Raw genomic sequence first — 41,026 nt, forward strand, 5'->3', positions numbered from 1 at the left:
CGGCAGGTGTTCGCGGTGGTCAATTTTCCGCCCCGGCAGATCGGACCATTCATGTCGGAAGTGCTGACGCTTGGCTTTCCCGACGAGGAGGGTGCCGTCGTTCTCGGCGCAATCGAACGCAAGGTGCCCGACGGCGGCCGACTGTTTTAGTTTCGTCATCCACGGGCGGAGCGGGAGCGAAGCGGACGCGTAGACCCGAGGATCCATGCCGTAGCAGTGGTCGATGAATAGGACGGTCCAGAATCGCGTTGTTCTTTCCTCGGCCGCTCCTGTGGAGCAAGTGCGGCTCGTCGCCGCCTCAACCCAACAAGTTCTTCACCGAAGGGGCCGCTCGCAGGTCACGGAATGGATCCGCGGGTCTGCGCGTCGGCTTTGCCGCCGCTTCGCCCGTGGATGACGAAAGGTGGTGTCAGTTTGCGCGCCGTTCCCAGCGCCTCTTCGACCGTCTCCAGGAACATCTCCGCGCAGGCTTTCCAGCTATAGCGCATTGCCCGTTGGCGCGCCTCGGCGCGATTGACGTGGAGCGCGGCGAGCGCTGCCTCACGCAAATCGTTCGACACCGCTCCGCCAACGCCGTCGCCGACAATGTCGATTGGCCCGGTCACCGGATAGGCTGCGACCGGCGTGCCGCTGGCCAGCGCCTCGATGATGACATTGCCGAACGTGTCGGTGCGGCTTGGGAAAACGAAGACATCGGCCGAGGCGTAGATTTCGGCCAGTTCGTCGTTCGGACGGTGGCCAAGGAAATGGGCATCGGGGTATCTGGCCTTGAGCCTGGCCAACTCCGGCCCCTCGCCGACGATCACCTTGCTGCCGGGCAGGTCGAGGTCGAGGAAGGCGGCCAGGTTCTTTTCGATCGCGACGCGGCCGACGCAGAGGAAGATCGGTCCCTTGAGCCCCAGATCTTTCCTCTTGTCCGGCCGGAAATGGTCGGTGTCGACGCCGCGCGTCCATGGTCTCAGCTTGGTGAAGCCGCGCGCCGACAGATCGTCCGCCAGCGACTGGGTGGCGACCAGCGTGCCCTGTCCGGAATTGTGGAAATCGCGAAGCCAGCGATAGGCCCAGGCTTCCGGTATCGGCAGCCGCGCGCTTAGATATTCCGGAAAGCGCGTGTGATAGCTTGTCGTGAACGGCCGGCCCGCCTTGCGGCAATAGCGCCGCGCCATGATGCCGAGCGGGCCTTCGGTGACGATATGGATATGATCGGCGTTGCGCGCTTCGATCAGGCGCGCGACCCGGCCCGGCGTCGTCAGTGCCAGGCGGATGTCCGGGTAGGTCGGCAGGGGCAAGGTGCGAAAGATGTTCGGGGTCAGGAAGCCCGTCTCGACGTCGAAGGATTTCAGGGTTTCCGAAAGCCGTTCCAGTGTGTGGACGACGCCGTTGACTTGCGGGCGCCAGGCATCGGTGACCATCAGGATGCGCATGGCAGCCCTTTACTTGAAAGGTCGTCGGTTTCCTTGATGCGAGGCCGCAAGGCCGAATCAATCAAGTTCGCGCGCTTCATGCGCGCTCTTCAACATGGTTTCATGACGGGCCGATGAAGGCGCAAGCCGGCGGCCGTACTTTGTGCGTCCAATTGGACGCTTGTCGCTCTAATCAGGCCGGAACCTTGATGACGGCGCGCAGGCCACCGAGCGGGCTCTTGTCCAGCATGATGTCGCCGCCGTGGCTGCGGGCGATGTCGCGGGCGATGGCAAGGCCGAGGCCGGTGCCGCTGGCGTCGAGGTTGCGGGCCTCGTCGAGCCGCACGAAAGGCTTGAACACGTCCTCGCGCTTTTCGGGCGGAATGCCCGGACCGTCGTCGTCGATGGTGACGAGCAGCGAGCCGCGACTATGGTTGGCGTTGATCTCAACTGTCTTGGCGTAACGGAAGGCATTGCCGACGATATTGGACAACAGCCTGGCAAAGGCGTGGGGCCGCACATGCACATTTGGATCGCCGGTGAGCGCGGTCGACAGTTTGCGCTTGCGCAGCGTGGCCTCCTCGCCGAGCTTGTCGAAATAGGTTTCTAGATTGAAACGGCCGGCGTCTTCCGTCGCTTCGCCGCGGGCAAAAGCAAGATAGCCCTCCAGCATCGACTGCATGTCGTCGATGTCCTGGCCGAGCGCCTCGGTGTCGGCCTTGGTCCCGGTCAGCGCCAGCTGCAGCTTGAAGCGGGTGAGGATGGTTCTCAAATCGTGACTGACGCCGGTCAGCATGGCGGTGCGCTGTTCGAGCTGGCGTTCGATGCGTTCGCGCATCTGGATAAAGGCAAAGCCGGCGCGGCGGACCTCCTCAGCGCCGCGCGGACGGAAATCACGCGGCATCGGCCGGCCCTTGCCGAAACTCTCGGCGGCCTCGGCCAACGTCAGGATCGGCCGGATCTGGTTGCGCAGGAAGGGAATGGCGATCATCAGCAGCACCAGCGAGGTGCCGACCATCCAGATCAGGAAAATGTGGGTGTTCGATGCATAGGCCTGGCTGCGGCGCACGAAGGCGCGCAGCACCTTGCCCTCGAGCTGGACGCGGACCTCGATGATGTTGGAATTGCCGACCGTATCGATCCAGAACGGACGATTGATCTGATGGGTGATCTCGGACGAGAGAATTTCGTCGAGGATCGAGAAGAACGGCTTTGGACCGGGCGCCGGCAGCGGATCGGGCGGAAGCAAGTCGATCTTCAGCTGCATGCGATCCTGCGCGATGCGGATGATGTTGGCGTAGTCGGCGTCGTTCGGATAGGTTTCCACCAGGTCGACGATGGCGGCAATGTCGCGGACCGTGGCCTGCGACAGGCGCTGCGTCACGGTCTGCCAATGACGTTCCATGAAGACAAAGGCGAGCACCGATTGCAGCAGGATCATCGGTGCGATGACGATGATCAGCGAGCGGGCGTAGAGCCGCTTCGGCATGTAAAGCGAAACGAGGCGCCAGAACCGTTTCCAGGCGAGCGGCACCGCCTTCAGCGCCCGCTTGGCGCGAGCGCTCAAGCCGCTATCTTCCGGCCGTTCCAGTTGCGTGGTCGCCATTCGCCCTTTTTGCTCATCTGCAGCCACTCAACAAGGGGCTGCGGACAGGAGTCTATTCCACGCTGAGCCGATACCCAATACCACGCACGGTCTGCAGCCAGACCGGATTGGACGGATCGCGTTCGATCTTGCGGCGCAGCCTGTTGATCTGGACGTCGATGGTGCGCTCGCCGACTTCGGACTCGTCGCCGACGAGCTCATGGCGCGGTATCGTCTCGCCGGCTCGCGCCGCGAAGATCGCCAGGATCTCCTGCTCGCGGTCCGTCAGCTTCAGCGCCTCGCCGCCGCGCTTGAGCTCCCGCCTGGCGATCTGGAACGTGTAGGGGCCGAAGACCAGCTGCTCGACCTTGGGCGTCGTTGCCGGACCGCCGCGGCGCAGAATGTTGTTGATGCGCAGGATCAATTCGCGGGGATCGAAAGGCTTCGGCAGATAGTCGTCGGCGCCGGCCTCGAGCCCGGTGATCCGGCTGTCGGTCTCTGAAAGCGCGGTTAGCATCAGGATCGGCACGTTCTTGCTTGCCCGCAGCGCTTTGGCGAGCTCGACGCCGGTCTCGCCCGGCATCATGATATCTAGCACGAGCAGATCGAAATCGAGGCCGGCGAGCTTGCGCCGCGCTTCGCCGGAATTTCCGGCAACGGTGACGCGAAAGCCGTTTTCCGTCAGATATTGTTTGAGAAGATTGCGGATGCGAGTGTCGTCATCGATCACCAGCAGATGCGGTGCATCATCATCCGGTGCTGCCGGTTGATCAACCCTTTCAGTGGTCTCCATGGCTTTTCCCTGACATTTTTGCGGGCACAATGTCGATCTGCGCCCTTAGTTCCGGATTGACCATCGCTTCCAGGAAGCGTTCGATCAAGGCACGTTCGGTAGCTCCGGAATCTTCCAATGCAGCATGGATGCGGCGCGACTGTGGCCGCGCCAGCGCCAGCGCCAGCGCGCGGCCTTTGGCCGTTGGATAGAGTTCGCGCTGGCGGCGATCGCGCGGACCCTGCAACTGGACGACGTGGCCGGTGTCGATCAACTGCTTGAGCACGCGCGCCAGGCTCTGCTTGGTGATCTTCAGCACGTCGAGGAGTTCAGCGACCGTCAGGCCCGGCCGGCGATTGACGAAATGCAGAACCCGGTGATGGGCGCGGCCGAAGCCATAATCGGCCAGGATCTGGTCCGGGTCGGAGGTAAAATCGCGATAGGCGAAGAAAAACAGTTCGATGATGGCGAAGTCGATGCCGTCCTCGTCGGTGATCGCCGTCCTGATCGGTTTTGCGGTTGGGTGGCTGCGATCCGTCATCTTCTCTCCGCGGTGAAAGGGAAATTACGTCAGCACTATTGACGTATTTTCCTCCCGATGGTAATTTTTGACAAGCTTTTCGGCGGATTGCGAACGAAAAGGCAAGGGAAGGCCGTTTTTCCGGAACTTCCTGAGTTTGCCAGATCTTATATATCCGCCTACGCTTTGAAGACACTCTAGGCTTTGAAGAAACGGGCCGCCCGGTGCGGCTGAAACGAAAAACAATGATATGCGGGCGGCCGCCCGCGGGAGGTTAACATGGCATCCGTTCCCTTCGACCAAATGGATGGCTTTATCTGGATCAACGGTGAGTTCGTCAAATGGGCTGACGCCAAGGTCCACGTGCTGACCCATGGCCTGCACTACGCCAGCGCGGTGTTCGAGGGCGAGCGCGCCTATGGCGGCGAGATTTTCAAACTGACCGACCACAGTGAGCGCCTGCACGAATCGGCACGCTTGCTCGGCTTCAAGATCCCCTATTCGGTTGCCGAGATCGACGACGCCTGCCGCACGCTGTTGAAGAAGCAGGGGTTCCAGGATGCCTATGTCCGGCCAATCGCCTGGCGCGGCAGCGAACAGATGGGCGTTTCGGCGCAAAACAGCCGGATCAACTGCGCCATCTCCATCTGGCAGTGGCCGAGCTATTTCGATCCGGCGCAGAAGCTGAAGGGCATCCGTCTCGATCTGGCCGAATGGCGCCGTCCCGATCCGCGCACCGCGCCGTCGAAATCGAAGGCCGCCGGCCTCTACATGATCTGCACCATGTCCAAGCACGCCGCCGAAGCCAAGGGCTATGCCGACGCCATGATGCTCGACTGGCGCGGCCAGGTTGCGGAGGCGACCGGCGCCAACATTTTCTTCGTCAGGGACGGCAAGATCCACACCCCGACCCCAGACTGTTTTCTCGATGGCATCACCCGCCGTACGGTGATCGGTCTTGCCAAGGACCGCGGCTTCGAGGTGATCGAGCGCGCCATCATGCCCGAAGAGCTCGAAGGCTTCCAGCAGTGCTTCCTCACCGGGACGGCTGCCGAGGTGACGCCCGTTTCTGAGATCGGTCCATACCGATTCGAGGTGGGTGAAATCGCCAAGACTCTGATGAACGACTATTCTGCGGCCGTTCAACCCAAGCATGCGATCGCTGCAGAATAACGAAAGTCACAGCTTTTTTAACTAGTAAGGGCGGTTTTCGGGCCGCCCCTTTTATTTAAGCACTTCTGCATTTGACTTTCGTCCAATTCGGCGTCTCATGATGCTGTCGGCCCGGGAGGCTGGCAGCTATGGAGGGACTGGTAATATGGACATGAACACGCTTCTTCCGATCATTATTCAGGTGATTACGGGTATCATCGGTGGTCAGGCAGTTGGCGCGGCGATCAAGACGGCGGCAATGGGTCAGCTTCCCAAGATCCTTGGCGGCGCCGTTGGCGGCGTCGGCGGCGCGGCCATCCTCGGTAGCCTGCTCGGCGGTGGCACGGTTGATCCGGCAGCGGCGGCAGCGGCAACGGGCGGATTGGGCAGTGCGCTCAATCTGCAAAACATCATCGGCGGTGCCGGCGGTGGCGCGATTCTGACCGGCATCATCGGCGCGGTCATGAATGCGATGAAGAAATAAGCCTGGCGTTTTCGGGCTTTCGCATGGGCGGCTTCGGCCGCCCATTTCTTTTGTGTCGGTGCCAGTGGTGGACGCCGTTTGCATGTGTCTCTACATCAGGAGCGACACAGTATCAGGGGGCGACATGGGGAAAGGACGATCATGGGTCAGCTCAATGCCGGTATCGTGCCGGTTACGGCCTTCCAGCAAAACTGCACCATCCTTTTCGACATGGACGACAGACAAGGCGTCGTCGTCGATCCGGGCGGCGACATCGACAAGGTGCTGGCGGTGCTGAAGGACAATGCGATCAATGCCGGCGCGATCTGGATCACGCATGGCCATATCGATCACGCCGGCGGCGCCATGGACCTGAAGGCGGCGCTCGGCATCGAGATCATCGGCCCGCACGAGGCCGACCGTCCGCTGCTTGCCAATCTCGAGAACCAGGCGAAACTCTACGGCATCACCGATCCGGTGCGCAATTGCGTGCCCGACCGCTTTCTCAACGAAGGCGATACCGTCTCATTCGGCCAGCACGCGTTCGAGGTCTTTCATTGCCCCGGCCACGCGCCCGGCCATGTCGTCTACTACAATCGCGCTGCGAAGTTCGCCCATGTTGGCGACGTGCTGTTCCGTGGATCTGTCGGGCGCACCGACCTGCCGGGCGGCGACCACGCCGCGCTGATCGCGTCGATCAAGGACAAGCTTCTGCCGCTCGGCGACGACGTCGGCTTCATCTGCGGCCATGGTCCCGGCGGTCGCTTTGGCGAGGAGCGCCGGGGCAATCCGTTCCTGATCTAAAGCGCGCTGCGTCGGTGCCTGGTGAAGCGCGCATCGGGCTATTGTCTTACACATGCGACAACAAAAAGCGCTGGCCACACGGATAACGCTTTTGGGGCAGGGGAGCCTTAAAGCGCTGCGCTTTACGGCTTTGTCTCTGTGCAGGTTGTTATCCCAAAACCGCTATGCACCCCCGGGGTCAGGCCCGTGGACCTGCTTTTGGGCGACATGCATTAGTTGGCGGTGCAGAAATGCTGTTCGCCGTCATAGCCGGTGAACGTGCCGGTGCGGGCATTGAACGAGCGATAACGGTCCGAACAATACTCATACCAGCCACGGGTCCATGGCTCGGCGTAACCTTCATTGTAGGCGACCTGCGGTTGCGCGTAGTAGCGGCGCACCGGGGCGGGCCGCGGATAACGATCATAATCGTTATAGCCGGGGTCGTAGTAGCTGGGCTGCGGATTGTTGAGCGCACCAACGATCAGGGCGCCGGCCGCCAGGCCAAGGACACCTGCCGCGATCGCATCACCATTGCCATTGCCGCGATGGTGGTGCCGGTGGCGCCACTCACCGGCGCTCGCCGCTGGCGAGGTCGCAAGCGTGGTCGCGACAATCGCGGCGGACAGAATGGTGGTCTTGAAAATTCGGTTCATGTCGGTCTCCTTCGTGCCGGCCCGTGTAATTTGGGGATGCGGTCCGGCTTTATCGAAGGCTAATAGGCGACCGTGGCTGAACGGGGGCTGAACGAACTTGGCGGGCTGGGACCGGTCGGGCACTCATCGATCAGGCATGGCGCGAGCCACAACTATTGCACGCTCAACAACGAGCGGACCTGCCTTGGGAAATCCGTCCGGTGCTGTCTCGATCCCGGCTCAGCCGATCGACAGATTGACGGCTTTCGGACCCTTGCCGCGCTTGTCCGGCTCGGTGTCGAATGTTACCTTCTGCCCATCCTCAAGACCGGGAAGACCCGACGCCTGCACGGCCGAAATATGGACGAAGACATCCTTCGCGCCATCATCCGGCGTGATGAAGCCGAAGCCTTTGGCATGATTGAAGAATTTGACGGTGCCGGTCTGCGGCATGGGAAGCTCCTTTGATCCCATCAAGTCCAGTCTCGGGCCGGCAAATGCCCGAGTGGAAATTTGTCGTTTATTTTAGCGTCATCGGCAAGAGAAAGTTTTGCAAGCGTCGGATTGCCCCCTCCGGCACGAAAAAAGGCGCGACGAAAAGCGCCGCGCCTTCGAAAACTCGGATCCGGCGCTGAAAGCCGGCATAAGGCCTGTGGAGACCTCAGGCACAGTCCGCGCGCGTCCGAGCGGACGTGCGCGCGACGGTTCAGTCGGCGCGGAGATTGACGGCTTTCGGCCCCTTGCCCATCCGGTCAGGCTCGACGTCGAAGGTGACCTTCTGGCCATCGACGAGCGTGCGCAGGCCCGAAGCCTCGATCGCAGAGATGTGGACGAACACGTCCTTGGCGCCGTCATCTGGCGTGATGAAGCCGAAGCCTTTGGTTGCGTTGAAGAACTTAACGGTGCCGGTCTGGGCCATTGGGGAAACTCCTTCACCCGTGTCAGTCTTGTGGTTTGCCCGCCGCCTGGAGCCGTGGGCAAGTCCCGGTGGTTGCTTCGGCAGTCATGCATTGGCGCATGGTCAAAACCCCCCGCCGAAAAACGGGGCCGTCAGAGATTCACAGTATCGGGGAAAGGTCGTCCAAAACGTTCCGCTCTCCGGGTCGCAAATGCCCGAACACAAAATTTATCGCACGGAAACGTGATGGTTGCAAGGTAGCGTCCCGGCTGCCGCCCGATGGGCGCGTTCCGGCGCATGGCATCGATAGACCCGGCTCTTCGCTCGGTCATCGGCCAGAGCCCGGCCTCGTATGGCCCAGCGGGTTGGGAGCTTGCAAACAAGGGTTGCATTTGGCGGTGGAATGGCGAGGATCGGCTTGGAGTGGAACGCGTTTTGCATTTTTGTGCATGTCGTTATCCAAAACCGCTGCGCTTCCTCGGGTCAGGCCCGTGGGCAGCTTTTGGGCGACATGCATTGGAGCGGGGCTCGAGGGAGGTAAAGTTATGAAATTTCTTGCGGCAATCTTCTCGCGGCAGGGTTTTGCAATCCTGTTGCTGTCGGCAGTTCTTGCGGCCTGTACCGCGGTGGTGGTGGACGAAGGACCGGGTTACCGTCCGCCAATGCCTGGGCCGCAATTCTGCACAAAGCAATATGATCCGGTCTGCGCCCGGCGTGGCGGCGACCGCCAGACCTTCGCCAATGCCTGCCTTGCCGAACGGGCCGGATACCGCATCATCCGCGACGGCCAGTGCCGCGACAGTGGTGGCGGTGGCGGTGAGGAGCAGACATTCTGCACCCGCGAATATGCCCCTGTCTGTGGACGCCGCCGTGGCGACCTGCGCACCTTCCCCAACGCATGCGAGGCCCGTGCCGCCGATTATCGGATCGTCGAAGACGGTCCCTGTTGAGGCGCTAAGGGTTCTATCTCCCCCGATCCCGGGGGAGATAGTGCTCCACGTTCTGTCCTTGCGCCGGCGGCTTCATCTTGCGGCAATAGGCGATGAATTCCGCCGCGGGCATGGGTTTGGCAAACAGCCAGCCCTGGCCATAATCGACGTCATGTTCCATCAGATAGTCGGCCTGTGCCCGCGTCTCCACGCCCTCGGCAATGACCTTCAGCTTCAGCGTCTTGGCCATGTCGATGATATGCGGCGTGACGGAACTGGTGGCGGAATCCGTAGCGATCGTGTCGATGAACGATTTGTCGATTTTCAGCGCATCGAGCGGCAGGCCCTCAAGGTGGGATAGGCTCGAATAGCCTGTGCCGAAGTCGTCGATCGCGACCGCATGGCCAAGCTCGCGGGCGCGAATGACGGTCGAGCGTGCTGAATCGATGTCGACGAAACCGCGCTCCGTCGCCTCCAGCCAGATCTGCCGAGCGTGAATTCCGGTATGCTGCAGGGCTTTTTCGATGACCGGAAGGACCCTTGCCGTTCTGACGTCGGCCGGGCTCAGATTGATCGCGATGTGGAGAGAACGATTGGCGACAAGAAGCTTCTTTAGGTCCAAAACGACAAGGGCTATGACCTGATCGGTGATTGCCGCGATCAGACCGCTCTCTTCGGCCAGCGGGATGAAAAGATCGGGCCGGACCAGCGAGCCGTCCGGTCGTTTCCAGCGCACCAGTGCTTCCGCACCCACGCAATTGGCGGTCTTGAGCTCGACGATTGGCTGATAATGGACGATGAACTCGTGCTTGCGCACAGCAATCTGCAATTCTCCAAGCGGCGACAGCCGCCGCCGCGACAACCAGGCGACCATGCCGATGATGAAAGCGGCAATGAAAGCACCGAGAGGAAGCAGCAGCAATTGACGCCTGCGCACGCTGTCCACGATCTGGCTTTCCGGTTCGGTGGCAACCGCGATCCAGTCCGTCCCGCGCGCCGTGGCAAACAGATGACCGTTATCCAGCCCCTTGCCTGGGGCGGCGATGATCTTGCCGATGCGGGCTGGGTCAGGCCCGTTCAGTGCGCTGAGCAAGACGCCCGTGTTTGTCGCCAGGGCCAGTTGAATGTCGGGATCGACGACAATGTCGACAAAGCGCAGGGGGTCGACAAGGACATTATGGTGCTTGTACTGCAGGGCCATCAGCGGATGGCCCTGGTTGGCCAGCGGCTGTATCCGGGCAGTGACGGCAACGCTGTCCGCGGTGGTGAAATCCGGTGCGGCTTGGGCAACGCGTCCTTCGGTCTGCCCCCAGGAGGTGCATTTGAGCAGGCCGTTCTCGAAGTAGCCCATCTCTTCGATCGAGCGGGTGTTGATGGTGAGCTGCCGCATGCGGGCAATGTGGCCCACCGAACAGCGGTCGCCAGTGAATCGGTCGATCTCATGCAACGCGTCGGTTGCGTCCTTGAGCGATATGCTGGCCCTGGCGATCGCGCGGTTGGCGAACAGATCCAGCCGTTGATGTTCTTCTTGAACCGCCAGGACCCACGAAAAGTGGAACATCGCCGCGATGGGTACTGTAGCGCCGAGCAAGGCCAGCACCACCGCAGTCACGATGATGCGCGGCCTGTCCATGTGCGCCTCCCTGCCTTCGGCGCGAGCGACGATTTCGCGCGCGGCCTGCCGGGCAGCCAACCGCGATCGGCCCCGGTTCCAGCGGAACCTTATATGGCTTCGACGTTACGTGATATTTAATTGGATCCGCGTGGTGGCTGAATGAATGCAGTGCTGCTCATCGGTCCGCTTGATACGCTCCATCGGCCGGGCCGGCATAGAGCTCGCTGCCGTCCTCGTCGGAAATGCGCAGGCGGTCCGGGATCTGCGGCATCGCCAGCGAGCGGAACAGCTCGGTGGCGCCCTGCAGGGCGGCGCGCAGGTTCGGCGCCTCGATTGACACCCTGTCGAGCATCGCTTCGTCGGCGTTGCGCGAACGGTAGAACTCGACGACGAAGTTCAAGCACGCCTCCGTGTTGCGGCGCCGCAGTCCTGCGGGTGCACCAAAGCCGCTCAGGTGCTCAAGCATGGTGAGGCTCGCGTGGCGCCTCGGAGCGCTAGCCCTTGGACTTCGGCTTCAAACCGGGTTCCGCCTGCTTGACGGCCGAGCCGAAGGGTGAAGCCGGCTTTGCCGCCGCCTTGTCCTTCTTGGGCTTGCGTGTCTCGCGATTGCTACGCTGTTGACCCTTGGCCATTTTTTGATCCTCGTGATTGATGAATGTGGTGGTGGCGATTGACGAAGATCTAGGTGCTCGGATTGTCGGCCACTTCGAGATTGTCTTCCGTGGTGACCCGCTCATGGGTCTCCTCGTCGCTGCGGATGCGGTATTGCGGCGAGCCGTCCTTGACAGGCAATTTGCTCTTGATCTGAAACAGCTCCGCGGTCTTCTGGACAAGGCCGGTGCGGCTCTTCATGCGAACGGTCTGGCCGATCGCGAAACGATGCGCAGGCGTGTCGGTGCGTGGACGCGCGCTCTGCTGGAAGCGGATCATGCGGCATTCTCCTGGTCCCGCCTCAGCGCGGTTTCGAGCTCGGCAAGGTCGATGGCAACCAATTGGCTGGTCTGGCTTTTCACTGCCCTTGCCGGCAGATGGATGAAGGTTGCGACACGGCGCCAGGCAAGCCACGACATGCCATCGATAAGCTCCTCATCGTGGTCGATGTCGTAGTCGCCGGCCGGCAGCTTTCCCTCCAGGCCGACAAGCATGAAGGGCGCCTCGAAATGCGCGATGGAATGGGTAGTTCGGCCAGACATTCTCGTGCCTCGAAGTCTCGTTCCGGCGTGATTCCGACAAAGTAGTGCCCGCTTTGCGGCACCGGGACTTAAGTACCGTACGTCCCTGTATCGGCAATTTGGGTATCGGCGATCTGGAATGAGTTTGGCGGGTCGAGAACCTCTGACGCCGCGAGATGCCAAGCTTGGCCCAAAAAACGATTTCAATTCATTAATCCAAAATTGCGGTTTATTCAAGAAGATTCCTGCCCAGTGCCGATCTTGCGACGAAATTACTTTTCTAGTGATATTTGTAGAATGATGATACGGTCCAAACTCTTCAAAAGAATTGTTTGAGATTTTGCCGGAAAAGTTGATCCCGGCATTGATTTTTATTTATATCTGAAAGGAAAATCCATGGTTTCCGTGAAAACGCCTGATGGCCCGACCGCAACAATCAAGCCGATCACCAAGCCCATAAAGGTCATCTCGGCGCGACTGACGATAAGAAGTGATGAGGCAGCGAGGCGCAGGATTGCCGACACCGACGGCACGATGCGGCGGGCGCGTCAGCTCGCCGAAACCCACCGCCTGATCTGACATAGCCGGCTTTGCCAATGTGCGCCGGCTTTGCCACGAACCAAGGAGCTTGAGTGTGACGCTCAATTTTCCCAACCGCAGCCGCTCCTACGACGCTGCTGCCAAGCGCATTCGTTTTGTCGGCCATGACGGTATGTTCGAAGTGCCGTTCTTTTTGGAGATTGCAGCGCTTTCGGCGGCAACGGCCACGAGCGGGGCGGAAGCCGAGTATCTCAGCGCGTTCGATGCGGAGCGCTCGTCGATCCAGGATGTTGCGCGCGAAGCCTATTCGCACGGCCGCAGGAACATGTATGTATTGACCCAAGCCGATTTCCGGTAAGAGACCGTTTGGAATTCTACTCTGACGGCCATCTGATGGCGTTTTCTGCGCTCCGGTTCTCGAAACCACCATCATATGACTCGCTAAGCGAATTTCGAAACAGTCTCTAAGCTGGCCTATGGACCCTTGAACCTGCCGCGCCGATGGCCTAGATCGCGGCAGGCGGACAAAACACGGCAGGTTTCCCATCAACAGAGATCAGAGAAGACCGGCAGGCACGGGCGCCAATTTCGGCTCAGGCGGACAACCGCCGCTGGGGCTCGACCAGCGCGTGCAGCAGGCGCTGCAATTGCATCAGGCGGGGCGCCGGCAGGAAGCCGAGATGCTCTACCGGCAGGTGTTGGCGCAGAAGGCCAATCACGCGGCGGCGGCGCATTTTCTCGGGCTTCTGCTGCACCAGACCGGGCGCAGCGCCGAAGGCCTCGATCTCCTCGAACAGTCGGTGCGCCTGCAACCCAAGAACCCGGATTTCCTCAACAACCTTGGCACGGTGATGCGCGACCTCGGCCGTGTCAGTGCAGCCGTCGATTTCTTCCGTGGCGCGGTGGCGCTGCGCCCGGACCAGCTTGCGGCGCGCGACAATCTCGGCTCGTCGCTAAAGCAGATGGGACAGTTCGAGGACGCAGAGGAGATCTATCGCGGCACCATCGGTCGCAACCCGTTCCATGTTCGCGCCCGCATCGGGCTTGCCGAAACGCTACAGGAGGCCGGGCGGCTCGATGAGGCGCTTGCCATCTTCCGCGAAGCGCTGACGATCCGGCCTAAGGACGCCGACCTGCTGCACGGGCTGGGCGTCGGGCTGATGGAAAAGGGCAAGCTCGACGAAGCGACTGACTTGTTCCGCCAGGCGCTGACCGTCAATCCCGGCCTGGCGCGGGCCTGGCTGATGCTGACTCAGGTCAAGCGCCAGAAAGAGCGCGACGCCGAGCTTGCCGGCATGGAGGCGCAGCATGCCAAGGCGCCGCAGGACAGCCTGGCGCGCATGCAGCTTGCCTTCGGCCTCGGCAAAGCCAATGACGACCTGAAAGATTACCCGCGCGCCTTTGATTATTTCGCCGAAGGCAATGCCATCCGCCGTAGGGGCATCGATTATGATCCGGTGAGGACGCGGGCCGAATTCGAGGCGATGAAATCGGTGTTCGACGCCGGCTTCTTCGAAAAGCATAAGCCAAGCCCAACCGCCGACGATGCGCCGATCTTCATCGTCGGCATGCCGCGTTCGGGCACGACCCTGGTCGAACAGATCATCGCCAGCCATCCCCAGGTCTATGGCGCCGGCGAGCTCAGTATTTTGAAGACGGTGGTCGGCAAGCAGTTTCCGTCAACCATGCCAGGTGGCTTTCCCTGGGGCGTATCCGATGTACCCGACACGGATTTTGCCGATGCCGGACAGGCCTACCTCGATATGCTGCATGCCCGCTATCCGCATGTCCGCCATGTCACCGACAAAATGCCAGGCAACTTTCTATTTATCGGCTTTATCCGTCTGATGCTGCCGAAGGCCAGGATCATCCATTGCGTGCGCGACGCGGCGGCGACCTGCCTGTCGATCTACAAGGTGCATTTCCGCGGCGACACTCACCGTTATGGCTACGATCTCGGCGAGCTCGCCGACTTCCACAATCTCTATACCGACATCATGGCGCATTGGCACAGCGTGCTGCCCGGTGTCGTGCACGATGTGCGCTACGAGGATTTCGTTGCCGACCAGGAAGGGCAGACGCGGGCGCTGATCGCTCATCTCGGCCTGCCGTGGGACGATAGAGTGCTGTCGTTCCACGAGACTGACCGTCCCGTGCGCACAGCCTCGGCGGCGCAAGTGCGCCAGCCGATGTACCAGGGCTCGGTCGATCTGTGGAAGCGCTATGGCGACCGGCTGAAGCCGCTGCTTGACCGGCTCGGGTAGGCCGATATTGAGGTGAGGCCGGCCTGCGAACAGCGGTTTCCTGTGCTTCCGGTACTCACGTACTTAAACGTACGCTCCGTTCCGGTTCTCGGAAACCACCATTCTCGACTCGGCCTGACCTCAATCTCGACCTACCCTGGGTGGTGCTACAGCTCCATGAAGGGCTGAAAGCCGCCAAAGATCATGCGCTTGCTGTCGAAGGGCATCGCCGATAGCTCTCCGTTCAGGCGCGGATCGGCCATCACCTTGGCCATCACCGCATCGCGGCTCTGTCTGGATTCATAGACGACCCATGAGAAGACGACGACCTCATCGTCCTTGGCCTGCACGGCGCGAGGGAACGAGGTGACCTCGCCATAGGGCACGTCGTCGCCTATGCATTCGACATAGGCGAGCGCGCCATGCTCCTTCCAGACGGTGCCGCCGAGCTGCGCCATTTTCTTGTAGGCATCGAGATTTGCCTTGGGCACGGCGAGTACGAAGCCATCGACATAGGACATTGTGGTTCTCCTCCTTGGGTTGGATTTTCCTTTCTCCCGCACGGGGAGAAGGAAAGGAAGGCGCTACGCTGCCTTCACCGGCGCGTTCATCGCCCACTCTACGCCGAAGGGATCAGTCAGCTGGCCCCAGCGATCACCCCAGAACATCACCTGCAGCGGCGTGCCAACGGTGCAGCCCGCCTCGACCGCCCGCTTCCACCAGGCGTCGATGTCGTCGCTGCCGAGATGGAGCTGCATGGTGAAGCCCTGCGGTTTCACCGCGGCCATGCCGTGCTCGGGATAGAAGTCGGAAATCATCAAGGTCGAACCGTTGATGTGGAGGTGGATATGCATCGTGCGGCCCTGCTCGTCCGGCGGGTAGAAGAAGACCTGCTCGGCGCCGAAGGCCTTCTGATAGAATTCTGAAGCCTTGAAGGCGCCGTCCAGCTGAAGGTAGGGCGTCAATCCACCGAGGACTTTCGCGGCAGGCTGGGTCTGGGGCTGATCGTTCATGTCTTGCTCCTCTTTGGTTGGGCGTTGCGAACCACAGGACGAATGAGGCAGCGGCGATCCTACATGGCCGATGCTGTTTTTTGATGCCGAGCGTGCGACGGCCGGTCCTTATCAAGGAGCCAGGCCGATCCGCGGGCTGTTCTGTGCGTCAACGACGATTTCCGGCCAGCCGATGTCCTTGCGCAGTTCGATCGGCAACGAAAGGATGGCACGCTCGCTGCGATAACGGGCGCGAGCCGCCGAGTAACGGGTCGCGATGCGACCTACGGATGACAGAATGGACATGATGCTCTCTCCTCGATTGGCGCCGGCATCACCGTGTCGGCATCCCAAGGACGGGGCGCGCGGCCATGATCCGACAGACCGCCGGAATTTTTTTCCGCAGGACCGGATTCACTCCGCTGTCGATGATCTCAAGCAGCTTCCATCTGCTCGATTGCGTCGAGTTCCGCCTTCTTGGCTTCGCCCTCTACCGCGAGATCGTAACTGGACTGCATGTTCATCCAAAACTGCGGCGTTGTTCCGAAGAACTTGGCAAGACGCAGCGCGGTGTCGGGAGTTACCGGTGTCGTCTCGCTGGCCAGGCGCTCGATGCGCGTGCGCGGAACATGCAGCTTTTTGGCCAGCGTGTAAGGCTTCAGACGAAGCGGAACAAGAAATTCCTCTCGAAGGATTTCTCCGGGGTGGATCGGGGTGTCAAAGTACAACATTACAAGCTCCTGGCAGTGAGCGGTTGACAACAGTTAATTGCCAAGGAAAGCGATGATCATGCGTCGTGCATCGTGGTATCGAGCCCTAGTTCAGTGATAGTCGGTGATTTCGACATCCTCTGCTTGCCCGTCCACCCACCGAAAGCAGACGCGGAACTGATCGTTGATGCGGATCGAATGCTGACCGGTACGATTGCCTTTCAGCGGTTCAAGCCTGTTGCCGGGCGGCGTCTTCAGGTCCGCCAGTTCAGCGGCGTTGTCGATCATGAACAACTTGCGCTGAGCCGAACGAACAAGATCAGAGGGGAAGCCCTTCGGAGCCTTGCCTTTCGAAACCGCCTCGCTGGTCTTGTCCTTGAACGAACGGATCATCTGCTGCCGTCTTTTATAGACGTACCATCGCATGATACGTCTCGGAAGTCAAGGAAGCGTCTCATAGTGTGATACGAAATCCTTGTGATCTGAAGGTCGCGCTGACGCGTCGAAACGTCGTCATAAGTGTCTATCTCCATCCGAGGCGTTATTGCTCCACCCTATGAAGGGCATTCAGAAGGGCCGCTCAGCTGAGCAAGCGGCCCCTTTGTGGTCAGATCACACCTGCCAGAGATCCTCGACAGACATCCTGCCGCCAATCACTCAACCCGCCGTCCGGGCGACCTCCCGGAAGAAATCTTCAGGGCTGTCGAGCTCGACCAGCCGCCGCTTCTCTATCAGCCAGAAGCGGTTGCCGATCGCCCTGATGAAGGAGCGGTCGTGCGAGGCCAGCACGCAGCTCGCCTGATGGGCGAGCAATTCCGCCTCCAGCGCCTCCTGGCCGTCGATGTCGAGATGGTTGGTCGGCTCGTCGAGCAGGTAGAAATTGGGATTGGCGAGCCTGAGCGCCAGCATCATCAGCCGCGCCTTCTGTCCGCCCGACAGCACGCCGATCCTGCGCTCCTGCATGTCGATGCTGACGCCGGCACCCGCCAGCAGCGAACGGGCCCGCTGCTCGCCGACATCGAAGCTGCGCGAGAGCATCGCCAGCGGCGTGTCTTCGCCGCTGATGCCCGACAGCGCCTGGTCGCTGTAGCCGAGCACCGTCGACGGCGTCACTTTCACGCTTTGCACTGCCGTCTCCGGTTCGACGATGGCATTTCTGATCAGGCTGATCAGCCGCGACTTGCCGACGCCGTTGCGGCCGAGCAGGACGATGCGGTCGCCCTGGCAGATATGGCGCTTGCCGGTCCTGAACAGCAGCGTGCCGTCAGGCGTCTCGATCGCCACGTCGTCCAGCGTGATCAGCACCTTGGCATGTGTACCGCGATTGGCGAGCCTTATCGCGCCCGCCGATCTTTCGCGATGCGCCGGTGCCGCGACCGCCTCGAGCCGCTGGGCGCGCTGGTTGAGCTGCTTGGTCTTGACCGTCAGCAGGTCACTACCCGAGTTGATGCCGATGTTGTTGAGCTTGGCCGCCTGCCGGCGCAATTGCTGCGCCACCTTCATGTCGCGCTGGAATTTGCGCTCGGTCGAGGCATTGACTTCGTCGAGCGCTTGTCTCGCCCGCGAATAGGGAAGCGAAAACACCGGCGACTGCTCGGGGCGCAGGAACAGCGTCCGGTTGGTGGTGGCGTCGAGGAACGCCCGGTCGTGGCTGGCGATCACCACCGGCACTTCGCGCGGCAGCGCATTCAGCCAGGTTTCGAGCTGGCTGATCTTGGCGAGATCGAGATGGTTGGTCGGCTCGTCGAGAAGCAGCACGTCGGGATCGGTGACCCAGACGCGGGCGATCAGCGCCAGCCTCTGCCAGCCGCCGCTCAAGGCTTGCATCGGCCGTTCGCGCATCGGTTCGGGCACGTCGAGGGAGTCGAGCACCACGTCGACACGCCACAGCTCGCTTTCAGCCTGCTCGTCTGGCAGGGCGTCGGCGACCACCTGGTGGAAAGTGCGGTCGAGGAGAGCAGGCGGAACGGATTGCTCGACATGGCCGATGCGCAGGCCGCGCGTGCGGGTGATGCCGCCGGTGGTCGGCTCGGTCTCGCCGGTCAGGCATTTGAGCAAGGTCGACTTGCCGCGGCCGTTGGCGGCGACGATGCCGAGACGGTCGCCGGCGCCGATGGTGAGGTCGAGATTGGAGAAAAGCGGCGCACTCATGGTGACGCCGAGGGATTTGAGGCTGATCAGGGCCATTTGGATTTCTCTGGTCTGCCCGGAGGAAAACTCCGGTTCGATGCACTTTGACGGTGCGCAGGCTGGCCATCAGAACAGGCGTTGCAGCACCACGAAGGGCAGACCAAGAAAATCGAAGCGGGAGAACCCGGACCGTCTCTGGTCAGCCCTGCAAGCAAGCTCGCAGGGCAGGGACAGGGCCGCGCTGACGGTGGTGGTCGATATGCACGCAGCCCTCCTTTCAAGACGTTCGAGTTGTAGAACTGGCTACACCAGGGGAGGGGCCGATGGCAAGTGGCTGACCGTTGACAGTGGTGGCTGTCAGATGGACCTCAGGTGGCCGTTTGCGGGGTTAGTGCTCCCCTTCTCCCCTTGTGGGAGAAGGTGGCCGAGCGAAGCTCGGTCGGATGAGGGGTGTTCCAGCTTGGCAAAGGCGGCGCTCCGTCCAGCACCCCTCAACCGTCTCGGCGCTGCGCGCCGATCCACCTTCTCCCACAAGGGGAGAAGGGAAGCTTTCTACCGCCCCGGCCGGCCGGTCTTGCCGGGCCGGCGCTTCTCACGGCGGGCGTCGGCGGGGTCTTCGTAGGAGCCGATGCCGGCACGTTCGCGCTTGACCGGCTTGTCGCCTTCGACCGGCTTCTCGGTCCGCCGCACTGTCATCTCGTCGAGCGAGTTCTTCTTGAACAGCGGCTTGGTCGCTTCACCCGGTATACCGAAACCCGAGCCGTGCGCCTCTTGTGCCGACTGTTTCTTGAACAGCGAACGCGACACCGCGCCTGACGGTGTCGGCATGTCGGTGCCAGGCCCCATATCGTCCAGTGACGGCTTCGAAAACAGCGGCTTCTTCACCGGCACGGCGCCGTCAGCGCCCATTTCGTCGAGCTCCGGCTTGCGGAAGAGGTTGGGCCGGGCAGCCTTGGCCGCCTCTTCGGCGGCATGTGCCGCGTCGAGCTTGCGGAAACGCTCCTGTTCCTCTGCTGTACGATGTTTGGCCACGCCCTTGTTGTGCTTGCCCTTTTCGCGACCCGAAACCGGGCTTTCCATGTCGGCATATTTGGCCAGCGGGTCGTCGGAAATGGACAGCTCCATCTCGCGCAGCCGCTTGATCTCGTCGCGGATGCGCGCTGCCTTTTCGAAGTCGAGATTGGCGGCGGCGTCGCGCATCTGCTTGTCCATCGCGTCGAGATGGGCCTTCAGATTGTTGCCCATCATCGCGCCGGCGCTGTCGGTGAACTGCGAGATGTCGGCGCGGACATGATCCTTCTCGTAGACCGAGTCCAGGATGTCGGAGATGCGCGACTTGACCGATTCCGGGGTGATGCCGTTGGCCGCGTTCCACTCCATCTGCTTTTCGCGGCGGCGGTTGGTCTCGGCCATCGCCCGCTCCATCGAGCCGGTGACCTGGTCGGCATAGAGGATGACCTTGCCGTCGACATTTCTGGCGGCACGGCCGATGGTCTGGATCAGCGAGGTTTCGGAGCGCAGGAAGCCTTCCTTGTCGGCATCGAGAATGGCAACGAAGCCGCATTCGGGGATGTCGAGGCCTTCGCGCAGGAGGTTGATGCCGACCAGCACGTCGAAGGCGCCGAGGCGCAAGTCGCGCAGGATCTCGATGCGTTCAAGCGTGTCGATGTCGGAGTGCATATAGCGGACGCGAATGCCTTGCTCGTGCAGATACTCGGTCAGGTCCTCGGCCATGCGCTTGGTCAGCACGGTGACCAGCGTGCGGTAGCCGGCCTTGGTCGTGTCGCGGATTTCGCCGACGACATCGTCGACCTGGGTCTTGGCCGGACGCACTTCGACCGGCGGGTCGATCAGGCCGGTCGGTCGGATGACCTGCTCGGCGAAGACGCCGCCGGACTGCTCCATCTCCCAGCCGCCGGGCGTCGCCGAGACCGCGACGGAAAGCGGGCGCATGGCGTCCCACTCCTCGAAGCGCAGCGGCCGGTTATCCATGCAGGACGGCAGACGGAAGCCGTACTCGGCCAGCGTCGCCTTGCGGCGAAAGTCGCCGCGATACATGCCGCCGATCTGCGGCACAGTGACGTGGCTTTCGTCAATGAAGACCAGTGCATTGTCAGGGATGTACTCGAACAGGGTCGGCGGCGGATCGCCCGGCTGGCGGCCGGTGAGATAGCGCGAATAGTTCTCGATGCCGGCGCAGGAGCCGGTCGCTTCCAGCATCTCCAGGTCGAATCGGCAGCGCTGCTCCAGCCGCTGCGCCTCTAGAAGACGCCCAGCCTTTTCAAGCTCTTGCAGCCGCTGCCTCAGTTCTTCCTTGATGGACTTGATGGCTTGATTCAAGGTCGGGCGCGGCGTCACATAGTGCGAATTGGCGTAGATCTTGACGCTCTTCAGCTCGCCGGTCTTCTGGCCGGTTAGCGGGTCGAATTCGGTGATCGCCTCGATCTCGTCGCCGAACAGCGAGATACGCCAGGCGCGATCCTCAAGGTGGGCCGGAAAAATCTCGATCGTGTCGCCGCGCACGCGGAACGAGCCGCGGACGAAGTTGATGTCCTGGCGCTTGTACTGTTGCGCGACGAGGTCGGCGAGCAGCGCGCGCTGGTCGAGCCGGTCGCCGATCTGCATCTGGAAGGTCATTGCCGTGTAGGTCTCGACCGAGCCGATACCGTAGATGCAGGACACCGAGGCGACGATGATGACATCGTCGCGCTCAAGCAGCGAGCGCGTCGCCGAGTGGCGCATGCGGTCGATCTGCTCGTTGATCGAGGATTCCTTCTCGATGAAGGTATCCGTCCGGGGCACATAGGCTTCCGGCTGGTAATAGTCGTAGTAGGAGACGAAATACTCGACGGCGTTTTCCGGGAAGAATTTCTTGAACTCGGAATAGAGCTGTGCGGCCAGCGTCTTGTTTGGGGCAAGGATCAAAGCAGGGCGCTGCGTCTCCTCGATCACCTTGGCCATGGTGAAGGTTTTTCCCGAGCCGGTGACGCCGAGCAGCACCTGGGTGCGATCGTTGTCGCTGACGCCCTCGACAAGGTCCTTGATCGCCGTCGGCTGGTCGCCGGCCGGCTCGAAATCCGACACCATCTTGATGGCGATGCCGCCTTCCGACTTTTCAGGCCGGGCCGGGCGGTGCGGTGTCCACAGCACGCCGTCCTTGTGCAGCGGGTTGCCGGATTCGATCAGTGCCGACAGCGCCGCAACGGTGGCGGTGACGCCGCCAGAGGCCATGGTCTCGGCTTCCTCCAGCGAAACATCGAGGCCGGCGACCGGATTGAGCCCGGCCGCAGTGCGTTCCCGCGCCGAAGCCGCGCCGCCCATCGAAGTGCCGCGTGCCGTGCGGCCGGGGGAGGAGGAGCGCTCGGGGATCTTTTTCGCCGTCTTGGGCGATTTGCCGGTAACGGCCTGGCGTCCTTCCTTCTCGGCTTCCTGCTCGATCTGCTCGGCCCAATCCGCGATCGAGCCGGTCAGCGGCGTGCCTGAGAATTCGGCCTGCGGCGCCTCGGCAAAACCGCCCTTGTGCAACGGCTCCGACGCATCGAGAAAATCGGTCAGCGGGCTGCGCCGCTTGGGCGGCGAAGCGCGATCGTCACGCGCCGGCGACGGCGTCTTTTTATCAGGAAGTTTGGCCATGCCCCGAATATGGGAGGTATCAGCCAAAATGGAAAGAGCGGAGTGACGAGGGGTGCGAGGCGAAACGAAGCTCCTGACACAAGGGTGTCAGGAGGTCGCCCGATCGTTTGTTCTGATCCACAACCTTTAAGAGCGAAGGCTTTGCTACAAACCGGCCACGATATTTTTTGCTACGATTCTCCACTCAAACTCGATAGGCTGTAAATACACATTCAAGAGTTAAGGAGATCGGATGGCTAAGGCGGCTGAGGTTGACGACGAAATTGAGTTCGAGGAAGAAATAGAAGATGAGGTTTCTCATGTCGCGTACGACATCGCGACTTATCCATCGGACCTAACGCTCAGCGTTATTCATGAAATGTGGACAAACAAAGAGATAACGATTCCGGCGTTTCAGCGAAACTTTGTCTGGAACATAAAGCAGTCTTCTTTGTTGATCGAGTCTTTCCTTCTTGGTCTGCCTGTTCCCCAAGTATTTTTTTATATTGATGCCGAAAACAAAAATCTAGTTATCGATGGCCAGCAACGGATTCTCAGCGTTGTTTTTTTCTTCGAAGGTTATTTTGGATTTGAAAACCTCCAAGGAAGAAGGCAGGTATTTAGGCTTGCGGGTCTTTCTAAGGATAGCCCCTATTTTAACAAACGATACGAAGAGTTATCTCTCGTGGACCAAAGACGTCTGCGTGGGTCAATACTTCGAGCTGTTAATATAAAGCAACTTGCGCCCGTTGCCCAAACAACGAGTATGTATCATATATTCGAGCGGCTAAATACTGGCGGAACTCCTTTGAAGCCCCAGGAAATTCGCAATTGCGTGTTTAACGGAGGGATTGTAGGAGCTTTGCAGGATTTGAATAAGGATCCTAGCTGGCGGGCAATAATCGGTAAGAAGGTATTTGAGCGCCATCAACGAGATGTTGAGATGGTCCTCAGGATATTCGCAATTGAGGAGCGGGGAGCTGACTACGAAAAGCCGATGAAAGAATTCTTGAATGTTCAGATGAAGCTGCACAGAAAAGGTGATGATGCGGGCGTGAGGACATTTGCAACTGGCTTTACTGCGATCACAAAGAAGATTTTAGAGACTTTGCCGGACAAGCCATTCCATATCCGCGGGCCGATAAATTTGGCTGCTATGGATTCCATTATGAGTGTTCTGATAAAAAACCGCTCGAAGATAAAAACCGACTTAGCCTCCCGGTATAAAAAGCTAACTTCGGACAAATCTTATCAAGAATCTATATTCTTCAATACGAGCGACGCTGTGACCGTCAAAGAGCGCTTGAAACTAGCTAAGCAATTTTTGATTGACTGATGCCTTACACTGACAGATTTGCGCTTGTAGAGGACTATCTCGCTCATCTCGATCCAATGATGGCCGGGATTGGAGATCCGTTTATTCAAAGTCGATATTTAGGGTTTGTTCTTATCTCTGCAGTAACTGTCTATGAGTTGGCTATTAAAGACATCCTATATGATTTTTCAGACAAGAAACATTTGGTGTTAGGGCGATTCGCTCGTGCTAAGTTTGACCATCTTAACGGTCGCATAAAAATAGAAGCTCTCAAGAAAGAGCATATTGGAATGTTTGGTGCGAAGTATGTGCAAAAATTTGAAAAGAAACTCGCAGAAAAGGAAGACGAGCTGCTTCGATCCGGGGCTGGGAGTGTGAAGGCATCTTATGGCAACGTAATTTCGTGGCGCCACAGTTTTGTTCATGAAGGTGTTGGGCCTAACACAACTAACTATGATGAAGTGAAGCGTGCATATGTAGCGGGAAAAGAAGTGGTTCATTGCCTCAACGCTGCAATGATCCGCTGAGGTCGCCACCAGTCGGACATTTTTTCCAAGTTTAGCGTTCGGGCCTTCTGCCAGGTGCGAGACGGCCGGCTGGCCGGCCACCTCATTCAGTTGAACCACAGCGCAAACGTCAAAAACCCGGCGCCGCCGAACTGGCGCTGGATCTGGTCGAACTCCTCGCCGGTGAGAATCTTTCCGCTCTCGAGATAGGGCGCGATGGCCGGGCCGGTGATCGACAGCACTAGGTCGAAGGGCTTTGGTTCGTCGAAAAAGCGCTTCATGTTGATGCCTTTGTCGGCAATGCGGAAATGCGGCAGCAAGGTGCGGCCTTCGAGCAGATCCTCGGCCATATCAAGCGCGGCGTGCCAGGCTTGGACCTGCTCCTCGCCGACCTCCAGGCCGGTGAGCGGGCTGGCGCCCTTCTGCTGCGGGCCGGGCAGCCATTCACGGTCATTGTCGGTCTCGGCGCGGATCGCCTTCCAGTCCTCGCGGGACAGCCGGATCATTTCCAGGAGATGGCGGCGCGCCGCTTGCCGGCGTTCCGGCTCGACGACCGGCCAGTTGACGAGATGCACCAGCGAGATGAAGTCGGCGATGCGCCATTCGGATGACAACATGCCGCCGCTCATGCCGCCGTCCGGCGGAACGAGCGTATCCTGCAGCGGCAGTTTGGCGCGCGGGAACAGCATGTGGAACGAACCGTCGAAGGCGTTCCTGAAGTCATGCGCCAGCCAGAAATCGGCCTGCGCCATCAGGAATTCGGCATAGCCTTGCAGCCAATAGCCGTCGGCGCGGTCGAAGCGGAAGGTGAGGGCGGGTGCGGCCGCGTCTGGCGCACCGCCGCCGCGTGACAGAGACGCCATGATCGCGGCGGCACTCTCGTCCGGCGCGATCTGGCCGTCCTCGTTGAGATCGATGCCGAGACGGGTGAGGTCGACCTCCACGCCGATGTCGGCATCGGCAGGCACGGACCCTAGTGTGGCGGCGGATTTCTGCAGCCGGTCGCGGAAGGCGACCAGGATGGCGCGGAAGTTATCGTAAGTCAGCGGCTCGGGATTGGGATTGTCCGGCACCGGCAGCCGCATCAGCGGCAGCATGAAGGATTGCGGGCTCTCGAAACCATGGCGGTGCAGGCCGCCGGCCAGGATCTCCAGCGCAGTGAAGAATTCACCGGCGCCGGCAGCATAAGCCGACGCGGGATCGCTGGGCGCGGCGGCTTCCAATGCGGTAAGCGTGCTGTCGCGGTCTGCTACGGTTTTTGCTTCGAACAAGGCGGCCGGTTCGGGGCTTGCGGCATCAGCGGAAGCGACCGAAACCAGCAGAATGAGGGCGGATGCCAGCAGGCTCGAAAATCGCGTCATCTTGGTTCCTCCACCAGTGTTCCACGCCGACCATACGTGCATTTCTGCATGGCGCCTGTGGGTTATTTGAGGCCCTGCCACGAGCATGGCGCCGAAGCCTGAAATAAAAAACCCGCCTCGGCGGCGGGTTGTTGGCGCAAAACAGCACCATGAATAAATTCCTAGCATAACTGCCGTCACCTGTCAAGTTGAAACTCTTCGCTATGGCAGGCACATCGTCTACGTTAGCCACTCATTCCGGTGCAGGCTGCGCGTGTCGAACTATCCGCTTTCCTACAAATTGTCCTGGCTGCCACGCTTCTTGAAGCCTTCGCTCAGCGGCGATCAACAAGGCTTTGCGCCGGCAGCCGCAGCGACGATGGAGCCGGCGCGGACGGTGCGGCTGGCCTTCGTTGGCGATATCTCGGCGGTGGCCAATCGAAGCGCGCCGGACTGCGATCCGCTGATCGTTGCGCTGCTCGCCTCCGCCGATCTGGTGGTCGGGAATTGCGAAAGCCCGCTGGTGGAGCGACCGCGCGCGGCGATGGGCACGAAGCTTGGCACCCACCACGCCATGACCGAGCGGTTTCTCGCCGAGGCGCTGGCCGCCGCCGGCATTTCGCATGAGAAGCTGGTCTTGTCGCTCGCCAACAACCATGTGCTCGACCAGGGCGTCGAGGGTTTCGACGAGACGGTGGCGGCGCTGGACCGTCTTGGCATTCGCAGCATCGGAATTGCGGCCGACGGTTCGGTCCAACGCCTTGCAGTCGGACCGCTGACAATAGGCTTTGCCGCTTTTACGCTGTGGCGCAATGCCGGCGCGGCTGCGTTCGCGGGACGCGTGTCGATGCAAGGTGACCCGGCACAATGGCCGCGCGGCCCCGCCGTCGACCTCACCTGCGCGGTGCCCCATTGGGATTGGGAGTTCCGGCATTTTCCACAGGCTGACACGCGGGCACTGGCACGGGATTTGGCCGCGCAAGGCGTCGGGCTGATCGCCGGCCACCATGCCCATGTCGTGCAGCCGGTGGAGCGGATCGGCAAGACGCTCGTCGCCTATGGGCTCGGCGATTTTCTTGGCACCGCTTTTGCGCGACAGCCATGGCCCGGCCGCATCGGGGGCATCCTGACCGTCGATATCAGCGCAGACGTCGGCACACGCGGCGCCATTGCCGCCTATCGGCTGCATCCCTTCATGCGGCTGCGCGCCGGCGACCATGAGCGGCTGGTTCCGGTCGAGGCGCTGGAGGGCGCATTAGGGCAAAAGGTTATGGCTCGTCTCGATGCGGTGTTGGGCAACGCGAATTGATGCCCACCGTTGATTGGTGGCTCGGACAACCGTGTGGGCTCACCATCATCCCAATGCCGTAGTCGCGCGACCTTCCGCAAAATCAGCTATTGTCCGAGCTGGGTGTTTGGTCTTTCGATGGTGGGATGGCGATGGACGTAGCGGATTTCATGCCTGATGAAGCTGATATCGCCGGCATCAAAAGGAACCTCGATGCCTATGAGGCCAGGCGGGCTTCGGCTTACCGGCAGGTCCGCTGGCGGGTGCCGCTGTTCGTCGGCCTGGTGCTGGTGTTCGTGGCGCTTGTGGCCTGGCTCTTCAATATGGTCGCCGATCCATACGAGCGGTGGTTCTCGACGCCGCATGTGATCCTCTATGTCGTCGGGTTCGTGGCGGCGATCCTGCTCTATTTCCAGGCGATCAAGCCGACGAGCACGTTGCAGCGATCGTTCCGCAAGACACTGCTGCCGATCATCTTCGGTTTCATCAGGGACATGCGCTACGAGCATGATGTGACGCCGGATTCGTTCGATCGGCTGCCGCGCGAGACGATCGGCACGTTCAACAGCAAACGCTTCGACGACGTCATATCCGGCCGCTACGAGGGATTTCCGTTCGAGCTTTACGAAGCGGATCTGCGGCAAGGCACGGGCAAGAGCGGAACGATAGCATTCAAGGGGGTCGTCGTCGCCTTCGAGACCGTCGTGCCGTTTCCCGGCATATTGGTGGCGGCACGGCGGACTGACATGGCCGTCGGGTTCTTCCGCGGCATGTTCGCCACCAAGATGCAGGAATTGTCATGCGGCGTGCCCGAGCTCGATGCCGCCTACGACTTCCGCTCCGACAATGTCGAGGCGGCGCAGCCGCTGGTGAGCGGCCGGCTGGCGCAGGCGCTGACATGGCTCAGCGAGACATGGCCTGATGATCCGGCGCGGATTGCGCTCAATGGCAGCGACGGTTTTCTGCTGTTGCCGCAGACCAAGAACTTCTTCGAGCTGCCCGATATCTCGGTGCCGCTCGACTACGCCAAGCATGTTGCGCCGATGATCGCGGACATGGGCGCGATGCTGGCGACGGCGGCGCTGGTGCGCAAGATCGGCGCAAAGGACGAGGCGGCGGGTTAGCCGCTGGGCATCTTGGCCGCCAGCCAGTTAGCCGACCGCTTGGCCAGGCCGATCGTTGCTGATGCGGCGCGGCCGAGGTCGGGTTTGACCACGGCGTAACCGGTCTTCGTGCGATAGAGCACGGCGCGACCGCCATCGACCGCCGCTTCATAGGCGACCGGCCTGGCAGCCTCTGTTTCCGTGGCTGTTGCCTGCGACCCGACAGCAACACTTGGCCGACGGCTCAATTCCCGGGGGAGTGGGTCGGTGGTGGTCCGCGTCGCCGTCGTCAACTCAGGCATGGCGGCTGTCGTGGCAAGCTGCGAGGACGGCGTCTGCGTCGTGCGGCAGATGCCGGACACGAGCGGATAGTTGAAATTGCGCTGGTGCAGCATCTGGCTTTTCATGGCCGCTTCGCAATCGGCGATGGTCGACCATTTGGCCGGCGTCTCGCCGATATATTCGCAAAGCCTGGCGTCGCAGTCGCAACCGACGATGGTCATCGCGACAAGGGCGGTCTTGATCACGGTCTTGTTGCCTTTGAGTTGCTCTGCAAAACACCACTGGGATCCGTCGCGTGGCCGAAAAGGACGCGCGACGCCGAAAGCTTATCAATCGCTGTGGATCAAGGCGGGATTTGGCCGTGATTGTGGAATGAGCGTGACGAAGCGCCGCGCGACGCTTGACCGTCGCTGACTGTGGCTGAAAGGTCTCACCAGTCGTGGACGTGTTCGAACTTGCCGTCTGCTTCAAGCTTCGATGTCGGGACGTTTCCCTCCGAGGCGACGGTAGTCGGTCCGATGCGCATCAAGCAGGCGGTCAGATAGCGAGACGAGCCCAAAAGACAGTCGGCGCCGGGATTTCTCCCAGCGCCTCCCTGTCAGATCAGGACACGGTCGCGGCAGCAACTTCCGTAAAGACGTCGCGCCATGCCGGCCTTGATGTTGACGGTCCTGCCAGTCACTGCCCGAGAGCAGCGTCCGTTCGGGACCACGCCAGTCTTCCACCCTTGCGAGCTTCGTCCAGCGCGCCATCGAAGGTTTTTGCCGTCCTTCATGGCAGCATCGGTCCGCCGTTGGCGTTCGCACGCTTTCCGCGGCCCCGTAGGTCTCGGCATCCCTCCTCAAAACAGGCAAGCCTGCTTTCATTCGGGGCCGTACGGGCCTCAGGAAATCCGCCGTTTCGCTTTGCCTTTCGACTTGGCGATCGGTAGCCGCCTGAGATGGGTTTAACATACCGGGGATAAGCGTTTGGCGAAACAGCCGCGAGCCTGTGGATAGCGGGATTATCGGGGACTGAGCTCGGCGGCGGAACGTTTTTCGACGAGATGCAGGGGGCGTGACACGCCCCCTCATCTGTGGCGAGGTCAAACATTCGGCCCTTGCCCCACAGAGCGGCGCGGGCTTCAATGCCGGCAAAGGATTTTAGAGCGCAGTGTCGTGGCTGTCCTTTGGGGAGGGCGTTCTTGAAGGTCGGGGTGGTTCTCAATCCGATTGCCGGTGGTGGCCGGCTCAAACGGCATTGGCCTGAGGTCAGTGCTTCGCTGAAAAAGCATTTTGGCGATTTCGAATTGCGCGAGACGCAAGCCGAGGGCGACGCTGAACGGCTGGCGCTCGTCCTTGCAGCCAGCGGCTTCGGACTGGTGATCGCGGCAGGCGGCGACGGCACCGCCAGCGAAGTGGCCGACGGGCTGCTGCAGGCGTTTGCAGAAAGCGGCCGGACGGCCGAGCTCGGCCTGCTGCCTTGCGGCGCCGGCATCGATTTCGCCCGCGGGCTCGGCCTGCCTGCTGAGGTCGACCTGACGCTGAAGCGCATCGCTGGGGCCAAGCCCCGCAAAGTCGATGCCGGCCGCATCTCCTATGTCGACGACCATGGCGCGCTGGCCAGCCGCCATTTCATCAACATCGCCAGCCTCGGTCTTTCGGGCGCCACCGACCGCGCGGTCAACGCCGACAAGCGCAAGGGCAGGGTCTCGGCCAAGGCGCTGTTCTACTGGCGCACCGTGTGGGAATTCATGCGCTACCGGTTCCAGGACGTTGTGATCACCGTCGACGACGGCGACCCTGTCGAGGCACGCGTGGCGCTGGTGGCGGTGGCTAACGGAAAATTCTTCGGCGGCGGTATGATGATTGCGCCGGATGCCGAACTGGACGACGGGCTATTCGACATCGTCATCCTGCGCGCGGCTGGCAAGCTGAAACTGATCTGGGACATCAGGCTGCTCTATGGCGGGCGGCACCGCAACCATCCGGCGATCACCATTTTGCGCGGCAAGAAAGTGATTGTCGAACCGTTGGGCGATGTGCGAGAGAACGGCGCGCTGGTCGACATCGACGGCGAATCGCCAGGGCGCATACCAGCGACCTTCGAGATCCTGCCCGGCGCGCTGACGCTCAGATATTGAATCAGCGTGTTGAGAGACTGATTCAAGTCCTTTCGGCCGTGATTCCGCCGACCCATTCAAAATATTGAAATGCTTGATATTCTGCCTGATATCAGGTCAGTTGGAACGGGTGTGAATGTTCTCGATCGTTGAATACACTGACAGTCATTTTGACGGGGTTGATGCGCTTTGGCGGGATGCATTCCCCAATGACAACCCTTGGAACGCGGCTCATATTTCGATCCCCGAGAAGCTGAGATACCAGCCGAACCTCCTTTTGATTGTGCTTGTATCTGGTCGGGTCGTCGGTTCGATCATGGCCGGATATGATGGTCACCGGGGCTGGATTTCCCGGATCGCCGTCCTGCAATCCCATCGCCACAAGGGGATCGGCAAGGCCCTCATCCAGGAAGCCGAAAGGCGGCTCGCCGCCCTTGGCTGCGTAAAGATCAATCTCCAGGTCGTCGGTTCCAATTTGGCGGTTCTAGGATTCTACCGCGAGTGCGGATATGAGGTTGAGGAGCGCGTGAGCATGAGCAAACTGCTCCGATGAGGGCGTAGCTCTCGCGCGCATCACGGCATCAACGGCGTCTGCATCATCTGCAAATGCAGGTCCGTGCCGGTCCAGGGATGCGCCTCGCAGACCGCTTCGTCGAGCTCGACGCCAAGGCCCGGTTCCTTCGACGGAATGACGTTACCGTCCTGCCACTCGATTTTCTTCTTCAGCAGCTTTTCGTGAAAACCATCCCACTGCTTCAGCGATTCCAGAATGAGGAAGTTGGGCAAGGTCACCGCAAGCTGGATGTTGGCCGCGCCGACGATCGGCCCGCAGTAGCAGTGCGGCGCGATCTGGATGTGATAGGCCTCGGCCATGGCGGCGATCTTCTTGGTTTCAAGAATGCCGCCGGAACGGCCGAGGTCGGGCTGCAGGATGGTGGCGGCACGGTTCTCGATGACGCGGGCGAATTCGAACTTGGTCGTCAGCCGCTCGCCGGTAGCGATGGGGATCGACGTGCAGCGCGCCACCTGCGCCATCACCTCGGGCATATCGGGCGGCACCGGCTCCTCGAACCACAGCGGGTCGTAGGGTTCGATGGCGCGCGCCATGCGCAGCGCGCCCGATGCGGTGAACTGGCCGTGCGTGCCGAACAGGATGTCGGCTCGGGTGCCGACCGCTTCGCGGATCGCCTTGACCATGCGGGCGGAGAGATCGATATCGACAAGGCGCGGCTGGTGACCGTCAAAGGCGGTGTAGGGGCCGGCCGGGTCGAGCTTGACGGCGTTAAAACCCTGCTCGACATATTCGAGCGCGCATTCGGCGGCCAGGTCGGGGTCGTTGTAAACGTTCTTGCCGCGCGCGTCCTCCGAATGGACGCTGCCGGCATGCGGGTAAAGGTAGGTATAGGAACGCAGCGTTTCGTTCACCTGGCCGCCGAGCAGCTTGTAGACCGGCTTGTCGGCCTCCTTGCCGATGATGTCCCAGCAGGCCATTTCGAGCGCCGAGAAACAGCCCATGCCGGAAACGTCCGGCCGTTGGGTGAAGCCGGAGGAATAGGCGCGGCGGAAGAAGGTCTCGATGTCGTGCGGATCGCGGCCGACGAGATAGCGCTCGGCCATGTCCTCGACCATTCTTGCGGTGACGTGGGCGGAGAAGGTGGCGTTGTAGGCCTCGCCATAGCCGACCACGCCGCCATCGGTGGTGAGTTTGACGAAGATGAAATACTTGCCGCCGATGCCGGGTGGCGGGTTGCCGACAACCCAGGTTTTGACGTCGGTGATTTTCATTTTTGATCCTCCAGAACCAATTCGGCGCCCTTCCATCCGGTCACGATCGAGGCGGCGTTGGTGTTGCCGGTGATGTTATCGGGAAAGATCGAAGCGTCGATGACGCGCAAGCCGGCGAGGCCGTGAACCCGCAGGCGCGGGTCGACGACGGCGCGGGCAGCGTCCGGCCCCATGCGGCAGGTCGAGACCGGGTGGTAGACGGTACCGGAGCGCTTCCTGAAATCCTGAATCAAATCCGCGTCGGAGGTGATTGACGGGCCCGGCAACACCTCTTCCCTAATGATGTCGGCCATATCAGGCATGGAGGCGATCTTCCTCACGAATTTTACTGCCGCCAGCATTTCGGCCACGTCCGCTTCGGTCGAAAAAGCGTTGGCGACGATCTTCGGATAGTCACGCGGATTGCTGGAGCGGATCATGATTTCGCCACGGCTCGACGGTCGACAGTTGGACAGGCCGATGGAAAAGCCCGGCCATGGATCTGGCGTCAGGATTGGGCGCTCGCCGCTCTTCGGGATGATTGTAGAAAACGCCTGGAAGTAGAGCTGCATGTTGGGCCGTGTCGCAGCCGGATCGGTGCGGAAGAAGCCGCCGGCATTGTTCATCGACAGCGACAGCGGGCCTGACCGCAAGAGGACATATTGCATGCCGACCATGAGCTTGCCCCACCAAGGGCGCAGGATCTGGTTGAGCGTCGGCAGCCTGCCCTTGAAGGTGTAGTTGATGCCGACATGGTCCTGCAGGTTCGCCCCGACATTCTCATTGGCATGAAGGACGGGAATGCCGAGCGCGCCAAGGAGCGACGAGGGACCGACGCCGGAAAGCTGAAGCAACTGGGGCGAATTGACCGAGCCACCCGACAGGATGACCTCGCGGCCGGCGCGCGCAGTTTTCGTCTCACCGTTCTGCAGGTATTCGATACCAACGGCACGCCTGCCTTCGAACAGGATCCTGGTCGCCAGCGCGTTCATCTCGACGCGGACATTTTTTCGCTTCATGGCGGGACGCAGGAAGGCGCGAGCGGCCGACATGCGGCGGCCGTTCCTGGTGGTGATCTGATAGATGCCGGCGCCTTCCTGAGCCGCGCCGTTGAAATCCGGATTGAACGGCAGGCCGGCCTGGCTGGCAGCAGCGAGGTAGCGCTTGGTCAGCGGGTGGACAGCTTTGGAGCAGTCGGTGATGTGCAGCGGACCGCCGACGCCGCGCCATTGGTCGGCGCCCGCCTGATTGTCCTCGATCGCCTTGAAGGCGGGCAGCAGGTCGTCGAAGCCCCAGCCGGGATTGCCGGCCGCTGCCCAAGCGTCGAAATCCTCGCGCGCGCCCCGGATCCAGACCATGGCGTTGATCGAGCTCGAGCCACCGAGCAGCCTGCCGCGCGGCCAGTGGTCGACATTGCCGGCGAGGCCGGGATCCGGCTCGGTCTTGTAGTTCCAGTTGACCCCAGGGTCGAAAAAGGTCTTGCCGTAGCCGAGCGGCATCTGCACGTAGAAGCGACGATCGGTGCCGCCGGCCTCGAGCACCAGAACCGAGAAGCGGCCGGAAGCCGACAGTCTTTCGGCCAGAACCGAGCCGGCCGAGCCGGAGCCGACGATGATGAAGTCATAGGTCTGCATGATGGAAGCGGGCGGCTCCGAATTTTTTCTCAACCTAGACGCCGCAAGCTGCCGCGATCACCGGAGCTTCCGGCATCGCCTGTGAAAAAAGCGACCGGCACTTCGTTTGCTTTCGGTGTCCTGCCCGAAGCGGCCTTTGCCTCCTGGACAAGCGGCCCACCTATCACACGCCATCATCAAGCATTTTGCTTGAGATCATAACGCATGATCGGGCGGGCTGGCACCCTGCGGGCGACGGCCCTGAACCCGGCGCGCGCGAAGGTGGAGGCGTATCCACTGCCCGAAGCGCTCGGCGATACATCGGCATCAAAAGGATAGGCTTCGAGCGCAGGGGCATTTGCGCTCCGTGCAGCTTCCAGCGCCGCTGCGATCAGGTGGGACGTGACACCCTGCCGGCGGTATCCCTTTCGCACGTAGAGGCAAGACAAGGACCAGACCGGCGCATCATCCACCCGCCTGAGCTGCCACAGCCGATCGAGCCAAGGCACGGCATCTCGCGGTGTCACCTGGCACCAGCCGACGGCGGTATTGCCGTCGAAAGCAACTAGGCCCGGGGAGGGACCATTCTCGACGGCTTGCCGGAACGCGGCCTTGTTTTCCTCGCCTGGCCGCTTTCGATAAGCACTGCCGATGCGCCCGTACATACACCAACAGCGGCTGCAGACGGCGCTCTCCCCGAACAGGTCCTCGAGTGCGGGCCATAGATCCGATGTCAGAGGGCGAGAGATAAGTTTCATGTCAGGTGCTTCACGATGAAACCACAGGTCTGCACGATGGATGCGGGCGGCTTCTGAATTCTTGGCTCTACCCCAGACGGCGCACGCCTCTAACGTCACGGAGCTTCCCAGCGACACTATGGGGTCAAGTCCAAGACTGCTGTCCTGCTCCGCATGTCGACGGGGAGGGAAACGTGCTCGTGCGTGATCGTCCATCTGTCTTCAGATCGACGAAATGCATTGCTCACGCGAACCCAGTAGTCGACATTCGCGCCTGTTTTCAGGGTGCCATGCGCCCGGATGAGCATCCATGCGGCGGCAACCGTGTCGCCGGCAGCGACATCCAATTGGCCAAGCTCCTGGCCGATCGGACCAGACCAGCGGGGAAACCAGTCCAAGAACCGCTCGCGGAGGGCGTTGGATCCCACATACCGAAGTGGCGGCACAAGGTCGAAATAGACTATGTCGTTGGAGTAAAGGGACATAAGCCACTCGATGTCTTTGCCGCCCATGGCGGCAGATCGGCTCTCCAGCAGTTCCCTAATCGCGGCTTCAACGCCTGGCATCGTCTCCTCCAATCTCATAATTCGCCCGCTCGCCGGGCATGAGGCTGTCCTCCCAAATTGCCATGGCATTACGGTGACAGTGCACTAACTGCGAGCGCGAGCGCAGCGGGTTGCGAGCAATTAGTGCACTGTCACCGTAATTACGCGGGGGTATATGAGCGGGCTTGCAATGGTGAGGCTGGCGCTTCCTTCCCGGCAGGCTCAAAACAAGAGTGGGGGCCTATTCGGAGCTCGCCACGGGTGCGACCAGCGGCGTGATGCGGCGGATCGAGACGCGCCGGTTTTCGCGTTCGGGCTCCTGGGTTTCAACCTTCAGGTACTGCTCGCCATATCCCTGCGTTTCCATGTTCTCGGGCGCGATGTCGAAGACGTTGGTCAGCGCGGCCGCCACCGCCTCGGCCCGTTGGTCCGACAGCGCCAGGTTCGCCACCTCCGCCCCGACCGCATCGGTGTGGCCCTCGATCAGGAAGGTCTCGCCCGGGTTCTCCTTGAGCAGGCGCTGCATCGCCTCGGCGACGCCTTCGAGCTTGCCGATCTCGCTCTCCGGGATCTGGGTCGAGCCGAACTCGAAATTGATGATGTCGAGATCGATGCGCCTGACCTTGTCGCGGATGCGCGCCGAACGCCGGACCTCGTCAAGCGAGTAGGTGCGTTCCACCTGCTCGACCGGCGGCTGGTCGAGGAACGTATAGTAGTCCTCGGGGTCCTCAACCCATTCCGCGTCCAGTATGTAGTCGCGAGCCGGAATGTCGAGGTCGAGCGGCGGCAGATCGAGGCCGGGATCGCGCCATTCCAGCACCTCGTCGTAGTAGTCGTCTTCGACATAGACGAGGACGATCTCACGATCGTCGGGCAGGATCTTCACGCGACGGACGACATCTCCCCAGCGGTTGCGGATCGTGACGATCCGCGTCCCGTCGGAACGGACCACAACCTCGCGCTGCCGGCTGCGCGGCAGTTCCTCGTAGTAGACCTCGCGAGCGTCGATGATGAAGCGCTCCTCGCGGGGCCGCTCGATGAAATAGGTGTTGTTGGTCTGGAAGATGAAGCGGTTGTTGACCTCGCGCACGAGTTTCGCGCCCTCCGGAACCTCGGGACGCTCCCTGCGCGGGCGTTCGATGCGGCGGCCTTCCTCGGAGATGACGGAGCCGACTTGCACCGGATATGTCGAGGCTCGCGCCTGCGCCGCGGCGTCGCTTTTGGGTAGCCGCTCGGCCCTGGCCCGAGCGGGCTGGTCCGACTCGGTGCCGCCCGGCTTGCGCCTCACCGGCTTTTCCTTGGCGCTGTCGAAGAGCCTGGCGGCGTTTTCGGGACGGCGCATCGCCGCTTCGCGCTCCTTGCGCCGCTTCAGGCGTTCCTCGGTGATCGCAGGCTCGGGTTCGGCGGCACGCTGTCTGGCGGCCTCGCGCTCCTTGCGCCGCTTCTGGCGTTCCTCGGTGATCGCAGGCTCGGGTTCGGAGGCACGCCGTTTGACGGCTTCGCGCACCTTGCGCCGCTTCTGGCGTTCCTCGGTGATCGCAGGCTCGGGTTCGGCGGCACGCCGTTTGACGGCTTCGCGCACCTTGCGCCGCTTCTGGCGCTCCTCGGCGATCGCGGGCTCGGGTTTGGCGGTACGCCGTTTAACGGCTTCGCGCTCCCGCGCCGCAGGCCGCTCGGCCCGCTCGCGCTGCGCCGGCCTTTCTGCCCGGGGGATCGGTTGCTCGTCGCGTCTGGCCTCCTTTCGTTTCTTCCTGCGCAGCTGCTTTTCCTCTTCGGGCGACTGGGCTTGGGCCAGAATAAGAGGGACGGCGTGCGGCTGGGCGTCGCGCGAAAATGCGGGAAGCGGAGCAGGTGTCAACATGAGGCCGACCGCGGCACCCACAAGAATCCGAAAATGACGTTTCATCTGGGCAACGATCCCGTCGAGCAGTCCCTTGCGCATCCTCAACCTTGAAACAGGTAAGATTGTTCCCAATCGGTCGATTCCCGGGCGCTTCGAGGCGTTTTTCCGTCGAGAATATGGCCAGGGCGCGGCGCTTCACCGGCCGAAGCCGGGAAGGGCCCGAGAAGCGCGACGCTTTTGATGAGTTTTCACGGGACCGCTGTCGATGATCAGACCGATCTTCAAGAACGAAAAACAACGTTGGGCCTCTGCGTACGGCATCGCGAGCGACAAGGTCGCCTCGATGTTGGTCCGGAAATGGCGCTACCTGCTCGTTCCGATCGATGAGTCAAAGGGCAATAGTCCACCCCCATAGCCGAATTTCAAACCGCGACGCTGCCGGCTGGCGGCGCGTTGACGCATCATCGCCGGCCCGATACGGGATCGAGACAATCGATCTCGAGGGATTTGGCGCATGGTGCACTATGCTGACGGCCGGCCGATCGGCGATCTGACGCTCAGGACACTGGCCATGCCCTCGGACGCCAACGCGGCGGGCGATATCTTCGGCGGTTGGGTGATGGCGCAGATGGACCTTGCCTGCGGCATCCGCGCCGCCGAGCGCGCCAAGGGCCGCGTGGTGACGGCGGCCGTCAAGGAAATGTCATTCGCCAAGGCGATGAAGATCGGCGACACGCTGTGCATCTACACGCATGTCGAACGCGTCGGCCGCACCTCGATGACGCTCAAGGTCGAGGCCTGGGCACAGCGCTACCTCTCCGATCTGATGGAGAAGGTTACTCATGCCGATTTCGTCATGGTGGCGCTGGACGGCGAAGGCAGGCCGAAGGCGGTTCCGCCGGAAAGCTGACCGGCCCGATTTCGGAAGCCCGAATTGACTTTCCGTCCCCTAGTCGCCGCAACACAGTAATTTTCACTTGTCGGGAGCGGATCGGCAGTGAATGTCGATAACTCCTTTCAGCGGCCTCAGCGGCAAATCGCAAACCCTTCAGGATTGGCCGAATCCTCCTCTCGCTTCGTCATCCCAGGGCGGCAAGGAGCGAAGCGACGCGGCGCAGACCCTGGGATCCATGCCGTAACCTCGCGGCAGTGCTCCAGCGGACCAGAACCGAACGCTACCACCCCGTTCCGCGAAAAAGCTCGAACCACTCTGGATTGGTTTTCTCGATCAATTCTATCTTCCATTGGCGCGGCCAGCGCTTCAGCGACTTCTCGCGCTGGATGGCGTCACGAATGTCGAAATGTTCCTCGTACCAGACCAGACGCTGCACGCTGTAGCGGCTGGTGAAGCGTGAGCCTTCGCCAGATTTGTGCTCCGGCATGCGGCGGCCGAGGTCGTTGGTGACGCCGATGTAGATCGTCCCACGCTTCTGGCTCGCGGTCATGTAGGCATAGCCGATCATGGTGGAAGGGTAGCGAGCGCGGTTGCTGATGCAAGCGCCGTTCTAAGCCGCTGCATTCTTCGGTTGATGTCACGGCATGGATCCCAGGGTCTGCGCTCCGCTTCGCGTCGCTCCGCCCTAGGATGACGAAGGGAGAGGTGTCTCGGCTAATCCTAGAGGATTGCGACCTGCGGAACCGCCGCCTTTTTGCCGCGCTGCTCCGACCCCTTTCAGATCAATGGCTTCAAGCATGCATACGGTCGAATTTTTCGCGTGCCACCTTCACTCGTTCGGTGTTCTTGCGCGCCCACTCGCCGAGCGCACCGACCGGCACCAGAAGCTCGTAGCCCAGGTCGGTCAACTCATAGTCGACGCGTGGCGGAATCGTCGGGAACACGGTCCGGGTGACGAAGCCGTCGCGCTCCAGCCCGCGCAAGGTGGTGGTCAGCATCTTTTGCGAGATGCCGCCGACGGCGCTACGCAATTCGTTGAAGCGCAGCGGCCCTTCGCCAAGCTTTCCGACGACAAGCACCGTCCATTTGTCGCCGACGCGCTGCAGGATCTCCGACACGGCGCGGCAGTCTTCGGAGCGGTGCGGGTGCCTAGGTAACAAAAAAGTGCCTCCTTGCGCGTCAAGCTGTCAGTATAACATATAGCTTAGGTATCCAAACGATACCACTATTTCCTGCAAGGAGAGCCCCTCTATGTCAAAACCGAAAATCGCCATCATCATCGGCTCAACGCGTGCCGCGCGCTTCGCCGACGTGCCCACCCAATGGATCGCCAAGATCGCCAAGTCGCATGCCGACATCGATGTCGAAGTCGTCGACCTGCGCGACTTCCCGCTGCCGTTCTTCGACGAGGTCGCATCCTCCGCCTGGGCGCCATCGCAGAACGAAGTGGCGCAGCGCTGGCAAAAGAAGGTTGCCGAGTTCGACGGCTTCATCTTCACCGCCGCCGAATACAATCACGGCCCGACGGGCGTGCTGAAGAACGCCATCGATTACGCCGCCAATGAATGGAACAAGAAGCCCGCCGGCTTCGTCGGCTATGGCAGCGTCGGTGGCTCGCGCGCCGTCGAGCAACTCCGTCTCTATGCCGTCGAGTTGCAGATGGCGCCGGTCAAGTCCGCAGTCCATATCGCCTGGGGCGATTTCCTTGCCGTCCGCCAAGGTGAGAAGAAGCTCGAAGAGATCGAGCACCTGAACCAGGCAGCCACCGCATTGGTCAACGACGTCGCTTGGTGGGCCAAGGTGCTGAAGGCGGCGCGTCAGGCCGACGCCGTCGCCGAGGAAGTGAGAGCCGCCTGAACGACGGTTTCTTCCCAAGGATCTGGGGCGGCGCTTGCGTCGCCCCTTTTTAGTTTCTGAAGGCGGTGACGGGCCGCTCGACCTGCCGAGGCCTGATGATGCAATCGGCAAGGCGGTCCAGTTCATTCAGCTCATCCGCATGGTGCTGGCCCCACTCACAGAGCGCCAGAAGGATAGGCTCGAGGCTGAGGCCGAGACGCGTCGCCGAATATTCGACGCGTGAAGGAATTTCGGCAAAGATCTCGCGGCGGACCAGGCCGTGTTCTTCCATTTCGCGAAGCTGCTGGATCAGCACCTTCTGCGCGATATCAGGCACCAGCGTCTTTAGCGACGACAGCCGGCGGGGGCCGTCGAAGAGATGGTAGAGAATAACGGCCTTCCATCGGCCCGAGATCACTTTCAAAGCGCGTTCCGCCGGCAGCATGGGCAGTCTTTTGGTTGGCAGTCTTTTGGTCAGCTTGGCCATGGTCACCTCCTGGTCAGCAGCGGACAAATGAGTGTGTAGTCGCGATCAGGCAGATAGTGGCAAACAGCAGCCGATGCCATAGCGATGAGTGCGTGCCATGAGAGCCATTCAACTGAACCGTTTCGGCGGTCCCGACGTTCTTGATGTCGTCGAGATGCCGAAGCCTGAGCCACAGGCCGGCGAGGTGCTGATCCGCGTTCATGCGGCCGGCGTGAATTTCTTCGAAGTGCTGATGCGCGCGGATCGCTATGCGGTGACGCCGGATTTGCCGATGGTTCTCGGCGTCGAGGCCGCCGGCACAGTGGAGGCGCTTGGGCAAGGGGTGGACGAACGACTGCTGGGCAACCGTGTGGCGGCGCCGTTATTTGCCTCAACGCGCCCGCTCGGCGGATATGCCGAGTATGTGACGATCGATGCCAATCTGGCCGTGCCTCTGCCGGATACACTCTCGTTCGAAGCCGCGACGGCCTTGATGGTGCAAGGGCTGACGGCTTTTTATCTGCTGCGGCAAAGCCCGCCCGCCGGCAAGTCGGTGCTGGTGACTGCAGCTGCAGGCGGTGTCGGGTCCTTGCTTGTGCAGCTCGCCAAACGCCAGGGCGCCAGCGCGGTGATCGCGGTCGCCGGCAGCAGGACCAAGCTCGATCTTGCCCTGTCGCTTGGAGCCGGTGCCGCGGTCGACTACAGCACGCCGGATTGGCCGACGCGCGTCCGCGAAGCGGCAGGCGGCGCCGGCGTCGATATCGTCTACGACATTGTCGGCGGCTCGATGACAGCGGCGTCGCTGCGGGCTCTCGCGCCTGGCGGAGAGCTGGTCTTTGCGGCGCTGAGCAGGTACGCGATCGATGCCTCGGAGATGGAAGCGATGATCCTCCAGAACCAGTCGCTGAGGGGGTTCGCCCTGCTGCCGCTGCTCTCGCCCGATGGCCTCAGGGCCAGCCTGTCGGAGCTTTTCCACCTGGCCGCCAGCGGCCAGCTTGCCGTAACGCAAGGCGGCCGCTATCCGCTCGACCAGGCGGCCGAAGCGCATCGCTCGCTGGAGGAGCGCCGCTCGACCGGCAAGGTCGTGCTGGTGCCTTGAGTATCTGCGCCCCGCCCCCCGCCGCGGGGGGGGGGGGGGGGGCGGCGCGCCCCCCCCCGGGGGGGGGGGTTTTTGGGCCCACACAAACCGCGTAGGGCGCCCGGCCGGGGGGGCCCCGACAAGGGGAAGGCGGGGGGGG

46 protein-coding genes (1 of these 46 running past the window's edge) are annotated in these 41,026 nt (G+C 61.6%); 17 read left to right on the top strand and 29 right to left on the bottom strand.

What is annotated here, in order from left to right:
• Positions 1 to 150 carry the 3' portion of a tRNA-binding protein gene (locus AC0L26_RS01050; RefSeq protein ID WP_352933533.1) on the top strand. Its footprint begins 210 nt before the window's first position, so the window shows 150 of its 360 coding nt (coding positions 211–360); its start codon lies beyond the left edge, outside the window; its stop codon occupies positions 148 to 150.
• 188 nt (positions 151 to 338) lie between these two features.
• On the opposite strand, the gene AC0L26_RS01055 is transcribed toward AC0L26_RS01050, so the two are convergent.
• From AC0L26_RS01055 to AC0L26_RS01070, 4 genes are all read right to left on the bottom strand, one after another.
• The gene (locus AC0L26_RS01055; RefSeq protein WP_473630856.1) at positions 339 to 1,424 is read right to left on the bottom strand and encodes a glycosyltransferase family 4 protein; all 1,086 of its coding nucleotides are present in this window, start codon (positions 1,422 to 1,424) and stop codon (positions 339 to 341) included.
• A 172-nt stretch (positions 1,425 to 1,596) separates the two neighbouring features.
• Positions 1,597 to 3,009 (bottom strand): ATP-binding protein, encoded by a 1,413-nt coding sequence (locus AC0L26_RS01060; protein ID WP_352933538.1) that lies wholly within the window; start codon positions 3,007 to 3,009, stop codon positions 1,597 to 1,599.
• A 52-nt stretch (positions 3,010 to 3,061) separates the two neighbouring features.
• Entirely contained in the window at positions 3,062 to 3,781 is a 720-nt protein-coding gene (locus tag AC0L26_RS01065) for a response regulator transcription factor (protein WP_352933541.1), read from the bottom strand.
• On the bottom strand, positions 3,768 to 4,301 hold the full coding sequence (locus AC0L26_RS01070; RefSeq protein WP_352933543.1) for a MarR family winged helix-turn-helix transcriptional regulator: 534 nt from the start codon (positions 4,299 to 4,301) through the stop codon (positions 3,768 to 3,770). The genes AC0L26_RS01065 and AC0L26_RS01070 overlap by 14 nt, the downstream gene beginning before the upstream one ends.
• A 258-nt stretch (positions 4,302 to 4,559) precedes the next feature.
• Between AC0L26_RS01070 and AC0L26_RS01075 the strand changes: the two genes are divergently transcribed.
• The 3 genes from AC0L26_RS01075 (at position 4,560) to AC0L26_RS01085 (ending at position 6,699) form a co-directional block, all read left to right on the top strand.
• Positions 4,560 to 5,453 carry a branched-chain amino acid aminotransferase gene (locus tag AC0L26_RS01075; RefSeq protein WP_473630857.1) on the top strand — a complete coding sequence of 298 codons (894 nt, stop codon included), beginning with the start codon at positions 4,560 to 4,562 and terminating at the stop codon, positions 5,451 to 5,453.
• A 145-nt stretch (positions 5,454 to 5,598) separates the two neighbouring features.
• A complete protein-coding gene (locus tag AC0L26_RS01080; protein WP_352933549.1) occupies positions 5,599 to 5,916 on the top strand; it encodes a hypothetical protein in 318 nt (105 codons plus the stop codon).
• A 141-nt stretch (positions 5,917 to 6,057) separates the two neighbouring features.
• The gene (locus AC0L26_RS01085) at positions 6,058 to 6,699 is read left to right on the top strand and encodes an MBL fold metallo-hydrolase (RefSeq protein WP_473630858.1); all 642 of its coding nucleotides are present in this window, start codon (positions 6,058 to 6,060) and stop codon (positions 6,697 to 6,699) included.
• 212 nt (positions 6,700 to 6,911) lie between these two features.
• Here the strand turns inward: AC0L26_RS01085 and AC0L26_RS01090 are convergent, their stop codons facing one another.
• From AC0L26_RS01090 to AC0L26_RS01100, 3 genes are all read right to left on the bottom strand, one after another.
• Positions 6,912 to 7,334 (bottom strand): BA14K family protein, encoded by a 423-nt coding sequence (locus AC0L26_RS01090; RefSeq protein ID WP_473630859.1) that lies wholly within the window; start codon positions 7,332 to 7,334, stop codon positions 6,912 to 6,914.
• A gap of 219 nt (positions 7,335 to 7,553) precedes the next feature.
• Complete coding sequence (locus AC0L26_RS01095; protein ID WP_006202521.1) at positions 7,554 to 7,766, bottom strand: cold-shock protein; 213 nt, start codon at positions 7,764 to 7,766, stop codon at positions 7,554 to 7,556.
• Positions 7,767 to 8,019: 253 nt separating this feature from the next.
• Positions 8,020 to 8,232, bottom strand: a complete 213-nt coding sequence (locus AC0L26_RS01100) for a cold-shock protein (protein ID WP_023799871.1) — start codon at positions 8,230 to 8,232, stop codon at positions 8,020 to 8,022.
• A 524-nt stretch (positions 8,233 to 8,756) separates the two neighbouring features.
• On the opposite strand from AC0L26_RS01100, the gene AC0L26_RS01105 reads away from it, so the two are divergent.
• Positions 8,757 to 9,161, top strand: coding sequence for a Kazal-type serine protease inhibitor family protein (locus tag AC0L26_RS01105; RefSeq protein ID WP_473630860.1), 405 nt, complete (start codon positions 8,757 to 8,759; stop codon positions 9,159 to 9,161).
• A gap of 13 nt (positions 9,162 to 9,174) precedes the next feature.
• Here the strand turns inward: AC0L26_RS01105 and AC0L26_RS01110 are convergent, their stop codons facing one another.
• From AC0L26_RS01110 to AC0L26_RS01130, 5 genes are all read right to left on the bottom strand, one after another.
• Positions 9,175 to 10,773 (bottom strand): EAL domain-containing protein, encoded by a 1,599-nt coding sequence (locus tag AC0L26_RS01110; protein WP_473630861.1) that lies wholly within the window; start codon positions 10,771 to 10,773, stop codon positions 9,175 to 9,177.
• A 157-nt stretch (positions 10,774 to 10,930) separates the two neighbouring features.
• The gene (locus AC0L26_RS01115) at positions 10,931 to 11,155 is read right to left on the bottom strand and encodes a hypothetical protein (protein WP_473630862.1); all 225 of its coding nucleotides are present in this window, start codon (positions 11,153 to 11,155) and stop codon (positions 10,931 to 10,933) included.
• A 94-nt stretch (positions 11,156 to 11,249) separates the two neighbouring features.
• Positions 11,250 to 11,387: a hypothetical protein gene (locus tag AC0L26_RS01120; RefSeq protein WP_352933565.1), complete on the bottom strand. Its 138-nt coding sequence runs from the start codon at positions 11,385 to 11,387 to the stop codon at positions 11,250 to 11,252.
• 49 nt (positions 11,388 to 11,436) lie between these two features.
• On the bottom strand, positions 11,437 to 11,685 hold the full coding sequence (locus AC0L26_RS01125) for a hypothetical protein (protein WP_473630863.1): 249 nt from the start codon (positions 11,683 to 11,685) through the stop codon (positions 11,437 to 11,439).
• A complete protein-coding gene (locus tag AC0L26_RS01130) occupies positions 11,682 to 11,948 on the bottom strand; it encodes a hypothetical protein (protein WP_473630864.1) in 267 nt (88 codons plus the stop codon). The genes AC0L26_RS01125 and AC0L26_RS01130 overlap by 4 nt, the downstream gene beginning before the upstream one ends.
• A 375-nt stretch (positions 11,949 to 12,323) precedes the next feature.
• On the opposite strand from AC0L26_RS01130, the gene AC0L26_RS01135 reads away from it, so the two are divergent.
• The 3 genes from AC0L26_RS01135 (at position 12,324) to AC0L26_RS01145 (ending at position 14,731) form a co-directional block, all read left to right on the top strand.
• Positions 12,324 to 12,506 carry a hypothetical protein gene (locus AC0L26_RS01135; RefSeq protein WP_473630865.1) on the top strand — a complete coding sequence of 61 codons (183 nt, stop codon included), beginning with the start codon at positions 12,324 to 12,326 and terminating at the stop codon, positions 12,504 to 12,506.
• A gap of 55 nt (positions 12,507 to 12,561) precedes the next feature.
• Positions 12,562 to 12,825 carry a DUF1488 family protein gene (locus AC0L26_RS01140; protein ID WP_473630866.1) on the top strand — a complete coding sequence of 88 codons (264 nt, stop codon included), beginning with the start codon at positions 12,562 to 12,564 and terminating at the stop codon, positions 12,823 to 12,825.
• Between the two features lie 322 nt (positions 12,826 to 13,147).
• Positions 13,148 to 14,731 (top strand): tetratricopeptide repeat-containing sulfotransferase family protein, encoded by a 1,584-nt coding sequence (locus AC0L26_RS01145; RefSeq protein ID WP_473630867.1) that lies wholly within the window; start codon positions 13,148 to 13,150, stop codon positions 14,729 to 14,731.
• Between the two features lie 146 nt (positions 14,732 to 14,877).
• Here the strand turns inward: AC0L26_RS01145 and AC0L26_RS01150 are convergent, their stop codons facing one another.
• The 7 genes from AC0L26_RS01150 to uvrB all read right to left on the bottom strand — a co-directional run bounded on the left by AC0L26_RS01150 (position 14,878) and on the right by uvrB (position 22,175).
• Positions 14,878 to 15,231 (bottom strand): DUF1428 domain-containing protein, encoded by a 354-nt coding sequence (locus AC0L26_RS01150; protein WP_473630868.1) that lies wholly within the window; start codon positions 15,229 to 15,231, stop codon positions 14,878 to 14,880.
• Between the two features lie 63 nt (positions 15,232 to 15,294).
• A complete protein-coding gene (locus AC0L26_RS01155) occupies positions 15,295 to 15,723 on the bottom strand; it encodes a VOC family protein (RefSeq protein ID WP_473630869.1) in 429 nt (142 codons plus the stop codon).
• 111 nt (positions 15,724 to 15,834) lie between these two features.
• Complete coding sequence (locus tag AC0L26_RS01160; RefSeq protein WP_473630870.1) at positions 15,835 to 16,008, bottom strand: hypothetical protein; 174 nt, start codon at positions 16,006 to 16,008, stop codon at positions 15,835 to 15,837.
• A gap of 128 nt (positions 16,009 to 16,136) precedes the next feature.
• Positions 16,137 to 16,433, bottom strand: coding sequence for a HigA family addiction module antitoxin (locus tag AC0L26_RS01165; RefSeq protein WP_352961278.1), 297 nt, complete (start codon positions 16,431 to 16,433; stop codon positions 16,137 to 16,139).
• A 90-nt stretch (positions 16,434 to 16,523) separates the two neighbouring features.
• A complete protein-coding gene (locus AC0L26_RS01170) occupies positions 16,524 to 16,805 on the bottom strand; it encodes a type II toxin-antitoxin system RelE/ParE family toxin (RefSeq protein WP_473630871.1) in 282 nt (93 codons plus the stop codon).
• 264 nt (positions 16,806 to 17,069) lie between these two features.
• Positions 17,070 to 18,599 carry an ABC-F family ATP-binding cassette domain-containing protein gene (locus tag AC0L26_RS01175; protein ID WP_473630872.1) on the bottom strand — a complete coding sequence of 510 codons (1,530 nt, stop codon included), beginning with the start codon at positions 18,597 to 18,599 and terminating at the stop codon, positions 17,070 to 17,072.
• Between the two features lie 495 nt (positions 18,600 to 19,094).
• On the bottom strand, positions 19,095 to 22,175 hold the full coding sequence (uvrB, locus tag AC0L26_RS01180) for an excinuclease ABC subunit UvrB (protein ID WP_473630873.1): 3,081 nt from the start codon (positions 22,173 to 22,175) through the stop codon (positions 19,095 to 19,097).
• Positions 22,176 to 22,407: 232 nt separating this feature from the next.
• On the opposite strand from uvrB, the gene AC0L26_RS01185 reads away from it, so the two are divergent.
• Together AC0L26_RS01185 and AC0L26_RS01190 are read left to right on the top strand one after the other, a co-directional pair.
• Complete coding sequence (locus AC0L26_RS01185; RefSeq protein WP_473630874.1) at positions 22,408 to 23,490, top strand: GmrSD restriction endonuclease domain-containing protein; 1,083 nt, start codon at positions 22,408 to 22,410, stop codon at positions 23,488 to 23,490.
• A complete protein-coding gene (locus AC0L26_RS01190; protein WP_473630875.1) occupies positions 23,490 to 23,996 on the top strand; it encodes a HEPN domain-containing protein in 507 nt (168 codons plus the stop codon). The genes AC0L26_RS01185 and AC0L26_RS01190 overlap by 1 nt, the downstream gene beginning before the upstream one ends.
• Before the next feature lie 86 nt (positions 23,997 to 24,082).
• Here AC0L26_RS01190 and AC0L26_RS01195 read toward each other — a convergent pair whose 3' ends face one another.
• A complete protein-coding gene (locus AC0L26_RS01195; protein ID WP_473630876.1) occupies positions 24,083 to 25,336 on the bottom strand; it encodes a hypothetical protein in 1,254 nt (417 codons plus the stop codon).
• Positions 25,337 to 25,589: 253 nt separating this feature from the next.
• Here AC0L26_RS01195 and AC0L26_RS01200 point away from each other — a divergent pair, with 253 nt between their 5' ends.
• Both AC0L26_RS01200 and AC0L26_RS01205 read left to right on the top strand, forming a co-directional pair.
• Positions 25,590 to 26,624: a CapA family protein gene (locus tag AC0L26_RS01200; protein ID WP_473630877.1), complete on the top strand. Its 1,035-nt coding sequence runs from the start codon at positions 25,590 to 25,592 to the stop codon at positions 26,622 to 26,624.
• 131 nt (positions 26,625 to 26,755) lie between these two features.
• Positions 26,756 to 27,727, top strand: a complete 972-nt coding sequence (locus tag AC0L26_RS01205) for a hypothetical protein (protein ID WP_473631513.1) — start codon at positions 26,756 to 26,758, stop codon at positions 27,725 to 27,727.
• On the opposite strand, the gene AC0L26_RS01210 is transcribed toward AC0L26_RS01205, so the two are convergent.
• On the bottom strand, positions 27,724 to 28,233 hold the full coding sequence (locus AC0L26_RS01210) for a hypothetical protein (RefSeq protein WP_473630878.1): 510 nt from the start codon (positions 28,231 to 28,233) through the stop codon (positions 27,724 to 27,726). The two genes, AC0L26_RS01205 and AC0L26_RS01210, sit on opposite strands and share 4 nt — an antisense overlap.
• A gap of 938 nt (positions 28,234 to 29,171) precedes the next feature.
• On the opposite strand from AC0L26_RS01210, the gene AC0L26_RS01215 reads away from it, so the two are divergent.
• Positions 29,172 to 30,110 (top strand): diacylglycerol/lipid kinase family protein, encoded by a 939-nt coding sequence (locus AC0L26_RS01215; RefSeq protein WP_473630879.1) that lies wholly within the window; start codon positions 29,172 to 29,174, stop codon positions 30,108 to 30,110.
• A gap of 115 nt (positions 30,111 to 30,225) precedes the next feature.
• Entirely contained in the window at positions 30,226 to 30,642 is a 417-nt protein-coding gene (locus tag AC0L26_RS01220; RefSeq protein ID WP_473630880.1) for a GNAT family acetyltransferase, read from the top strand.
• Between the two features lie 20 nt (positions 30,643 to 30,662).
• Here AC0L26_RS01220 and AC0L26_RS01225 read toward each other — a convergent pair whose 3' ends face one another.
• From AC0L26_RS01225 to AC0L26_RS01245, 5 genes are all read right to left on the bottom strand, one after another.
• Entirely contained in the window at positions 30,663 to 31,874 is a 1,212-nt protein-coding gene (locus AC0L26_RS01225; protein WP_473630881.1) for a mandelate racemase/muconate lactonizing enzyme family protein, read from the bottom strand.
• Complete coding sequence (locus AC0L26_RS01230; protein ID WP_473631514.1) at positions 31,871 to 33,487, bottom strand: GMC family oxidoreductase; 1,617 nt, start codon at positions 33,485 to 33,487, stop codon at positions 31,871 to 31,873. Before AC0L26_RS01230 ends, AC0L26_RS01225 begins: the two co-directional genes overlap by 4 nt.
• Before the next feature lie 176 nt (positions 33,488 to 33,663).
• Entirely contained in the window at positions 33,664 to 34,131 is a 468-nt protein-coding gene (locus AC0L26_RS01235; protein WP_473630882.1) for a GNAT family N-acetyltransferase, read from the bottom strand.
• 209 nt (positions 34,132 to 34,340) lie between these two features.
• On the bottom strand, positions 34,341 to 34,769 hold the full coding sequence (locus AC0L26_RS01240; RefSeq protein ID WP_473630883.1) for a YybH family protein: 429 nt from the start codon (positions 34,767 to 34,769) through the stop codon (positions 34,341 to 34,343).
• Positions 34,770 to 34,989: 220 nt separating this feature from the next.
• Entirely contained in the window at positions 34,990 to 36,690 is a 1,701-nt protein-coding gene (locus AC0L26_RS01245) for an OmpA family protein (RefSeq protein WP_473630884.1), read from the bottom strand.
• Between the two features lie 415 nt (positions 36,691 to 37,105).
• On the opposite strand from AC0L26_RS01245, the gene AC0L26_RS01250 reads away from it, so the two are divergent.
• A complete protein-coding gene (locus AC0L26_RS01250; RefSeq protein ID WP_352933632.1) occupies positions 37,106 to 37,501 on the top strand; it encodes an acyl-CoA thioesterase in 396 nt (131 codons plus the stop codon).
• 265 nt (positions 37,502 to 37,766) lie between these two features.
• Here AC0L26_RS01250 and AC0L26_RS01255 read toward each other — a convergent pair whose 3' ends face one another.
• Positions 37,767 to 38,054, bottom strand: coding sequence for a GIY-YIG nuclease family protein (locus tag AC0L26_RS01255; RefSeq protein ID WP_473630885.1), 288 nt, complete (start codon positions 38,052 to 38,054; stop codon positions 37,767 to 37,769).
• A gap of 223 nt (positions 38,055 to 38,277) precedes the next feature.
• Positions 38,278 to 38,646, bottom strand: a complete 369-nt coding sequence (locus AC0L26_RS01260) for a winged helix-turn-helix transcriptional regulator (protein ID WP_352933635.1) — start codon at positions 38,644 to 38,646, stop codon at positions 38,278 to 38,280.
• A gap of 91 nt (positions 38,647 to 38,737) precedes the next feature.
• Here AC0L26_RS01260 and AC0L26_RS01265 point away from each other — a divergent pair, with 91 nt between their 5' ends.
• Positions 38,738 to 39,343 (top strand): NADPH-dependent FMN reductase, encoded by a 606-nt coding sequence (locus AC0L26_RS01265; RefSeq protein WP_352933638.1) that lies wholly within the window; start codon positions 38,738 to 38,740, stop codon positions 39,341 to 39,343.
• A gap of 49 nt (positions 39,344 to 39,392) precedes the next feature.
• Here the strand turns inward: AC0L26_RS01265 and AC0L26_RS01270 are convergent, their stop codons facing one another.
• Entirely contained in the window at positions 39,393 to 39,809 is a 417-nt protein-coding gene (locus tag AC0L26_RS01270; protein ID WP_473630886.1) for a winged helix-turn-helix transcriptional regulator, read from the bottom strand.
• A 97-nt stretch (positions 39,810 to 39,906) separates the two neighbouring features.
• On the opposite strand from AC0L26_RS01270, the gene AC0L26_RS01275 reads away from it, so the two are divergent.
• Entirely contained in the window at positions 39,907 to 40,887 is a 981-nt protein-coding gene (locus tag AC0L26_RS01275) for a quinone oxidoreductase family protein (protein WP_473630887.1), read from the top strand.
• Positions 40,888 to 41,026 lie beyond the last annotated feature (139 nt).

The organism is Mesorhizobium sp. WSM4823, assembly GCF_055811195.1.

Coding starts and splice junctions, on each gene's coding strand:
- AC0L26_RS01190 (WP_473630875.1), top strand. CDS start 23,490: ATGCCTTACACTGACAGATTTGCGCTTGTAGAGGACTATCTCGCTCAT.
- AC0L26_RS01235 (WP_473630882.1), bottom strand. CDS start 34,131: ATGTACGGGCGCATCGGCAGTGCTTATCGAAAGCGGCCAGGCGAGGAA.
- AC0L26_RS01110 (WP_473630861.1), bottom strand. CDS start 10,773: ATGGACAGGCCGCGCATCATCGTGACTGCGGTGGTGCTGGCCTTGCTC.
- AC0L26_RS01185 (WP_473630874.1), top strand. CDS start 22,408: ATGGCTAAGGCGGCTGAGGTTGACGACGAAATTGAGTTCGAGGAAGAA.
- AC0L26_RS01070 (WP_352933543.1), bottom strand. CDS start 4,301: ATGACGGATCGCAGCCACCCAACCGCAAAACCGATCAGGACGGCGATC.
- AC0L26_RS01220 (WP_473630880.1), top strand. CDS start 30,226: ATGTTCTCGATCGTTGAATACACTGACAGTCATTTTGACGGGGTTGAT.
- AC0L26_RS01205 (WP_473631513.1), top strand. CDS start 26,756: ATGGACGTAGCGGATTTCATGCCTGATGAAGCTGATATCGCCGGCATC.
- AC0L26_RS01075 (WP_473630857.1), top strand. CDS start 4,560: ATGGCATCCGTTCCCTTCGACCAAATGGATGGCTTTATCTGGATCAAC.
- AC0L26_RS01230 (WP_473631514.1), bottom strand. CDS start 33,487: ATGCAGACCTATGACTTCATCATCGTCGGCTCCGGCTCGGCCGGCTCG.
- uvrB (WP_473630873.1), bottom strand. CDS start 22,175: ATGGCCAAACTTCCTGATAAAAAGACGCCGTCGCCGGCGCGTGACGAT.
- AC0L26_RS01090 (WP_473630859.1), bottom strand. CDS start 7,334: ATGAACCGAATTTTCAAGACCACCATTCTGTCCGCCGCGATTGTCGCG.
- AC0L26_RS01170 (WP_473630871.1), bottom strand. CDS start 16,805: ATGATCCGTTCGTTCAAGGACAAGACCAGCGAGGCGGTTTCGAAAGGC.
- AC0L26_RS01160 (WP_473630870.1), bottom strand. CDS start 16,008: ATGTCCATTCTGTCATCCGTAGGTCGCATCGCGACCCGTTACTCGGCG.
- AC0L26_RS01085 (WP_473630858.1), top strand. CDS start 6,058: ATGGGTCAGCTCAATGCCGGTATCGTGCCGGTTACGGCCTTCCAGCAA.
- AC0L26_RS01065 (WP_352933541.1), bottom strand. CDS start 3,781: ATGGAGACCACTGAAAGGGTTGATCAACCGGCAGCACCGGATGATGAT.
- AC0L26_RS01105 (WP_473630860.1), top strand. CDS start 8,757: ATGAAATTTCTTGCGGCAATCTTCTCGCGGCAGGGTTTTGCAATCCTG.
- AC0L26_RS01245 (WP_473630884.1), bottom strand. CDS start 36,690: ATGCGCAAGGGACTGCTCGACGGGATCGTTGCCCAGATGAAACGTCAT.
- AC0L26_RS01095 (WP_006202521.1), bottom strand. CDS start 7,766: ATGCCGCAGACCGGCACCGTCAAATTCTTCAATCATGCCAAAGGCTTC.
- AC0L26_RS01240 (WP_473630883.1), bottom strand. CDS start 34,769: ATGCCAGGCGTTGAAGCCGCGATTAGGGAACTGCTGGAGAGCCGATCT.
- AC0L26_RS01250 (WP_352933632.1), top strand. CDS start 37,106: ATGGTGCACTATGCTGACGGCCGGCCGATCGGCGATCTGACGCTCAGG.
- AC0L26_RS01275 (WP_473630887.1), top strand. CDS start 39,907: ATGAGAGCCATTCAACTGAACCGTTTCGGCGGTCCCGACGTTCTTGAT.
- AC0L26_RS01155 (WP_473630869.1), bottom strand. CDS start 15,723: ATGAACGATCAGCCCCAGACCCAGCCTGCCGCGAAAGTCCTCGGTGGA.
- AC0L26_RS01195 (WP_473630876.1), bottom strand. CDS start 25,336: ATGACGCGATTTTCGAGCCTGCTGGCATCCGCCCTCATTCTGCTGGTT.
- AC0L26_RS01150 (WP_473630868.1), bottom strand. CDS start 15,231: ATGTCCTATGTCGATGGCTTCGTACTCGCCGTGCCCAAGGCAAATCTC.
- AC0L26_RS01175 (WP_473630872.1), bottom strand. CDS start 18,599: ATGGCCCTGATCAGCCTCAAATCCCTCGGCGTCACCATGAGTGCGCCG.
- AC0L26_RS01060 (WP_352933538.1), bottom strand. CDS start 3,009: ATGGCGACCACGCAACTGGAACGGCCGGAAGATAGCGGCTTGAGCGCT.
- AC0L26_RS01270 (WP_473630886.1), bottom strand. CDS start 39,809: ATGGCCAAGCTGACCAAAAGACTGCCAACCAAAAGACTGCCCATGCTG.
- AC0L26_RS01265 (WP_352933638.1), top strand. CDS start 38,738: ATGTCAAAACCGAAAATCGCCATCATCATCGGCTCAACGCGTGCCGCG.
- AC0L26_RS01080 (WP_352933549.1), top strand. CDS start 5,599: ATGGACATGAACACGCTTCTTCCGATCATTATTCAGGTGATTACGGGT.
- AC0L26_RS01145 (WP_473630867.1), top strand. CDS start 13,148: ATGCTCTACCGGCAGGTGTTGGCGCAGAAGGCCAATCACGCGGCGGCG.
- AC0L26_RS01100 (WP_023799871.1), bottom strand. CDS start 8,232: ATGGCCCAGACCGGCACCGTTAAGTTCTTCAACGCAACCAAAGGCTTC.
- AC0L26_RS01135 (WP_473630865.1), top strand. CDS start 12,324: ATGGTTTCCGTGAAAACGCCTGATGGCCCGACCGCAACAATCAAGCCG.
- AC0L26_RS01125 (WP_473630863.1), bottom strand. CDS start 11,685: ATGATCCGCTTCCAGCAGAGCGCGCGTCCACGCACCGACACGCCTGCG.
- AC0L26_RS01255 (WP_473630885.1), bottom strand. CDS start 38,054: ATGATCGGCTATGCCTACATGACCGCGAGCCAGAAGCGTGGGACGATC.
- AC0L26_RS01130 (WP_473630864.1), bottom strand. CDS start 11,948: ATGTCTGGCCGAACTACCCATTCCATCGCGCATTTCGAGGCGCCCTTC.
- AC0L26_RS01055 (WP_473630856.1), bottom strand. CDS start 1,424: ATGCGCATCCTGATGGTCACCGATGCCTGGCGCCCGCAAGTCAACGGC.
- AC0L26_RS01165 (WP_352961278.1), bottom strand. CDS start 16,433: ATGTTGTACTTTGACACCCCGATCCACCCCGGAGAAATCCTTCGAGAG.
- AC0L26_RS01120 (WP_352933565.1), bottom strand. CDS start 11,387: ATGGCCAAGGGTCAACAGCGTAGCAATCGCGAGACACGCAAGCCCAAG.
- AC0L26_RS01225 (WP_473630881.1), bottom strand. CDS start 31,874: ATGAAAATCACCGACGTCAAAACCTGGGTTGTCGGCAACCCGCCACCC.